This window comes from Avibacterium sp. 21-595 (assembly GCF_023611905.1).
Lineage (GTDB): Bacteria > Pseudomonadota > Gammaproteobacteria > Enterobacterales > Pasteurellaceae > Avibacterium.
The window spans coordinates 2,070,515-2,128,185 of sequence record NZ_CP091455.1; the positions used below are offsets into that span (position 1 = coordinate 2,070,515).

Sequence of the window (57,671 nt, forward strand, 5' to 3'; positions counted from 1 at the left end):
TCATTCTCTTCAATTAATTTAAACACATTGGCAACGGCCGCTTCATTTGACATAGTGATAATCCTCATAAATATGATTGCTAGAGTTGAGATAATGGGTGTGCAATGCACGCTGGCTAAAATATCACATCACTTGCAAAATTCAAGGGGCGAGCGAGATTTTAATTTTACTCAAGTGCGGGGAAAAAATTCGACATTTTTACACCGCACTTTATAAAATGCTCTCCAAAAGACAGCACACCACTTATTTCTAATTATTCATAGCTCAAGCCGATAAAACGTTGTATAATCTGCAACCTTTTCGTGCAATCTTACGAATAAGATTGCACATTATTCAAACATCATTATTGATAACAAAAGACTTTTCAAATGACAGATACCATTGATATTAACAAATTGCGTAACATCGCAATTATTGCTCACGTTGACCACGGAAAAACGACCCTTGTTGATAAATTATTACAACAATCAGGCACCCTTGAAGCAAGCCGTGCGGACGCAGATGAGCGTGTAATGGACTCCAACGATCTTGAGAAAGAACGTGGCATTACCATTCTTGCAAAAAATACCGCAATTAACTGGAACGATTACCGTATAAATATTGTTGATACCCCGGGACACGCTGATTTTGGCGGTGAAGTAGAACGCGTGCTTTCTATGGTGGATAGCGTATTACTCGTTGTTGATGCCTTTGACGGCCCGATGCCACAAACGCGCTTTGTTACCCAAAAAGCCTTTGCTCACGGGTTAAAACCCATTGTGGTGATTAATAAGGTAGATAGACCGGGTGCGCGCCCTGATTGGGTGGTGGATCAAGTCTTCGATCTTTTCGTCAATCTTGGGGCAACCGATGAACAACTTGACTTTCCAATTATTTACGCCTCAGCATTAAATGGCGTAGCGGGCTTAGAACACGAAGAGCTGGCAGAAGATATGACGCCATTATTTGAAGCCATTGTAGAACACGTTGAACCACCAAAAGTGGAGCTTGATGCCCCATTCCAAATGCAAATTTCACAGCTTGATTATAGCAACTATGTGGGCGTAATCGGCATTGGGCGTATCAAACGTGGTAAAGTCAAACCAAATCAAGCAGTGACCATTATTGACAGTGAAGGTAAAACACGTAATGGCAAAATTGGTCAAGTATTAGGGCATTTAGGCTTACAACGCTATGAAGAAGATCTTGCGCAAGCGGGCGATATTGTAGCAATTACAGGATTAGGTGAACTCAATATTTCCGACACCATTTGCGATGTGAACAATGTAGAAGCCTTACCAGCATTAAGTGTTGATGAGCCGACGGTAACAATGTTCTTCTGCGTAAACACCTCGCCATTCTGTGGAAAAGAAGGGAAATTTGTTACCTCTCGCCAAATCTTAGAACGCTTAAACAAAGAGCTTGTACATAATGTAGCATTGCGTGTAGAAGAGACCCAAAACCCTGATGAATTCCGTGTTTCAGGGCGTGGTGAATTGCACCTTTCTGTGTTAATTGAAAATATGCGCCGTGAAGGCTATGAGCTTGCGGTATCTCGTCCAAAAGTTATCTTTAAAGAAGAAGACGGTCGTAAACAAGAGCCATTCGAGCAAGTTACCATTGATATTGAAGAACAACATCAAGGTGCGGTAATGGAAGCCTTAGGTATCCGTAAAGGTGAAGTGAAAGATATGATCCCAGACGGCAAAGGACGTACCCGTTTAGAATATATTATCCCAAGCCGTGGTTTAATTGGTTTCCGTAATGAATTTATGACGATGACCTCAGGAACAGGGCTACTCTATTCCACATTCAGCCATTATGATGACGTAAAAGCTGGTGAAATCGGTCAGCGTAAAAATGGTGTATTGATTTCAAATGGTACAGGAAAAGCTCTTGCTTATGCACTATGGGGCTTACAAGAGCGTGGTAAACTGATGATCGATCACGGTGTGGAAGTGTATGAAGGTCAAATTATTGGTATTCACAGCCGCTCAAACGATCTCACAGTAAACTGCTTACAAGGGAAGAAACTCACCAATATGCGTGCTTCAGGAAAAGATGATGCGATCGCCTTAACCACACCAGTACGTTTCTCTCTTGAGCAAGCCATTGAGTTTATTGATGATGATGAATTAGTGGAAGTAACGCCAACTTCAGTACGTATTCGTAAAAAATTACTGACTGAAATGGAACGCAAACGTGCTAGCCGTACCACAACCAGTACGAGTACACATTAATTCCATTATTCTTAAGTAAAAAAGTGCGGTGTTTTTTTTACAAATTTTCCACCGCACTTTTTATCGTAAACCTTGCTATTCCCTTTACTTTAGCCTAGTTTTATTAAGTCAGTCTTCGCAAAAGTTCAAACTAACGTTACACAAAAAAGCCGAATGAAAATCCATTCGACTTTTAATACAGTATAAGTTAAATAACTAAGTGCTAAGCAAGATCATCAATCACTACATACACTTTGGTAGTCGGTCCGTGAACGCCCACCACTTTTACTAACTCAATATCTGCTGTGGAACTTGGGCCTGAAATGATATTCACACAAGAAGGCATTCTTTCGCCTAACACAGCTTTGTCGTGCAGAATTTTAGCAAGTTGTGCGACGCGAGGTAAAACAAGGCTTTTACGTACTACCACAATGGATTTTTCAGGCAATAAACTTACTGAACGGCCTTTATCTTTACCTGAAAATAACACGATTCCCCCTGACTCAGCTAAGCCATATTCTGCATAAGCAATACCGATATTCGCTTGTTCTGCGTGTTTTAGGTTTTCTTCGCCATTTTGTGGTAGCCAGACCGTAGTGTCGTAATGTGCTTGTACCGCTTGAGTAATACCAAGTTGCGCTAAACGCTCATCTCCCGTGAGAATAACTGGCCCACCACCATATTTTTCACACACAGAAAGCACCGCACTTTGTATTTCTGCTTCATTTGTTTCAATCACATCAACCATCATCGCTTTTGCTGATTCGATAAATGCTTGGCATAAAGCTTGCGGGTTAAGATCAGTTAAACGTGTAGTGGCATAATCATTCAGCGGTGCAGGCATTGGTTCTGGCACAAGCTGGCGTGGACGCCCCATTTTTTCCGCAAGTTTGTTCAGAAAGTTTTCTCTATTTTGTACGTCCATTATTTTGCCTCTCTTTTGTTAAACCATTCACGGAAACTTTCGCCATCTGCACTTGGTAGATCGCGTGCTTTTGTCCATTCTGCTAATGCCCCAAATTCAAGCGGTGCTTTACCATTTTTGATGAACTTACTGGCAACTTTCGCCCCAACATTCACGCCCACTTTCCATAACGTTGGGTGGGAATTTGCAAAATTGAAGCCAAAGATAGATAAACGCTCTGCTGCAGGCGTCATACCACTTTGAGCAATATGCTCACGGTGTTTTAGGATAAGCTGTGCCAATGGAATTTTCACTGGGCAAACGGAATTACAAGCTGTACATAACGAGCAGGCGTATGGCAGTTCTTTAAAATCTTCATAACCGCCTAGTAATGGGGAAATGACTGATCCGATTGGTCCCGGATAAATTGAGCCATAACCGTGTCCACCAATTTGGCGATATGCTGGGCAAGTATTTAAACAGGCTCCACAACGGATACAACGTAATACCTCTTTAAATTCACTTTCAAGAATTTTTGAACGGCCATTATCCACGATAACTAAGTGGAATTCTTCAGGGCCATCTGTTTCCCCCGTAAGACGCGGACCTGTTAGCCAAGTGTTATAGCCGGTTAGTTTTGCACCGACTGCACTTCTGGCAAGCATTGTGATTAAAACATCGACTTCCTCAAAGGTAGGCGCAATACGTTCCATTCCCATCACGGCAATGTGCGTTTTCGGTACCGTGGTGGCAAGACGCAAGTTTCCTTCATTGGTAACCAAGCAAAGGCTGCCCGTTTCTGGCACGGCAAAGTTACACCCACTCACACCGATGTCCGCCTCTAAGAAATCTTGGCGGATTTTTTCACGAATAAATAAGGTCATTGCTTCTGGCGTTTCTGGCCCGTCATAGCCTAATTTTTCGTGTAAATCTTTACGGATTTGGTGGCGATCTTTGTGAATGGCTGGCACCACAATATGAGAAGGACGATCTCCGGCAATTTGTAGGATATATTCGCCTAAATCTGTTTCCACCACTTTAATGCCTTCGGCTTCAAGCACTTCATTCATACCGATTTCTTCGGTAACCATTGATTTGGATTTGACAATTTTCTTGGCATTTTTCTCAAGGGCAACTTGACGGATATAATTGGTTGCATCTTCTGCCGTTTCAGCAAAATACACTTTTCCACCATTTTCGCTCACTTTTTCGCTTAATTGATATAAATAAGCATCAAGATTAGCTAAAACGTGGTTACGAATATGTTTTGCCTCATCACGCCATTCTTCCCAATGGCCCAGTTCGTCCACCATTTTTTGGCGATTTGTGCCAATACGTTCTTGCGCCATAACAATGGCTTTTCGCATAATGTCGTTGTGAATTTCATTATCCACACGTTTTTTAAATGCAAGATTACTGGTTTTTAATGACATCTTATTTTTCCTCCTGCATTAATACTTCGGCAATGTGCATCACTTTCACCTTTTTGCCTTCACGACTTAAACGTCCGCCTATATTGAGCAAACAACTCACATCTGCACCGATTAAATAGTCTGGCTCAACCTCAGTAATATGCGCCACTTTTTCTGTAACCATTTCACCAGAAATTTCTGCCATTTTGACGGAAAATGTTCCACCGAAACCACAGCAAGTGCTTTGATTATGAATTGGCAATAATTCTAGCCCTTTCACATTTTGTAATAAGGTTAAAGGTTCGTTCACAATACCTAATTTACGGCTTAAACTACAAGAAGGGTGATAAACTGCTTTTCCCGTTAATCTCGCACCCACATTAGTTACGCCTAATTTATTAACGATAAAATCCGTTAAATCATAAAAACGATCAGACACTTTCTGCGCACGTTCAGCCCACTCAACCTCACCAAAACGGTTAAAATATTCAGGATAATTTTTAATTGCGTAAACACAAGAGCCAGCTGGGGCAACGATAGGGTAATCATTCACTTCAAAGGTCTCTACCAAGTTTTTCATTCCTGCTAAGGCTTGTTTGGTATAACCACTGTTAATCGCAGGCTGTCCACAGCAACCTTGTTTTTCAAGGAAAACAATATGACAGCCCAATTTTTCTAGTAATAATACTGTATTTTTTGCAACGCCGGCTTTCACAACATCAGCGATACAAGTAACGTAAAAATTTACGTTCATAAATTACTCCAACATAATCAAATAGAAATGAAGAAATCAGGCAAAGTTGCCTCTGCCTGATTTGTAATAATTCGCACTAAACGTTAAAGAAAAGTGGAATAATAAATAATGCAACAAGTGCGGCAATGATACCATAAACAATCATTGGTATAATGGTTTTCTTAATGATCGTGCCTTCTTGTTTATCAATATTTAATACTGAGCTTACCGCAACGATATTATTGATACATACCATATTCCCCATTGCGCCGCCCACAGATTGTAAGGCAAGCACAAGGGTGGCTGACAAGCCCGTAATTTCTGCTGTGGAAAGTTGAACACTACCAAAGGTCAGGTTAGAAACCGTATTTGAGCCAGAGAAGAATGCCCCTACCGCACCTAAGTAAGAAGCAAATAATGTCCAGTATTCCCCTGTGGCTTCAGCGAAACTTCGACCGATAATTTTCACCATTGAATTATCGCCACCCACAAGCATTAAATTCACCATAATTAATGCCCCAACGAGTGCTAAAAATGGATTACGAGTTTGTCTTAAGCTTCCCATAAAAATCTCTTTGGTTTTACTTGCCGACAATGAAAATAATGGGATAGAAATTAATACGGTTACCACAAATGGAATTAATGCTGGCACATAAAGCAATTTATAGCTTGCATTAACTGATGTGCCAAAAATGTGTTTTAAGCTGAAAATCAAGCCGTGGCTAATTTCAAATAAACCTAATGAGCCTAATTGCACGCTAAGCCAAGTTGTCGCATCGTTCATCATTGCTTTGAATGGTAATTGTTGCAAACGTGTTACAATCAAAATCGCAATGAGTAACCCTGTTGGCAATAAGGCTTTTACCACTTGCCCCATACTTACTGCATTGTCGTCAAGGTTATTTTCCACTTTTGCTAAACCGATGCCTTTATTCGCCACGAATACAGACACCAACAAGCCAATTGCCCCACCCACTAATGATGGAAATTCATAATTCACTTGTGCTAATAAGAAATAAGGCACCACACAAGCAAAAATACTGATATAAATAAACACAAGATTTTTACGAATTTCACTCCAGCCGACAATTAAACGTAATGCCATTAATGGAATAATTAATGCCGCAAAAGAATGAATTAATGCTGACATTGAACCAATTTCTAAAATTTGCCCTTCATTAAGGTGTAAAGGCCCAAATCCAAACCAAGTTGGCGTACCTACCGCCCCGAAAGAAACGGGAACCGAGTTCATAATTAAGGCTAACATCGCCACTTTTAATGGCGGAAAACCTAGTCCCACTAAAATTGGGGCAGCAATTGCGGCGGGTGTTCCGAAACCACTAGCTCCTTCAATCATAAACGCGAATGCCCAACCGATAATCATAATTTGTGCAACAGGGTTTGGATTAATGTTTCCCAACCATTTACGTAATGTATTCGTTACCCCTGAGGTTTCAGAAAAACGATTAAATAAAATTGCCCCGAAAATCACCGTAATTGGCGTTTGAACCGCCACCAATGCCGCAGTAATATTGGCACTCACAGTGGCAATATCTGTACCGAAGAAAATAAATTGAATAATTAATACCACTACCGCAATCCACGGCAAAGCAACATAAGATGGCAACGCATTACGTTTTACCATTAAATAAATTAATAAAACAATAGGAAAAATACTCAAAAAAAGAGCCATACAAACTACTCCATCAATAATTAATTTTATGACTTAACTGGGTCGCCATTCTATGCTGATTTAATCGATTTAGTAAAATATTTGTTAAGAAATTATGACAGCGATCACAAAAAATTTTAACATTTTGCTAAAAATACTTCCTTCTAGTTAGCCTTTAACCTATCCAATAAGCCATTTCTCATTCAGGGTAAAATCCGCTATAATTAGCCAATTTTGCAAAAAACTTGTTATTTTTTCACCGCACTTTGTTTTTGCCGTGAAAATTTGCCCTAACGAAGATAGAGGTTTTTTATGACAACTCCTGTTGTTGCCCTTGTGGGTCGCCCAAATGTGGGGAAATCCACCTTATTTAATCGCCTAACACGTACTCGTGATGCCCTTGTTGCCGACTTCCCAGGGTTAACACGCGATCGTAAATATGGTCAAGCCAATATTGCTGGTTATGATTTTATCGTGATCGATACGGGCGGTATTGACGGTACCGAAGAAGGCGTTGAAGAAAAAATGGCTGAGCAATCCTTACTTGCCATTGAAGAAGCTGACATTGTATTGTTTCTTGTTGATGCACGTGCTGGACTAACTTCTGCCGATATTGGCATCGCCCAATATTTACGCCAACGTCAAAATAAAACCACCGTGCTGGTTGCCAATAAAACTGACGGTATTGATGCCGATTCACATTGTGCTGAATTTTATCAGCTTGGGTTAGGCGAAATTGTACAAATCGCCGCTTCACAAGGGCGTGGCGTGAACGCGTTAATGGAACAAGTACTTGCCCCCCTTGCTGAACAGAATGCGGAAAAAGAAGCAACGCAAAACCAAAGTGCGGTGAAAAATAACGAAGAAAACCAAGAAGATGAATGGGATCACGAGTTTGATTTCAACAACGAAGAAGATAGCCAGCTTTTAGATGAAGCCCTTGAGGAGGAAGAAGAAAGCGAGCAAGAGCAAAATATCAAAATTGCTATTGTAGGGCGTCCTAACGTGGGTAAATCTACCCTAACGAACCGTATTTTAGGTGAAGATCGCGTCGTGGTTTACGATCTCCCCGGTACAACACGAGATAGCATTTCTATTCCGATGGAACGTGATGGTCAGCATTACACGATCATCGACACCGCTGGCGTGCGTAAACGGGGCAAGGTGCATTTAACAGTAGAAAAATTCTCTGTAATCAAAACCTTACAAGCAATTCAAGAAGCCAATGTGGTACTGCTCACCATTGATGCGCGTGAAGGGATTTCCGACCAAGATCTTTCCTTACTCGGCTTCATCTTAAATGCGGGGCGTTCTTTAGTCATCGTGGTAAACAAGTGGGACGGTTTAGATCAAGAGGTTAAAGATCGTGTAAAGTCAGAATTAGATCGTCGTCTAGATTTTATTGATTTTGCAAGAGTTCACTTTATTTCCGCATTACACGGTAGCGGTGTGGGTAATCTCTTTGATTCCATTAAAGAGGCTTATGCTTGCGCCACGCAAAAAATGACCACCTCAATGCTCACTCGTATCCTACAAATGGCAACTGATGAACATCAACCGCCGATGATGAGTGGTCGCCGAATCAAATTAAAATACGCTCATCCGGGTGGCTATAATCCACCAATTATTGTGGTACACGGCAACCAAATTGATCGCCTGCCAGATAGCTATAAACGTTATTTATCAAACTATTATCGTCGCAGTCTAAAAATCATTGGCTCACCAATTCGCTTACTGTTCCAAGAAGGCAGTAACCCATTTGCAGGGAAACGCAATAAATTGACCCCAAATCAGTTGCGTAAGCGTAAACGTTTGATGAAATTTATAAAAAAATCAAAGAAATAATTAAAATAAAAGGCGATCAACCATCGCCTTTTTTATTACCTACAGAAAAATGAGCTATTTTTCCACCGCACTTAATTATTGCGTTATCTGGATTGGCAAATAACGATAACGTAAATGAATAAATAAAAATAACAGCATACTAAATAATGCCAATATTCCACCAACCACGCCGATATAAGATAATCCCAAATGTTGCATCACTTGATTCCCTAATAATGCGCCGCCACCAATGCCGATATTATAAATCCCTGAAAATATTGCCATTGCGACATCTGTTGCATCGGGAGCAAGTTGTAAAATACGGATCTGTAAACTTAATCCAATCCCTGCAATACCTATTCCCCATAATAAAATTAATGGATAGGTGAACGCAGAATGCTGTTTTAATATTAGCAATGAAAACAAGGAAAGGCTTAGACTTACCATTGCAATAAGTAAAAATTTTGCGGGCCCAAAGCGATGAAAGCGACCAAATAAAAAACTTGCGATCATTCCAGCACAACCAAACAGCAATAAAATCAGGGTCGTTTCTGTTGGCGCAATAGTCACTTCTTGGATCATAAAAGGTTCAACATAGCTATATGCGGTGAAATGAGCTGAAATCACAATGGCGGTAAGAACAAATAATCCAACTAAGAGTGGACGTTTAAATAAAATCGGAACACTTTTCAATGAACCGGCATTTTTACTCACTAAGTGCGGTAATAATTTATAGAGAAAAATCAATACGATAAATGCCACTACGCCAATCACGCCAAAGGTGGTTCGCCAACCCAGCCATTGTCCAATAATACGCCCTAAAGGTAAACCTAACACCATTGCTAATGCACTGCCCATTGCTAACAAACCGAGCGCTTGTGCTTTTTTATCTTTCGGTGCAAGGCGTACTGTAAGCGAGGCGGTAATTGCCCAGAACACGGAATGAGAGATTGCAATGCCAATGCGAGAAATCAGCAATACGTGAAAATTCCACGCCACACAGGACAGTATGTGGCTCAAGATAAACAGAATAAATAGTTTAATCAGCAAGCTACGCCGTTCTAGCTTTGCGGTTAGTAGCATAAAGGGCAAGGAAAGCAAGGAAACAATCCACGCATAAATGGTGATCATCAGCCCAGTTTGGCTGACGGGCATTTGGAAACTTTTCGCGATATCCGATAATAGTGCCACTGGGATAAACTCGGTGGTGTTGAAAATAAACGCGGAAAACGCCATACAAATAACGCGCCATAATTTTACACGGCGAACAATTTTGGGAGATAACATTGTTAATTGGGGTTAGCAAAAAAGGGGGCTATTTTAGCATAGAAGTTTGGGTTTTTCTCAATGGGAAAAATGTTGTTTCAATAGCGCTTTAAGTTGTTTTTTTAATCCTTGCGTGGACTCAATGTGATATTGTGGCGAATAGCAATCACCAAAGAAATGTAACGGCAGTTGGATCTGTTGATATTTTTTCTCACGCAAATTGAGATTAACGCGAAAATCGCATTGCTGGCTGACTTGATCCACTGTCCCTTCGCCTGCCAGTTGAAAATAAGCATCGTGTAATTGTAAATTTTGCCATTGCATTGTTTGCTGATCCCAGATTAATTGGGTACTCAACAGTTCAAAAGGCGAATCCATATTTTGCAAGCGTTCTGTATCATAATTAATCGGCAAACGTTGTGCCACGATGGCTAACAGATTGACATTTTTCGCTTTGCCATTGGTAATCTGTAAACTCGCCTGCCCTTTTTTGATTTTCTGTGCAACCAGTTCCATTTCTCCTTTTAATTGAGCTTGCCCTGTTGCCAATACGGGTAATTTCAACAATGCTAGCCATTGTTCTATGGCGATATTCTGTGCGGAAAACTGCAAACGTTGTGATTCTTGATTAAATTGGAAGTTCATATTCCCTTGTGATAACAAGGCAAGGTTGCCATTTATAAAGTGCGGTTGAAATTCCAGCAGAATTTTTCCCTGCGAAAATGGTATTTGATTAATGCTAAGATCCGTAAAATCAAGTTGGTAATGCTGAGTTTGGTTTTGGGTTTCACTGTGTAAATTCCCTTGTGATAATTGCAATACCACTGTATTCACATCGCCATAAAGTGGCTGTTCAAACTGCCACAGCCCGGCAATTTGCTGAAAAGTTAAGCCATTATTGGAAAGTTGCAAGTTTCCTTGTAAATGGAGTTGACTTTCATTTCGTGTTGCCTGTGCGCTAAACGCCATTTGCAAAGGAGAGGTTAAATTCAATGAGGCATTTTGTGATAACGCATTGAATAAATGGGAAATATCCTGCCAAGCAAGTGCGCTGGGGGTTAGACTAACATTTAGCCCTTGCCATTGAGAACCTGCCATTTTGCCATTATGCAACTGAAGCTCATTCAGCGTAAGCTGACCACTAAGCAAGGTGATAGGATTGAATTCAAGCACAATTTTTTCGAAAAAAAACCACCGCGCTTTTTGTTGAAACTTAACTTGATGTAAGGATAATTGAGTAGGGAAAAGCTGACTTTCTACTTTCGTCACTTGGATATGATGTTGCGCAAGCTGTGCAGAAAGTTGTGCGGTTAAACGTGATTTCTGCCAAAAAAGAAAACATAGCCCAACACACAACAGTGCGATTAGCCATATTATTTTCTTTTTCATTGCTTATTTATCCTTATCAATACGGCTGGCTACCGCATTTTGCTGATCCTTATATTTCGCATCTTGACGGCGATTATAAGGGCGGGCTGCCTCACCACTTAGCACTTCAAAACTTAATGCGCCAATCACCATTTTTGGACGCAGTGCTAAAGGCAATTTACCTGAATTATAAAATTCCAACACGATTCGCCCATTCCAACCCGGATCAATGCGATGTGCAGTAACGTGAACCATCAACCCTAGGCGAGCAAGGGAAGAGCGTCCATCTAGCCAACCGATAATATTTGCGGGCAAAGATACGGCTTCAAAAGTGGTAGCAAGGGCAAGTTCCCCCGGGTGAAGAAAGAATGCCTCACCGTCATCAATGAGAATTTCATCACTCATCACCGCTTCAAGCTGGGCGGAAACCTCTTCTTTTTTGCCACTTAAATCAATATAAGGCGCAGTATGCTCACGAAATACACGGAAAGAATTACCTAAACGGACATCTATTGTTGCGCCATTGATTTTGTCATTATCTGGGCGTGGCGTTAAGCTGATAATACCTTGATCTAAATAACGTTCAATGTCAGTATCACATAATCTCATTGTTATCCCCTATTTGCCTTTCAGTAGATGCAAAATCTGTGCTTTTAACATATTGATTGCAATACGGTTTTTCCCACCACGAGGAACAACAATATCCGCATATTGTTTCGACGGTTCGATAAATTGCAAGAACATTGGACGAACCGTTGCTCGGTATTGATCCACGACCGATTGTAAAGAACGACCACGTTCTTCCATATCGCGTTTTAAACGACGGATAAAGCAAATATCTAATGGTGCATCGACAAACACAGAAATGCTCGCCTCTTGGCGAATGCGTTCATCTGTGAGCAACAAAATCCCTTCTAAAATAATCACTTTCTTTGGTTTGAAATGGGTGGTCTCACCAGTACGCGTGTGTTCTACATAGCTATAAACGGGAATATCTACCGCCTTGCCTGCTTTTAATGTGCGCAAATGTTGCAATAATAAATCACGATCCATTGAATTTGGGTGGTCGTAATTGGTTTTAATGCGCTCTTCAAAAGCAAGGTGGGTTTGATCTTTATAGTAGCTATCTTCGGAAATGATGCCGATGTCTTCGCAACTGAGTTCATCACGAAGTTCTTTATGAATGGTCGAAGCAATAAGGCTTTTTCCTGATGCGGAAGCCCCTGCAATAGCAATAATAATGCAATCTTGATCTGACATAATAGGATTCAATTAAGCGAATGAATAATTTGCGAATTATAAAGAAAAAATTCACTTTTTGATAATAGTTTCCCCCTTTTAATGAAATAAAACGAAAGAAATCTTCTATTTTGTGATGTTGCTCACAGCATTTTTTATCCCATTCAGATAGGATTAACCGCATTTAATTAAGATTAATCAATAAGATAGCCGCTTTTCTCGACAAACCATAAGGAGTACGACAATGAAAGGTAACGCAATTTCTCTCGCAATTTCCACCGCACTTGCCACGTCAGCCTTAATATTCACTGTGCAAGCACAAGCCAAGGGACGCTTAGTGGTATATTGTAGCGCAACGAATGAAATGTGCGAGGCTGAAACCCAAGCCTTCGGTCAAAAATTTGATGTTAAAACCTCTTTTATCCGTAATGGTTCAGGCAGCACCTTTGCCAAAATTGAAGCCGAGAAGAAAAATCCTCAAGCGGACGTATGGTACGGTGGTACGCTTGATCCGCAATCTCAAGCAGGAGAACTTGGTTTATTGGAAGCCTATCGTTCACCGAATGTCAAACAAATTATGCCAAAATTCCAAGATCCCGCGAAAGTCAAAGGCAATTATACCTCTGCGATTTATATGGGTATTTTAGGCTTTGGTGTGAATACTGAACGCTTGAAAAAATTAGGCATCAAAGATGTCCCTAAATGCTGGAAAGACTTGACCGATCCTCGCTTAAAAGGTGAAATTCAAGTGGCTGACCCACAAAGCTCAGGTACAGCTTACACAGCAATTGCGACCTTTGTACAATTATGGGGAGAAGATCAAACTTTCAATTTCTTTAAACAACTTCATCCGAACATCTCCCAATATACCAAATCGGGCATCACACCTTCACGCAATACGGCAAGAGGCGAAACCACCGTAGGGATAGGATTCTTACACGACTATGCCCTTGAAAAACAACAAGGTGCGCCAATTGAATTAGTTGTCCCTTGCGAAGGAACAGGTTACGAACTAGGCGGTGTGAGTATCTTAAAAGGTGCGCGCAACTTAGATAACGCCAAATTATTTGTGGATTGGGCCTTGTCGAAAGAAGGCCAAGAATTAGCCTGGAAAAAAGGACGTGCTTTCCAAACCCTCACGAATATCACCGCAGAACAATCCCCTACGGCGTTTGATCCAACTAAACTTAATTTAATCAATTATGATTTTGAAAAATACGGTGCCTCCGAAGAACGCAAACGCCTAATTAACAAATGGGTGAATGAAGTAAAATTAGCACAGTAATTTAGCCTTAGCATAGTGAGGTGGGTAATGAAAAAAGTAACGTCCAATCTAATTTTATCTAGTCTATTACTAGCAGGATTAAGTCTTTCTAATCGGGCTTTTGCTGAGGGGCGCTTAGTGGTTTATTGTAGCGCACAAAATATTGTATGCGAAAAAGCGGTGCAAGGATTTGCGCAGAAATATAAGGTAAAAACTTCTTTTATTCGCAATAGCTCTGGTAGCACGCTTGCCAAAATGGAGGCTGAAAAAAATAATCCTCAAGCCGATGTTTGGGTTGGCGGCCCTTTTGATACACACCTCCAAGCGGGAGAGTTGGGCTTAATTGCGCCTTATGATTTTCCAAAACGCAATGAAGTAATGACACAATTCCAAAAACTTGGGAATGGAAAAAGTTCTATTATTTATATGGGGGTTTTAGGTTTTGGCGTTAATACAGAACGTTTGAAAAAACTAGGCATCACAGAAATACCAACGTGTTGGAAAGACCTATTAGATCCTCGCCTAAAAAATGAAGTGCAAATTGCTGATCCACAAAGCTCTGGCACGGCTTATACGGCAATAGCAACTTTTACACAGCTTTGGGGAGAAGATAAAGCCTTTGATTACCTCAAACAAATCCATCAAAATATTTCACAATATCCAAAAGCAGGGACAGCCCCTTCACGCAACACAGCAAGAGGTGAAACCGCGATTGGTATTGGTTTTTTACAAAATTATTCTTTTGAAAAACAACAAGGTGCGCCAATTGAACTGATCGTACCTTGCGAAGGAACGGGCTATGAGTTAGGGGGGGTAAGTATTATCAAAAATGCACGCAACCTAAAAAATGCACAACGATTTGCTGATTGGGTAATGTCAAAAGAGGCGCAAGAATTATCTTGGAAAGAAGCCCAATCTCATCACGTTGCGACAAACATTAATGCTGAACCTTCACCTTATGCACTTAAACCTGCTGATTTGAATTTGATCGATTATAATTTTGATAAATTTGGTTCAAACGAAACACGTCGTCATCTCATTGACAGATGGGTAAATGAAGTAAAATTGGCGAAATAATAGGTGTTTCACGGAGATGTTATGAAAAAGCTGTCACAGATGTTTAATTGTAGCCTATTTTGGATTTTGCTCGCGCTGTTGGGTTTTATCTGCTTGCCTTCGATGGCGTTGTATTATGGCTTAGCAGAATCTACTGCGGATGAAATTTATGAAGCAATGGGCTGGGCAAGCTTTAATTTAAGTTGGTTTTGGTTTGCATCATTAGCATTCGTACCCATCTTTTCAGCTGTTTTCAAAGAAAAAGGCGAACGGCAACAGGGCATTGCCGAATTTATGGCAGTTTTGGCAATTTTCCTGTTCATCTTTATTTCTGCCACCATAGAAAAATTCAATCTCGGCTATGCTATTTTTATTTTAATGTTAAGCCTGGTTGCTCTTGCAACGCAAGGTTTAGCAAAAATGAAGGTAATGCAAGGGGATAAATTTATCATCGCCTCGCTAATTAGCATTGTCTTGCTGATTTTCTTTTTTATTGTTTATCCAACTTTGGCAATTTTTGTCTCAATGTTTTATGACAATGGGGACTTTGTGCCAAGCCAAGTGATCAGCATTATCGAAAAACCTTATATTATTCGGATTATCGGTAACTCGCTCAGTGTGGCAATCACGGTGGGGGTTTTAGCGACATTATTTGGTTTAATTTTCGCTCTTTATACGACACGTATTGCGAAACGCACCGCAATCATCGGAAAAATTTTCTCCATTTTACCCATTGTTACCCCGCCTTTCGTGGTAGGGTTAGGCGTAACCTTAATGCTTGGGCGTTCAGGTTATGTGACTGAATTTTTGGTAGAATATTTTGGCTTTAGTAGCAACTGGTTATATGGGTTTACCGGGATTATCATTGCTCACACCCTCGCGCTGACACCTATGGCATTTATGATTTTAGAAGGTGCGCTAAAATCTATTCATCCCTCTATTGAAGAGGCAGCTTACACGCTACGCTCAAATCGCTACCAAGCCTTTTTTAATATTATTTTTCCTCTACTCAAACCCGCACTCGCCAATGCGTTTTTAGTGGTCGCGATCCAATCCTTGGCCGATTTTAGTACCCCACTTGTATTAGGCGGTAGTTTTGATGTGATTTCTTCACAAATTTATTTCTATATTGCAGGTTCACAGTTAGATTATGCTTCAGCGAGTACTTTAGGAAGTCTCTTATTAATTTTTTCCTTAGGTATTTTTATTATCCAATATTTGTGGATAGGTAATCGTTCATACGTTACGGTTTCCGGTAAATCTTATCGTGGCGATGTACAAGATTTACCAAGTGCGATGAAATTTTTCATTATTTTTACCCTTGCTTTCTGGGTACTGTTTAATGCGGTGTTATACGGCAGTATTTTCTATGGCAGCTTCACAATGAACTGGGGAGTGGATTACACCTTCACCTTTAAACACTATCTCACCTTGTTTGGGCAAGGCTTTAGTGATGGTGCTTGGCCATCACTTATTCATACAGTGATTTTTGCCGCCACCGCCGCCCCTATCACCGCAATTTTTGGTTTGCTGATTGCCTACATTACGGTACGCCGTGATTTTAAAGGTAAGAAAACCCTTGAGTTTTTAACCTTACTTTGTTTTGCCGTTCCCGGAACCGTGGCTGGGGTTTCCTATATTCTTGCCTTTAACAATGCCCCAATTTATCTTACAGGAACGAGCATTATCATTGTGCTATCAATGGTTATGCGTAATATGCCTGTGGGTATGCGCGCCGCTGTGGCAGGTTTAGGACAGCTTGATAAATCCCTTGATGAAGCATCACTTTCCTTAAAAGGAAGCTCATTAAAAACCATTTGGTATATTGTCTTTCCATTACTTAAACCCGCCTTATTATCTGCATTAGTAACGAGTTTCGTACGAGCAATGACCACAGTCAGTGCGATCGTATTTTTAGTGACCGCAGATACAAGAGTGGCGACCTCTTATATTTTGAACCGTGTAGAAGATGGTGAATACGGTGTGGCCATTGCTTATGGCTCAATTTTAATCGTAGTAATGATGGCGATTATCTTGTTATTTGATTGGTTAGTGGGCGATACACGCATTGCACGTTCTAAAGCGAAAAAAATGAATTAATTAGGTTGTCAAAATGAAGAATAATGATTTTTTAGTATTAAAAAATGTCACCAAATCCTTTGGTAACGCGGTGGTGATCGATGATCTTAATCTTTCCATAAAACAAGGCTCAATGGTTACCTTACTTGGGCCTTCTGGCTGCGGCAAAACCACTGTGCTGCGCCTTGTCGCGGGGTTGGAAAGCCCAACCTCAGGGCAGATTTTTATTGATGGCGAAGATGTAACCAAATCTTCCATTCAAAATCGTGATATTTGTATCGTGTTTCAATCCTATGCGCTGTTCCCGCATATGTCTATTGGCGATAATGTGGGCTACGGTTTGCGTATGCAAGGCGTTGGATCGGCTGAGCGCAAACAACGTGTTAAAGAAGCGTTGGAATTGGTCGATTTAGCCGGCTTTGAAGATCGTTATGTGGATCAAATCTCGGGCGGTCAGCAGCAACGCGTTGCCTTAGCTCGCGCCCTCGTATTAAAGCCGAAAGTGCTATTATTTGATGAACCACTGAGCAATCTTGATGCGAATTTACGCCGTAGTATGCGTGAAAAAATCCGCGAACTACAACAACGCCTTGGCATTACCTCCCTTTATGTGACTCACGATCAAAGCGAAGCTTTTGCGGTGTCTGATGAAGTGATCGTAATGCACAAGGGGAAAATTATGCAAAAAGCGTCTGCGAAAGAACTTTATCAACACCCTAACTCATTATTTTTAGCGAATTTTATGGGGGAAAGTAGCATTTTTGACGGAAAACTTGAAAACGGCACAATCACCGTCAATCAATATGCATTTTCCTTACCCAATGTGCAATCTTTCGGTTTAGCAGACGGGGAATGCTTAGTCGGTATTCGCCCTGAAGCGGTACGTCTTTCGCAACAAGGAGAGGCAACACAACGCTGTGAAATTCAAAGTGCGGTGTATATGGGCAATCACTGGGAAATTGTCGCACAATGGGGCGAGAAACCGTTACTCATTAATTGCCAGCCAGATAGTTTTGATCCCACCATCAGCCAAGCCTATGTTCATTTTGCTGACTATGGCGTGTTCTTACTGAAAAAAGAAACGTAGCGCAAGGAATCACTCACAAAACCAAAGTGCGGTAGAAAATTTAAAATTTTTCTACCGCACTTTATCTTAATAATAAACAGAATAAACTTTAAATTTATTCGTTTTGGCTAACACTTGATGCGAACCAAAATGCTGATCCAATAAATCCGCATAAGGTAAGAAAGCATTTGCCACAATACGCAGCTCTCCCCCTTCGTTTAAATGCCATTTAGCTTGTGAAATAAGTTCTGACACGGCACGAAATGCGGTATCCACCCCATCGTGGAAAGGCGGATTAGAAATGATCAAATCAAATTTTCCTTCAATTTGAGAAAAGACATCACTTGCAAAAATCTCTGCCTGCAAATTATTTTCTAAGAAAGTCCGCTGGGCTGAAGCAACCGCTAAAGCGTGAATGTCCGTCATTGTCAGTGCAACCGTTGGATTATGCTGCTTAATATAGCTCCCGATTACCCCTGCTCCACAGCCCATATCTAGCACACGACCTTTAATTGGGTGATCTAATGTAGAAATCAATAACGCCGTTCCCACATCTAACTCCGTTGCACTAAACACCCCGGGTAAACTGAAAATGGTCAGATCGCCCAATTGAGCGTGCTGGTAGGATTTCCAATATTTCGCTAAATCAAAGTGCGGTGGTTTTTTCAAACAAAAATGATAAAGCCCACAACGTCTTGCACTATCAATCTTGCCAATTTCACCAAACGGAGAAAGCATTTTTTCCGCTGAACGCACACCGCTACGGTTTTCACCAATAATCAATACTTCTTGCTCAGGTGAGCATTGTGATAAAAGCTGCATTAATTGCAACTGATTTTCTTGTTTGTTTTTTGTCCAGTAATAAACAATAAGATCCGCAGTCGGTATAAAATCGACGGAAAAATCCACCGCACTTTTGTCTTTTGCATAATCAAAATACCACGTCCAACAATGTACCGATTTTGCGCTGTTGCATAATTGTTGTGGAAAATCATCATTCAACGCCCCAGTAAATAATACATTTCGATTTTCAAATAAAGAAAGATGGCGTTCTAGCACTTGGCTTTCAGGTGAAATCACGGTTTTATCCTATTCATAAAAATATCAATAAAATCCTGCTTTTATAAAAGCAAGAATGAGGTTTCTCAATTCTATAATGCGAAATCAGACAAGACAATCATCTCTTGGCAAATAAAATTTCTCGCTGCTTTGATGTTGCCGACGATTAAATTTGATATTTAGTCTTATCCCCAATATCAAAATGTAATGGCATTCGCCATTTTTGAATGGCAAGCAGTGCAAAAAGTAATGCAGAAATCACTGATAACCCATTGAGAAGTAAGGAATAATTTAAGACTTCCGCAAGCCACAATAAAGCGAGAAAGAGAGGTTGCAAATTTAATCCAAAAATACGAAAACAAAAATACTCTTTAAATGACAACCCACCCAGTGTCAGCAACGCGCCGCCTATTGCTAATTGTGGCATTCCAACTAAATGGCATAACAATGCTGTCCAAGTGGCAAATTGCAATAGAAAACGGATATTTTTCAGATAGATATGCAATGATGAGGCACAACATAACGCCGCACAGAGTAAGCCTAAATAGGCAATTTCTGGAAAATAAGGTAACAGTGCCGTCATTATTGCTGCTAAGACAAAACCGCAACGATAAATGATGACCGTAAAATAATCACACCAATCCATCGGTGATTGAATATGTGGATCAGCCATTCGTTTCTCCTTGTTTACGATATTGATTTGGCGAAATGCCATAATATTGCTTGAAGACGCGACTAAAATAAGCCTCTGACTGATAACCTATATCTAAAGCAATAGTCAGAATGTTTTTCTGCGTCGTTTTGAGTAACATTGATGCCTGTTGCATACGAACTTGAGCCAGAAATTTTCCCGGCGTAATCGCCATTTTCTTTTGAAAAACGCGAATAAAATTGGCGCGCGACATATTCGCAATTTTCGCAAGATTTCCCATATTCCAATTCTGCTCAGGCTGCTGCAAAATTGCACGCACCGCAACGGATAAACGTTTATCTTGCAATACCGCAAGTAGCCCTATTTTGCTTTCGTGTTTTTCAATATAATCGCGTAAAATGTAAGAAAACAGCACGGATGAAAGGGCATTAATAATCGATCTGCCAGCAAATTGTGTATCTCCTTCTGCCTCAAAACGGAATAATGCCATAAGTTGTTCAATTGGTGTTTGATATATCGAAAAATGCAAAATATGCGGCAGAATTTTGAATAAAATAGACTGTTTATCATAATAAAACGCCCCACAGAACATTTCAAAATCACTTTTATCTAAGCCATTACTTGCCCGTTGAAATAAGCCATTTTCACGCTTTTCAATTGACGCTGGTGTCTTTTCTGCAAATTGTCGGCTTTGAATATAGTGCAAATCTCCCTCCGGTAAAAAGAAAATATCCCCGGCTTTTAGGAAAATTTTTTCTTTATTTACAATCACTTCACATTCGCCCTGCACGATAATATGGAAAACGCCCATATTTTGTGCCGCACTTGGCTGAACTGATTGCCACTCACCTTGAAATAAACAATGGGTATGAATTTCCCCTTTAATCTGCGCCAACTCAATTAAATGATCTAAAATATCCAATATTTTTACCTCACTATTATTAAGCAATCATCATAAAGTATTTTGTTAGACTTTTTAACCACAAATTGAGATGATTTTACAAGATAGACCGAATAAATCATCTCATAATAACACAAGCTAAACAGAGATGATTTGATTAAATAGGAGTAAACAATGTTTAAAGACTGGAAACAAGAAAAGACCCACGTTAAGCAATCTTTCGGCGAACTTGGTAAAAAATATCCGAAAATGTTACAGGCATACGGTGCATTATCAAGTGCAATGGAAGCCTCAGCACTAGATGCTAAAACACGTGAACTCATCGCCCTTGCTGTTGCTGTTACCACGCGTTGCGAAAGTTGCATTGCAGTACACGCAGATGAAGCAGTCAAAGCAGGTGCGACGGAAGAAGAAGTTGCTGCAGCATTAGCCACCGCCATCGCCCTTAACGCGGGTGCAGCTTATACTTATTCATTAAGAGCCTTAGAAGCATTTAACGTTAATAAATAGTCAATAAAAAAACCTAGCATTATTGCTAGGTTTTTTACCATAAAGGCGTTAGTTCGTTCCGCCCACCGTAATTTGTTCGATTTTTAATGCGGGCTGTCCAACCCCGACAGGAACACTTTGCCCCTCTTTTCCACATACGCCAATGCCGTGGTCGATTTCTACGCTGTCGGCGACCATTGAAATATTTTGCATCACGTCAATACCACTACCAATTAGCGTTGCCCCTTTCACGGGTTTAGTAATTTTGCCATTTTCGATCAAATAAGCTTCCGAAGTTGAGAACACAAATTTTCCTGAAGTGATATCCACTTGCCCTCCACCAAAGTGCGGTGCAAAAATTCCACGATCTACGGAATTAATAAGATCATCAAATTTACTTTTACCAGCTAGCATATAAGTGTTGGTCATTCTTGGCATAGGTAAATGGGCATAACTTTCACGGCGACCATTGCCCGTAGGGGCGACCCCCATTAAACGCGCATTCATTTTATCTTGCATATAGCCTTGTAAAATCCCCTCTTTAATCAATACGTTACATTGGCTTGGTACACCCTCATCATCAATGGTGAGCGAACCACGACGATTTGGCAGTGTACCATCATCAACAATAGTGCAAAGTGGGGAAGTGACTAATTCACCGATTTTCCCAGTAAACAAAGAGCTTTCTTTTCGATTGAAATCGCCTTCTAAACCGTGTCCGACCGCTTCGTGCAATAGCACACCGGGCCAACCAGCGCCAAGCACAACGGGCATCAATCCAGCGGGGGCTGGAATGGCGTTAAGATTGACTAAGGCTTGACGGACTGCCTCTTTTGCAAACGCCACTGCGCGCATTTCACCGTTATCTATCTCAAAAAACCAATCTAACCCAAAACGCCCCCCACAACCTGCACTACCACGTTCACGCTTGCCATTTTCTTCAACTAATACAGAAATAGACAAACGCACTAAAGGGCGAATATCCGCGGCTAATGTGCCATCTGTTGCGGCAATAAGCACTTCTTCATAAATGGCACTTAAACTAGCGGAAACTTTGGTGACGCGCGGATCAGCCGAACGCGCAGTACGATCCACCAGATGCAATAATTCAATTTTCTTTTCTTTGCTTAGGCTTTCCAGTGGATTAATCGCTGCATAGCGCTGCACTGCAGAAACTGGCATAAACGGCTGTGGCAAAATAAAACTTTGCTGCATAGGCTGAGCGATGCCTTTCACTGCGTTGGCACATTGTTGTAAACTTGCTAAGTTAATTTGATCGGCATAGGCAAAACCTGTTTTCTCACCACTCACTGCACGCACGCCTACCCCGCGATCAATATGAAAACCGCCTTCTTTAATAATACCGTCTTCTAACACCCAGCTTTCATCTTGGCTAAGTTGGAAATATAAATCGGCATAATCAATATTGCGGTGATCCATAAGGTTAAAGACATTTATTAAATCTTGCGTCGCCAACTGGCTTGGTGTAAGTAGGGATTGGGTTACTTTGTTTAGCATTGTTTTCTCTTATAAAGATAGGGCGGACAAAACTGAACGCCATTGTGTTGAAAAAAATTCTAATATTCAGACCGCACTTCATAAGCAAAGTGCGGTGCTTTTTAGTGAAGTTTTACATTACCACAACATCAAATTGTTCCTGATGGTAAAAAACCTCGGTCTTAATTTGAATTTGTTTACCCAAAAAGACTTCTAATTCTGCAATTAATCCGTGGCTTTCTTCATTGATTAAATAATCTGCAACCGCTCTTGAGGCATATACGACAAATTTTTCGCTATCAAAAAGATGATGCACGCGGATAATTTCACGCATAATTTCGTAACAAATGGTTTCTACGGTTTTCACTCGTCCACGTCCGCTACATTCGGGACATTCATCACATAAAACGTGTTCTAGGCTCTCACGAGTTCGTTTGCGTGTCATTTCCACTAAACCGAGCTGAGTAAAACCATTTACACTGGTTTTGACGCGATCTTTCGCTAAGGCTTCTTGCAACGATTCCAATACACGAGTTTGATGCTCTTCTGACTGCATATCAATAAAATCAATGATGATAATGCCCCCCAGATTGCGCAGTTGAAGCTGTTGGGCGATCGCTTTGGTTGCTTCAATATTGGTATTAAAAATCGTTTCTTCAAGGTTACGATGCCCTACGAATGCCCCCGTATTAATATCAATGGTGGTCATTGCTTCCGTTTGCTCAATGATAAGATAACCGCCCGATTTCAAATTAACGCGCTTATCTAATGCGGTATGAATGGCATTTTCTACTCCATACACATCAAATAGTGGTTGATTGCCAGAATGAAGTACTAATTTTTCTGTTAAACTCGGGATAAATTCTTCGGTAAATTCTTTCACTTCATTGAAACAAAGATTAGAATCAATGCGGATTTTTTCTAGATCGACGCCGATAAAATCGCGCAAAATACGTTGCGGAAGCGCAAGTTCGCCATAAAGCATTGAACGTGTTGGATATTTTGCACGGCGTTCCATTACTTTACGCCATAAGCGTTTTAAAAATTCTGCATCTTGTAAGAGTTCTTCTTCCTTTGCGCCTTCCGCCGCGGTACGGATAATAAAACCACCTAATTCATCACAAAAAGGCAATACTAAATCTTTTAATCGCGCACGTTCCTCTTCACTTTCAATACGTTGCGACACGCCAACGTGGCTGTTTTCTGGCATAAACACGAGGTAGCGAGAAGGCAGAGTAATATCTGTAGTCAGTCTTGCTCCTTTTGTGCCAAGAGGATCTTTCACCACCTGCACCACAATATCTTGCCCTTCACGCACTAGCTCTGCAATATCTTTCACGATAAACTGTTTTTTCTCGTTTTCATCCACACATTCTGTGTGTGAAACAATGTCAGAGGCGTGCAAAAAGGCTGCCTTCTCCAAACCAATATCCACAAAAGCCGATTGCATTCCCGGCAATACTCGGGTTACACGACCTTTATAAATATTGCCAACAATGCCACGTTTAGCCTGCCGTTCTATATGTACTTCTTTCAAGATTCCTGTATCTACAAGGGCAATACGTGTTTCACTCGGCGTTACATTAACTAATAATTCTACGGTTTCCATATTAATCTTGTTTGCTTGTTTTTCTGTTGGCTAGTCTAACGAAAAGGGAAATAGAATAACAGTACCAAATCAGGTAAAATATGACCTTTCTCAAATTTTAACCTTTTCTTTTGGAATGTTCCGTTTATAAATTATGATCGATTTTCGTCCTTTTTACCAACAAATTGCCACAAGCCCACTTTCAGCTTGGCTTGAAACGCTCCCCGCTCAACTTAAACAATGGGAAAAACAAACCCACGGCGATTATACCAAGTGGGCAAAAATTGTGGATTTTCTACCTGATTTACACGCCAACCAAATTAATTTAAAAAGTGCGGTGCAATCTGAGGGCGATTTTGAACTTAGCGCAGGCGAGCGTCAGCGCATTATTTATCATCTCAAGCAATTAATGCCTTGGCGCAAAGGGCCTTATCACCTTTTTGGCATTCATATTGATTGCGAATGGCGTTCTGATTTCAAATGGAATCGCGTGCTACCTCACCTTGCACCATTAAAAGATCGCTTAATTTTAGATGTGGGCTGCGGCAGTGGCTATCATATGTGGCGAATGCTAGGCGAAGGTGCCAAAATGGTGGTAGGCATTGATCCAACAGAACTCTTTTTATGCCAATTTGAGGCAGTGCGTAAATTGTTAAATAATGATCGCCGAGCTAATTTAATTCCCCTTGGTATTGAACAAATGCAACCTTTAGGGGTGTTTGACACCGTGTTTTCAATGGGGGTGTTGTATCATCGCAAATCCCCTTTTGAGCATTTCGCTCAATTGAAAAATCAGCTAAGGGTAGGTGGGGAATTAGTACTTGAAACGTTAGTCATTGATGGTGATGAAAACACCGTACTTGTACCGCAAGATCGTTACGCAAAAATGAAAAACGTCTATTTTATTCCTTCTGTCAATGCTTTGATTTTATGGCTAGAAAAGAGTGGATTTCACAATGTGCGTTGTGTTGATGTGGCCGTAACCCGCCTTGAAGAACAACGTAAAACCGAATGGCTAGAAAACGAAAGCCTGATTGATTTCCTTGATCCACAAGATCACAGCAAAACGATTGAAGGCTACCCAGCTCCAAAAAGAGCGGTGATTTTGGCGAATAAATAATGAATAAAAAAGCACCGCACTTACAAAATCGCTCAAATATGACTTATTTGAGTGATTTTGATATTCTTTCTTAAACATATAAGACCAAAGTGCGGTGTAATTTTGACAGATTTTTCTTGCATCTTTTTTCTCTTGCTTATGTCTTTTATACCCAAAACATATCAAGACATAATTAATAGCCTTTAAATATACTTATATATAATATCTTTTATCTTTAGATTATGGTTCAATCTAGCCTATTCATTCTCAGTGATGCTTCTCTGCTTCTATTCCCTCCAAATACAAAAAACGCCACTGAGTTCCCTCAATGGCGTTCTTCTCTCATTCAAAACCTGGCGGTGCCCTACTCTCACATGGGAAACTCCCACACTACCATCGGCGTTACAGCGTTTCACTTCTAAGTTCGGCATGGATTTAGGTGGGTCCACTGCACTAACGCCGCCAAGATAATTCTTTATCTCACATCTAAATCTTATCTCTATTCTCTAAAGATTTTAAAACCTTCCGCTCTAAAATCTCTACTCTCTCAATCAAAAACAAGCCAAAACCCTTGAGCGTTGTATAGTTAAGCCTCTCGGGCAATTAGTACTGGTTAGCTCAACGACTCACATCGCTTACACACCCAGCCTATCTACGTCTTAGTCTCAAACAACCCTTACCAACTTAAAGTCGGGGAGAACTCATCTTAAGGCAAGTTTCGTGCTTAGATGCTTTCAGCACTTATCTCTTCCGCATTTAGCTACCCAGCAGTGCCTCTGGCGAGACAACTGGTACACCAGTGATGCGTCCACTCCGGTCCTCTCGTACTAGGAGCAGCCCCTCTCAATTCTCCAACGCCCACGGCAGATAGGGACCGAACTGTCTCACGACGTTCTAAACCCAGCTCGCGTACCACTTTAAATGGCGAACAGCCATACCCTTGGGACCTACTTCAGCCCCAGGATGTGATGAGCCGACATCGAGGTGCCAAACACCGCCGTCGATATGAACTCTTGGGCGGTATCAGCCTGTTATCCCCGGAGTACCTTTTATCCGTTGAGCGATGGCCCTTCCATTCAGAACCACCGGATCACTATGACCTGCTTTCGCACCTGCTCGACTTGTCTGTCTCGCAGTTAAGCTTGCTTATACCATTGCACTAACCTGACGATGTCCGACCGTCATTAGCAAACCTTCGTGCTCCTCCGTTACGCTTTGGGAGGAGACCGCCCCAGTCAAACTACCCACCAGACACTGTCCGAACACCCGTTTCAGGCGCTTCGTTAGAACATCAAACGTTAAAGGGTGGTATTTCAACAACGACTCCACGATAACTGGCGTTACCGCTTCATAGTCTCCCACCTATCCTACACATCAAAATTCAAGGTTCAGTGTCAAGCTATAGTAAAGGTTCACGGGGTCTTTCCGTCTAGCCGCGGGTACACCGCATCTTCACGGCGATTTCAATTTCACTGAGTCTCGGGTGGAGACAGCCTGGCCATCATTATGCCATTCGTGCAGGTCGGAACTTACCCGACAAGGAATTTCGCTACCTTAGGACCGTTATAGTTACGGCCGCCGTTTACTGGGGCTTCGATCAGGAGCTTCTCTTTCGATTACACCATCAATTAACCTTCCAGCACCGGGCAGGCATCACACCCTATACGTCCACTTTCGTGTTTGCAGAGTGCTGTGTTTTTAATAAACAGTTGCAGCCAGCTGGTATCTTCGACTGGTTCATGCTCCATTCGCAAAGAACTTCACACTACGCCAGCGCACCTTCTCCCGAAGTTACGGTGCTATTTTGCCTAGTTCCTTCACCCGAGTTCTCTCAAGCGCCTGAGTATTCTCTACCTGACCACCTGTGTCGGTTTTCAGTACGGTTTAGTAAAGCCTGAAGCTTAGTGGCTTTTCCTGGAAGTGTGGTATCAGTTACTTCAGCTCCTTAGAGCCTCGTCATCATCTCTCTGTGTTGACAGTAGACCGGATTTGCCTAGTCTACCCACCTACCAACTTAAACGTACATCTCCAACAGTACGCTAACCTAACCTTCTCCGTCCCCACATCGCAGCTTTACCAAGTACGGGAATATTAACCCGTTTCCCATCGACTACGCTTTTCAGCCTCGCCTTAGGGGCCGACTCACCCTGCCCCGATTAACGTTGGACAGGAACCCTTGGTCTTCCGGCGAACGGGTTTTTCACCCGTTTTATCGTTACTTATGTCAGCATTCGCACTTGTGATACGTCCAGCAAACCTCTCGATTCACCTTCTTCCGCTTACACAACGCTCCCCTACCCAACAATCTTTCGATTGATGCCGCAGCTTCGGTACTATATTTTAGCCCCGTTACATCTTCCGCGCAGGCCGACTCGACTAGTGAGCTATTACGCTTTCTTTAAATGGTGGCTGCTTCTAAGCCAACATCCTAGCTGTCTAAGCCTTCCCACTTCGTTTCCCACTTAATATAGATTTTGGGACCTTAGCTGGCGGTCTGGGTTGTTTCCCTCTCCACGACGGACGTTAGCACCCGCCGTGTGTCTCCTGTGCAGTACTCTTTGGTATTCGGAGTTTGCATCGGTTTGGTAACCCGGGATGGGCCCCTAGCCGAAACAGTGCTCTACCCCCAAAGGTATTCACACAAGGCTCTACCTAAATAGATTTCGGGGAGAACCAGCTATCTCCCGGTTTGATTGGCCTTTCACCCCCAGCCACAGGTCATCCGCTAATTTTTCAACATTAGTCGGTTCGGTCCTCCAGTTAGTGTTACCCAACCTTCAACCTGCCCATGGCTAGATCACCGGGTTTCGGGTCTATACCTTGCAACTCATCGCCCAGTTAAGACTCGGTTTCCCTTCGGCTCCCTTATTCAGTTAACCTCGCTACAAAATATAAGTCGCTGACCCATTATACAAAAGGTACGCAGTCACCCCAAAGGGCTCCCACTGCTTGTACGTACAGGGTTTCAGGTTCTATTTCACTCCCCTCACCGGGGTTCTTTTCGCCTTTCCTTCACAGTACTGGTTCACTATCGGTCAATCAGGAGTATTTAGCCTTGGAGGATGGTCCCCCCATCTTCAAACAGGATTCCTCGTGTCCCGCCCTACTTCTCGTAAGCTTAGTACCACACGCGATTTTTCAGATACGGGGCTATCACCCTGTTTCGCTTGACTTCCCAGTCAATTCTCCTAAATCACTCGCTATCACTTACTGGCTCCTCCGCTTTCGCTCGCCGCTACTCACAGAATCTCGGTTGATTTCTTTTCCTCGGGGTACTTAGATGTTTCAGTTCTCCCGGTTCGCCTTGTTTACCTAGTTTATTCAGTAAACAATGATAGGTTCTTCACCTATCGGGTTTCCCCATTCGGACATCGTGGGTTAAACGCTTCTTATCAACTCACCCACGCTTTTCGCAGATTAGCACGTCCTTCTTCGCCTCTGATTGCCAAGGCATCCGCCCTGTACGCTTTCTCACTTAACTATACAACCTCAAGGATTTTTTCCTTAAAGCTATCATCGTCATTCGTTGAGAATCGCTTACTTGCTTTTGTTCAAGTAAGTCTTCTTCTACTCAGACTTCTTCAATTCAATGATAAACTTTATCTTTTATCACCGGCTTGAAAGTCTCTTCAGTTTTCAGCTTGTTTTTACATTGTTAAAGAGCAATTCGCTATAAGATTAGCTTTATATGGCGTCCCCTAGGGGATTCGAACCCCTGTTACCGCCGTGAAAGGGCGATGTCCTAGGCCTCTAGACGAAGGGGACTACATATAAAGGTAATCTCTACTACATCCTTTGCTTCTCATTGTCTAACATCAATCAACCAATCTGTGTGAACATTCGTCTTCTCTTCGGTAAGGAGGTGATCCAACCGCAGGTTCCCCTACGGTTACCTTGTTACGACTTCACCCCAGTCATGAATCATACCGTGGTAAACGCCCCCTCTCGGTTAAGCTATCTACTTCTGGTACAACCCACTCCCATGGTGTGACGGGCGGTGTGTACAAGGCCCGGGAACGTATTCACCGCGACATTCTGATTCGCGATTACTAGCGATTCCGACTTCATGGAGTCGAGTTGCAGACTCCAATCCGGACTTAGATGCACTTTCTGAGATTCGCTCACCCTCGCAGGCTCGCTTCCCTCTGTATGCACCATTGTAGCACGTGTGTAGCCCTACTCGTAAGGGCCATGATGACTTGACGTCATCCCCACCTTCCTCCAGTTTATCACTGGCAGTCTCCTTTGAGTTCCCATCTCTACATGCTGGCAACAAAGGATAAGGGTTGCGCTCGTTGCGGGACTTAACCCAACATTTCACAACACGAGCTGACGACAGCCATGCAGCACCTGTCTCAAAGCTCCCGAAGGCACAGTCTTATCTCTAAGACCTTCTTTGGATGTCAAGAGTAGGTAAGGTTCTTCGCGTTGCATCGAATTAAACCACATGCTCCACCGCTTGTGCGGGCCCCCGTCAATTCATTTGAGTTTTAACCTTGCGGCCGTACTCCCCAGGCGGTCGATTTATCACGTACTACGGGCGCCAAGCTCAAAGCCCAACCCCCAAATCGACAGCGTTTACAGCGTGGACTACCAGGGTATCTAATCCTGTTTGCTCCCCACGCTTTCGCACATGAGCGTCAGTATCTCCCCAAGGGGCTGCCTTCGCCTTCGGTATTCCTCCACATCTCTACGCATTTCACCGCTACACGTGGAATTCTACCCCTCCCTAGAGTACTCTAGTAAACCAGTCTGAAATGCAATTCCCAAGTTAAGCTCGGGGATTTCACATCTCACTTAATTTACCGCCTGCGTGCCCTTTACGCCCAGTTATTCCGATTAACGCTCGCACCCTCCGTATTACCGCGGCTGCTGGCACGGAGTTAGCCGGTGCTTCTTCTGTGACTAACGTCAAATCAACGTGCTATTAACACGTCCACCTTCCTCATCACCGAAAGAACTTTACAACCCGAAGGCCTTCTTCATTCACGCGGCATGGCTGCGTCAGGGTTCCCCCCATTGCGCAATATTCCCCACTGCTGCCTCCCGTAGGAGTCTGGGCCGTGTCTCAGTCCCAGTGTGGCTGGTCATCCTCTCAGACCAGCTAGAGATCGCAGGCTTGGTAGGCCTTTACCCCACCAACTACCTAATCCCACTTGGGCTCACCTTATGGCTAGTGGCCTTCCGGTCCCACTACTTTAATCCTCAGATATTACGCGGTGTTAGCCATCGTTTCCAATGGTTATCCCCCTCCATAAAACAGATTCCCAAGCATTACTCACCCGTCCGCCACTCGTCAGCATCGAAAGCAAGCTTTCAACCCGTTACCGTTCGACTTGCATGTGTTAAGCCTGCCGCCAGCGTTCAATCTGAGCCATGATCAAACTCTTCAGTTTAATCTCGCTCAATGAATACATAACGTTATATTCTTTTCGAATTTCAAGTTAAGCATCATTGATTTCTAAATTTTAAATCTTTTTGAAAATCAACGAATGCCCACACAGATTGTCTGATTGATTGTTAAAGAGCAAAAAAGAACGACGCGATTTGTATCATCTTAATTTCTACAACGTCGCGTCGTTGTGTGCGGCGTATTATAGACATCTCGAAAATCTTTGCAAGTGTTTTTTTGCAAAAAATAATAAAAAAACACAAAAATGATGACAACTGATTATTTTAAAACCACACTGATGATTTCTTCTACAAAGTACGGTGAAAATTTAGTGAATTTTTATACCGCACTTAATTATTGGCTATTTATCTAAAATAAGCGTGCGTAAGCTTGAAAAGCCAAATTGTTTAAATACCTTTAATAAAGAAGGCTGTTCTTTACTTTCTTTTGTACAATACACCAAATTCTGTTTGACTATTTTTTGCGTTGGTTCTCCAAGCAAATCCTTGACTCGTTTAGCAATTGCTTTACTTGGATCTAAAAAATATTTCACCTGTGGCAAGCAGGCTTTTAGTTCTGCTTTTAGGAATGGGAAATGGGTACAACCTAAAATCACCGTATCTAATGATAAATTCCGTTGCCATTCTTTGACTTCAAATAAAAGTTTTATGGGATCAATGGGATTCCCTTGTAATTTTTCTTCTGCCATTTTCACCAATTCCGTGCTTCCTAGCTTTTCAACAGTACAATGCATTGCGTAATCTTGAATCAGCTTATCTACATAAGGTCGTTTTACTGTACCTTTAGTGGCAAGTAATCCGATAATCCCTGTTTCTGTTTGCTGTGCAGCAGGTTTTACAGCCGGTACGGTACCAACAACTGGGCAAGAAAAATTTTCTCGTAATGCTGGCAAAACGACTGTACTTGCGGTATTACAAGCTATCACAATTAAATCAATCGGATGTTGTTGCGAAATTTTCTGACAAATCGAGACACAACGTTCAATGATCGCCTGCTCTTCTTTTTCAGAATAAGGAAAAAATGCGTTGTCTAAACAATAAAGGTAATGGCAATAAGGCAAAAGTGTTTTAACTTCACGATATACACTCAAGCCCCCAATGCCAGAATCAAAAAATAAAATGGTAGGCGGATCAGATAAGGTTGTCATTTATTATTAAAAAGCAATTCAAGTTGAAGTGATCTTATACCTTAGTATAGGATATCTCAAGGTAAAGTTTACGCATTGGAATAAATGGTTTTCTCGTCAAGCCAACGCTGAATCAAGGCGTCCGAAAGTTGTGGATATTTGTGAATTATTTCTCTGGCATACTGCTGAACCATTGGGATCATTTTGCGATCGCGCATTAAATTTGCCACTTTAAATTCGGCTACCCCTGTTTGTTTTGTTCCCAATACTTCCCCCGGCCCACGGATTTCAAGATCTTTTTCTGAAATATAAAAACCGTCTTGACTTTCACGTAACACTTGCAGACGTTTTTTTGATACCTTTCCTAATGGTGGTTTATACATTAGTACACAAAACGAGGCCGTACTTCCCCGCCCTACACGTCCACGCAGTTGGTGGAGTTGAGATAAACCAAGCCGTTCAGCATTTTCGATAATCATCAAACTTGCATTAGGTACATCAACCCCCACCTCAATCACCGTTGTGGCCACAAGAACATCTAGCTCTGCCGCTTTAAAACTTGCCATAATGTCTTGCTTTTCTGTCGGCTTCATTCGTCCATGAACTAAACCAATACGTAAATTAGGTAAAGCGCTTGTCAGATCTTGCCAAATTGCTTCTGCGGCTTGCGCCTCTAATACTTCACTTTCATCAATAAGCGTACAAACCCAATATGCTTGACGTTTTTCATTCACACAAGCCTGATACACGCGCGCAACAATTTCAGCACGGCGTTCTTCAGAAATCGCAACCGTTGTAATGGGCGTTCTTCCCGGTGGTAATTCATCAATAATAGAGGTATCCAAATCAGCATAAACTGTCATCGCTAAGGTGCGCGGAATCGGGGTTGCTGTCATTATCAGTTGATGTGGATAATTTCCTGATTTTTCACCTTTTTCCCGTAACATTAAACGCTGATGTACGCCAAATCGGTGCTGTTCATCAATAATCACTAAAGCGAGATCATTAAATTCTACATCCTGCTGAAATAAGGCGTGCGTACCAACAATCATCTGCACTTCACCTGATTTCATCTGTTCTAATACGGTTTGGCGTGCCTTACCTTTAACTTTTCCAGCAAGCCAACCGACCTTGATACCGAAAGGCTCAAGCCAATGTTGAAAATTGACAAAATGCTGTTCAGCCAAAATTTCCGTCGGTGCCATTAATGCCACTTGCCTTTGGTTATCAATTGCAACGAGTGCGGCTAACGCTGCAACCAAGGTTTTCCCTGATCCCACATCACCTTGCACCAATCGCATCATTGGATAAGGCTTTTGTAAATCTCGCTCAATATCCTGCACAACACGATGTTGTGCATTAGTTGGGGTAAATGGCAAACGCTGTAAAAATTGCTGTTTTAGATCCGTTTGATAGTGCAAGGGCAAAGCAAAAAATTGCTGAATATTTGACCGCACTTTTTGCATTGCCAAATTATGAGCTAATAATTCTTCAAAAATTAATCGCACTTGCGCTGGGTGCCGTCCCTTTTCGAGCATTTCCAACGAAACATCGGGTGGCGGACGATGCAAAAATCGGATCGCCTCTTTCAAACTGTATGGATAAGGATTAAATTCATCAGGTAGAATTTCTGGCAACTGGATTTTATCTAACAACGCCAGCGCTTGATCAGTGAGTTTTCGTAAAGCGTTTTGCTTTAAACCTTCAGTAGTAGAATAAATGGGGGTAAGCGTTTCTGCCATAACTAAAGGAGCATCATCACGAATAATTTGATATTCAGGGTGATGAATTTCCGCCATAAAACGACCACGCTTAATTTCACCGAAGGCTTTTACCCGTGTTCCCACCTGAAAACTGTTACGCATTGCCGCGTTAAAATTGAAAAAACGTAAAGTTAATTTTGATGTGCCATCAGACACCACGACGATTAGAATTGGGCGACGTCCAAACTGCACTTCACAGAGCTGAACTGTTGCACTGATCGTCGCATATTGCTCAGGACGAAGATCAATAATTGGTGTAATGCGTGTACGATCTTCATAACGACTCGGTAAATGAAAGAGAAGATCTTGTAGATTATTAATACCAATTCGGCTTAATTTTGCCGAAACTGCCGCTCCCACGCCTGATAGTGTAGTAAGCGGTACAGCCCCAAGAATATCTGTTGTCATTAGCGATTAATATTACGTTCAATACTGACAAAACCCGGCGTTGTCTTGATTTTTCGCATAATTTGGCTTAAATGATGGGTATCTTTTGCGGTAAGCAATACGACAATTTGATATAAACGGCCGTCTTGCTCTTCCGTCCAAATGCTATGAATATTACTGTCCATTGCGGAAATATTCGATGTCAAATTAGGCAACGCCCCTTGCTGATTAATCATTTCAATGCGTAATTCTGTTTCGAAATCGACTTTATTCTCACTATTTTCCCACGTAACAGGCGTATAATGCTCTTTATTTTCTTCATGATTACGCAAATTTGCACAAGCTTCATGATGTACAACAAGTCCTTTGCCGGGACTCGCATAAGCCATAATTGGATCGCCCGGAATAGGATGGCAACATTGTGCAAATGTTGTTAATAAATTTTCTGAACCATTAATAGCAAAAATGCTTTTATTATTACTTAGATCACCATCGGTATCAATTTCAATGCTTTCACCAAGTAAACGATAGGCAATGACCGCACTCATCTGATTGCCTAAGCCAATTTCAGCTAATAAATCCTCAAAACGATTAAGTTTAAGTTCATTTAGCAACGTATTAATACGTTGTGGTGAAATCTGTTCTAATTTATGTGGCAATAAGGCGTTTGTGAGCTGACGTTTACCTAATAGAATAGCGGTATCTGAACGCATATTTTTCAAGGCATGACGAATATTAGAACGTGCTTTTGCAGTAACCACAAAATTAAGCCAAGCCACATCAGGACGCGCATTTAACGCGGTGATAATTTCTATTGTTTGTCCTGATTGTAACGGTTGAGAGAGTGGGTAAGGTTTGCGATCAACATTTACTGCGACACACGCATTACCAATATCAGAATGAACCGCATAGGCAAAATCAACAGGGGTTGCTCCTACAGGCAATTCAACAATACGCCCTTTCGGGGTAAAGACATAAATTTCTTTCGGGAAAAATTCTGATTTTACGCTTTCAATAAATTCAAAAGAATTCCCCGCACTTTGTTGCAATTCGATCAGGCTTTGTAACCAACGTTGTGCGCGAATTTGTGCCGTGGTACTATCATTCTTACCGCCTTGTTTATATGCCCAATGCGCTGCCACCCCCATTTCTGCCATTTGATCCATTTCTTCTGTACGAATCTGCACTTCCACCGGCACGCCGTGTGGACCAATCATAGAAGTATGTAAGGATTGATAGCCATTTGCTTTCGGCACAGCAATATAATCTTTTACTCGACCGGGACGTGGCTTATATAAGCTGTGCATTTGTCCTAGCACACGGTAGCAAGTATCGACATCTTTCACTACCGCACGGAAAGCATAAATATCCATAATGGAATGAAATTGCTGATCTTTGAGGCGCATTTTTTGGTAAATGGCATAAAGGTGTTTTTCTCGCCCAAAGACGCGTGCATCAATACCCACATCCCCCAGACGTCCTTTAATTTCATCAGAAATCCGCTCAATCATATCTTTGCGATTACCACGCGCAATTTTTATTACTTTTTGTAATACTGCATAACGCTGCGGGTGCATCGCTTCAAAACCGAGATCTTCTAGCTCATTTTTAATATGTTCTATCCCTAAACGATGAGCAAGAGGAGCGTAAATTTCAAGGGTTTCTTTCGCAATCCTACGCCGTTTATCCGGGCGTAATGCGCCAAGTGTACGCATATTATGGGTGCGATCAGCCAATTTAATAAGCACAACACGAATATCTCGTGTCATTGCCAAGATCATTTTACGGAAGTTCTCTACTTGCGCCTCTTGGCGTGTGCGAAATTTGAGTTTATCTAATTTAGAAACACCTTCTACAATTTCAGCAACACTCGTACCAAATTCGGCTTCAAGCTGAGCCTCTGTATAAGGTGTGTCTTCAATCACATCATGCAACAAGGCTGCCATCACCGCTTCGTGATCTAAACGCATTTCCGCAATAATGGAGGCCACTGCAACAGGGTGTGTAATGTACGGCTCACCGCTAGAGCGAGACTGTCCTTCGTGCGCATCTCTTGCGATAATATATGCACGTCTTACTAATTCAATTTGTTCAGCAGGCAAGTAGCCGCGAATAATATGCTCTAAACGTTCAAATAAGTACAAAGGACACCTAACTTTTTATTCAAATTTTATTGCGAAGGATAAAAATAAAACAAAAAACTACCGCACTTTTAGCGCTTATGAAGATAATAAAGATACTGCGTGATGTTCTGTTGCCTCTTGCTCTAAGGCATCTTGACGCTCGTGCGCATTCATAATTTCATTATTGATCAAGCCTTTCTCAATCTCACGCAATGCAATGACTGTTGGCTTGTCATTGTCTTCTGGCACCAAAGGTTGGCGAATATGCAATTGTAATTCTCTTGCACGGCGTGCTGCGGTTAAAATTAAATCAAAACGGTTACCAATTTGTTCTACCGCATCTTGCACTGTTACACGAGCCATAAATTTACTCCAATCAGTTAAACTTCTTCAATAAATAAAAGGGATCTAATGATACTAAAATGTCAATTATTTTGCCAGTAATTGATGAATTAAAGCGATATTTTGCGTTTGTTGATAGCTTTTGGTTAAACATTCGGCGCGTAAAATATGCTGTAAATCTGCCACAGCTTGTTCAAAATTATCATTAATAATCACATAATCATATTCATCATAATGAGACATTTCACTGGTGGCTTTTGCCATTCGATCGGCAATAACTTCTGCGCTATCCTGTCCACGTCCAATTAAACGGCGCTCTAATTCACTCACAGAAGGAGGCAAAATAAAAATACTTTTTACACTCGGTAATTTGGCACGAATTTGTTGCGCCCCTTGCCAATCAATATCTAAAAAAACATCAATGCCTTGCGCCAAACTTTTTTCAATCGTTGGTAAGGAGGTGCCATAATAATTTCCGCCAAATACGTTGGCATATTCCAAGAATAAATCTTGTTCAATTAAATGCTCAAATTCCGCTTTACTCACAAAATGATAATGCACGCCATCCACTTCGCCTGGGCGTGGTGAGCGAGTGGTATGGGAAACAGAAACCATCATTTTACGCCCTGTTTCTTTTGCTAATAATGCGGCGATTAAAGATGATTTTCCCGCACCACTTGGGGCAGAAATAATATAAAGGTTACCTTGGCTCATTGTTTATCCTCAATTTTCATCAAATTATGCTCATTATGCCGATAAATCAGAAAAAAATCATTAGGGGCAGGGGATATTTTTCGTGATAACTGCGTTGAACGTGGTTCGTTTAGCATAACTCAACTTCGCCACTTTCGCCTTGCTCTCACAAAAATAGCTCCCCGCTCAACGGCGAAATAAATTATCAACAATCCCTAAAAGTGCGGTGTTTTTTTACTTAATATTGACAAAATAAAAACAAGCTAACTGGCTGATCCGCAAAGTTTTGATGTAGATCACAAATGTTTTACGGTTTTCTTGCGAGTTAGTTTCACCCTATCTAAAAAGCGTGCTATAATCCGCAGCGAACGGAAAATAGAAATTCTTTCTATGCACCGTAACCCTTTTGTTTAACTTAAATTATAGGTGAAAAACTTATGGCAATTAAAATTGGTATCAATGGTTTTGGCCGTATCGGTCGTATCGTATTCCGTGCAGCACAACAACGTGATGACATCGAAGTAGTAGGTATCAACGATTTAATCGACGTTGAATATATGGCATATATGCTAAAATATGATTCAACTCACGGTCGTTTTGATGGCACAGTTGAAGTAAAAGATGGCCATTTAGTGGTAAACGGTAAAACTATCCGTGTTACCTCTGAGCGCGATCCTGCAAACTTAAAATGGAACGAAATTGGTGTTGATATTGCTGTTGAAGCAACAGGTATCTTCTTAACCGATGAAACTGCTCGTAAACACATTGAAGCGGGTGCGAAAAAAGTTGTATTAACCGGTCCATCTAAAGATGCGACACCAATGTTTGTAAACGGCGTAAACTTTGATACTTATGCAGGTCAAGATATCGTTTCAAACGCCTCTTGTACAACAAACTGTTTAGCACCATTAGCGAAAGTAATCAACGACAAATGGGGAATCAAAGACGGTTTAATGACCACTGTTCACGCAACCACAGCAACCCAAAAAACAGTTGATGGTCCTTCAGCGAAAGACTGGCGTGGTGGTCGTGGTGCGGCTCAAAACATCATTCCATCTTCAACAGGTGCAGCAAAAGCAGTAGGTAAAGTTATTCCTGAGTTAAACGGTAAATTAACAGGTATGGCATTCCGTGTTCCAACACCAAATGTTTCTGTTGTTGATTTAACTGTAAACCTTGAAAAACCAGCAACTTACGCTGAGATCTGTGCAGAAATCAAACGTGCTTCTGAAAACGAATTAAAAGGCGTTTTAGGCTACACTGAAGATGCAGTAGTATCAACAGACTTCAACGGTTGTGCATTAACTTCTGTATTTGATGCAGAAGCAGGTATCGCATTAACTGATACTTTCGTTAAATTAGTATCTTGGTACGATAACGAAACAGGTTATTCAAATAAAGTATTAGACTTAGTAGCTCATATTCACAACTACAAAGGCTAATTAAAAATCATTTAAAATTAAGCCGCACTTTTAAAGTGCGGTTTTTTTCACCAAATTTTTCTCGCTGATTTATTCTTGCTTCTCTCTATTTGCCTTTCTCTGGAAAAACATTTCTTTTCTTCATAACATAAAAATGAACAACTGTTCGCTCGTTAAAACTGTTACATCGCTCACAAAATCACTGATTATCCGCATTTTTCAGCGGATTTTTCTCGCTTTTTATTGGATTAACGATTATATTTAGCCTACAACTGTACGCTAAAAAATCATAATTAGGTAAATAGGATAAAGAAGAATGACAAATACCCTTGATTTTCATTTTGTGAGCCGTTTTCAACAGCAAGCAAAAACATTAAAAAATAACACCGCACTTCGTTATTTTGAAAATCAACAATGGCACGATATTTCTTGGGCTAGCTTTCAACAACAAGTAAACGAACTTTCTCTTGCACTACTCGCCCATCATATTGATGTACAAGACAAAATTGGCATTTTTTCCCATAATATGCCACGCTGGACAATTGCCGATATCGCGGCATTACAACTTCGTGCCATTACCGTACCAATCTACGCAACCAATACCGCACAGCAGGCCGCGTTTATTATTAATGATGCCGATATAAAAATTCTCTTCGTTGGCGATCAAGAACAGTATGAACAAGCATTACACATTGCTGCGGATTGTCCACAGTTACAGCATATTGTGGCGATGAAAGACAGCATTCAACTGCACAATCATCCACTGGCTTGCAGTTGGGCGAACTTTATTGCAACAGGATCGCAAGCCAATCCCATAGCATTACAACAACGTCTCGATAATAAACAACTGAATGATTTATTTACCCTTATTTATACTTCTGGCACAACAGGGGAACCAAAAGGCGTGATGCTAGATTATGCTAACCTTGCCCATCAACTTAAAGCGCACGATCAAGCATTAAAGCCCATTACAGAACAGGATATTTCCCTTTCTTTTCTGCCTTTCTCACACATTTTTGAACGTGCTTGGGTCGCCTATGTGCTACATCGTGGTGCAGTGAATTGCTATATTGAAAACACCGATCAAGTTCGCCCTGCGTTAAGTGCTATCCGCCCAACATTAATGTGTGCAGTACCACGTTTTTACGAAAAAATTTACACCGCTATTCACGATAAAGTGCAACAAGCACCCAAACTTCGCCGTACGCTATTTAACTGGGCGATGAACGTGGGGCATCGTTATTTTGATCGCAAAAGCCAAAAACTGCCTATTCCATTTGGGCTTAAACAGCAATTTTTCTTAGCGGATAAATTAGTGTTGAGCAAATTACGCCACTTGCTCGGTGGACGTATTCGTATGATGCCCTGTGGCGGTGCAAAATTAGATCCCACTATTGGGCTATTTTTCCACAGCATTGGCATTAACATTAAGCTGGGCTATGGTATGACAGAAACCACCGCTACCGTTTCTTGCTGGGAAGATGATCATTTTGAGCCAAATTCTATCGGCAAGTTAATGCCCGGCGCCGAGGTTAAAATTGGCGAAAACGATGAAATCCTAGTGCGTGGCGAGATGGTTATGCGTGGTTATTACAAAAAACCAGCGGAAACTGCTGCCGCCTTTACCGCTGACGGTTTTTTGAAAACTGGTGATGCTGGTAAATTAGATGAGCAAGGACATCTCTACATCACGGATCGCATTAAAGAGCTGATGAAAACCTCAAACGGTAAATATATTGCCCCTCAACATATTGAAGGAAAAATTGGAAAAGATAAATTTATTGAACAAATTGCCGTGATTGCCGATGCGAAAAAATATGTTTCCGCCTTGATTGTGCCTTGTTTTGCATCTTTAGAAGAATATGCGAAAAAACTCAATATTAAATATCAAGATCGAATGGAGTTGCTCAAACATTCTGAAATTATTCAGCTTTTTGAAAAACGTTTAAATGAATTGCAAAAAGAGTTAGCAAGCTTTGAACAAATAAAAAAATTCACCTTGCTACCAGAAGCCTTTACTACCGCAATGAATGAAATTACCCCCACATTGAAACTACGTCGAAAAGTAATTTTGGAACGTTACAAAGCGCAAATTGAAGCAATGTATCAATAAAACTAAGTGCGGTGATTTTTCACCGCATTTTCTATTTTTCGTTTCTCTTCACAACAGCAAAAACTCGCAAATTTTCCACCGCACTTTATTTTTATAAACTTTGATCTACATCAATAAAATTGACGATTTATTGAGAATAATTCTCATAAATAAAGATGAAAATTGCCTAGTAAAATCAACTTCTCCACGTCATTTCGCTCAAAAAACAAGCTAAAAAACCTTATTTTTTATCAGTTGAATTTGGTAAAAATCTATATATAGTGCTTTTCAAAACACAAAAACACAATATATAGGGGTTATACAATGAGTTCGTTTTTTGTCATCAAACGCGATGGTTCACGCGCGCAATTTGATATTCAACGCATCATCAATGCAATTCGTAAAGCAGCCTTAGCCGTTGGCATTCATAATGAGGATTATTGCCACACAATGGGACAACAGATTGCCAATGACATTTTTGCACAATATCAGCAAGACATTGATATTAACGAAATCCAGCAATTGGTTGAAAATCAATTAATGACAAGTGCTTATCCGCAAGTCGCACGGGCTTATATTGAATATCGCCACGATCGAGATTTAGCACGCGAAAAACGTAGTCAGCTCACCCAAGATATTGAAGGACTGATTGAACAAAGTAATGTGGAATTACTCAATGAAAACGCGAACAAAGATGCTAAAGTCATTCCTACGCAACGGGATTTACTTGCCGGTATTGTGGCGAAGCATTATGCAAAGCGTTATATTCTACCTCGTGATGTCGTAGAAGCGCACGAAAAAGGCGAAATTCACTACCACGATTTAGATTATGCCCCATTCTTTCCAATGTTTAATTGTATGTTGGTAGATCTCAAAGGAATGCTCACGCACGGTTTTAAAATGGGCAATGCGGAGATTGAACCACCTAAATCAATTGGCACCGCCACCGCAGTAACCGCCCAAATTATTGCACAAGTGGCGAGCCATATTTATGGAGGAACCACAATTAATCGTATTGATGAAGTACTTTCCCCCTATGTTCAGCTGAGCTATGAAAAGCATTTAAAAACCGCCCAACAATGGAATGTCCCTGAACCAGAAAATTATGCGAACACCTTGATTGAAAAAGAATGTTTTGATGCCTTTCAATCATTGGAATATGAAGTCAATACCCTACATACCTCCAACGGACAGACCCCTTTTGTTACCTTTGGTTTCGGTTTAGGAACAAGTTGGCAAGCCCGTTTAATTCAACAAGCCATTTTACGTAATCGTATTCGTGGCTTAGGGAAAAATCACAAAACCCCCGTCTTTCCTAAATTGGTTTTCACGATTAAAAAAGGGATAAATCAGCAAAATAACGATCCCAATTATGATATTAAACAACTGGCTTTAGAATGTGCTTCCAAGCGGATGTATCCTGATATTCTTAACTATGATCAAGTGGTTAAGGTAACGGGATCATTTAAAGCGCCAATGGGCTGTCGTAGCTTCTTAGGCGCTTATGAGGAAAATGGTGAGCTTATTCACGATGGGCGTAATAATCTCGGTGTAGTTAGTCTGAATTTACCGCGTATTGCACTCGAGGCTCAAGGTAATGAACAACGTTTTTACGCATTACTTGATGAACGCCTTGCTATTGCGAAAAAAGCCTTAATGACACGTATTGCACGTCTCGAAAACACCAAAGCACGGGTTGCCCCTATTCTCTATATGGAAGGGGCTTGCGGGGTTCGCTTAAATGCGGATGATAATGTCGCAACTATCTTTAAGCAAGGACGCGCTTCCATTTCCCTAGGTTATATTGGTATCCACGAAACCATTAACGCCCTTTATCAAAAAAGTCATATTTATGATGATGAATATCTACGTCAAAAAGGCATCGCTATTGTAGAATATTTAAGCAATGCTGCAAAACAATGGCAACAAGACACAGGCTATGCCTTTAGCCTTTATTCCACACCAAGTGAAAATTTATGTGATCGCTTCTGCCGCCTAGATACCAAGCAATTTGGCATCATTCAAGGGGTAACGGATAAGGGATACTACACCAACAGCTATCATCTTGACGTAGAGAAAAAGGTCAATCCCTACGATAAACTCGACTTTGAAATGCCTTATCCCCCATTAGCAAGTGGAGGCTTTATTTGTTATGGCGAATACCCAAATATTCAACACAATCTCAAAGCCTTAGAAGATGTTTGGGATTATAGCTACGACCGCGTGCCTTATTACGGGACAAACACGCCCATCGATGAATGCTATGAATGCGGTTTCACGGGCGAATTCCATTGCACCAGCAAGGGCTTTACTTGCCCTAAATGTGGTAATCACGACAGTGAAAAAGTCTCTGTTACTCGCCGTGTTTGTGGTTATCTCGGTAGCCCCGATGCACGCCCGTTTAATGCAGGTAAACAAGAAGAGGTGAAAAGAAGAGTGAAACATTTATAATTGGAGAATGGAGTGAGAATTTTGTTTAAGGTTAAATTGCTTTTTTCTTTATGATTGATAGCGGATTTCGCCGTTGGCAACTTCCTTTCTTTTGCTTACCCAAAAGAAAGAAAGCAAAGAAAAGGGAACCCCGATCAAACCGCTTTTTCCTCATTCCAATAAAATTTTCTTAACGAAAAATCAGCCTGATGTTCGCTTCGCTCTCGCTCGGCGTGATTTTTCTAAAAATTTTATCTCCATTCGGGCGGTTTGGACGGGGAATGCGGTTAGGGCGAATTTTAAAGTGCAGTGGTAATTTTGAGATTTTTTACACCTAGTGAAAAATCACCGTGCTTTTCCTTTAAAAACGGAAAAATATAAAACTGTTTCGTATATCAATTTTAAATAAAATGAGTAAAAGTGAAAGAATTAACTTCCCGTGTAAATTGCCTTCATTTTTAACAAATTTTTAGAAAAGTAACGCCTGAACGCAGCGTAGCGAGTATGGGCTTACTTTTCGTTAAGAAAATTTGTTAAAAATGAAGAACAGCAATTTAGTCGGGGGCTTTTTTCTTTGCCTACTTTCTTTTGAGCAAACAAAAGAAAGTAGGTCGCTCAACGAGCGAAATCCGTTATTAATCACAAAGAAAAAATTAATTATTCAAGATAAACAATAAAATAAAATGAACTATCTCCAATATTACCCCGTTGATATCGTAAACGGTGAAGGCACACGTTGCACACTCTTTGTCAGTGGTTGCGAACACGCTTGCAAAGGTTGCTATAACCAGAAAAGCTGGTCATTTAGTGCTGGTGTGCGATTTGATAAAGCAATGGAAGATCAAATTATCCGTGATCTTCAAGATCAACGTATTAAACGGCAAGGACTCAGCTTATCAGGCGGAGATCCCCTCCACCCACGCAACGTGCCAACTTTGCTCGCCTTAGTCAAACGCATCAAAACAGAATGCCCAGACAAAGACATCTGGCTTTGGACAGGCTATCAACTTGCGGAACTCAATGAATTACAACGCGAAATGTTACCTTATATTGACGTACTGATTGATGGTAAATTTATTCAAGAACAAGCCGATCCCTCTTTAATATGGCGAGGATCGGCTAATCAGGTCATTTATCGCTTTAAACTGAAGTGAAATAATGAGTAAGTGTAATAAATAGTTGCTATTTATACATTTAGCTAAACTACTCTATGCTCTTTAATATCAAGCTGTCTTGCTTCCCTAATTGATTGATACGAACAGGCAGTCCCTCTTTCTTCTCTATCATCTTCGCAGTCTCCGCTAAATATTCTTGAAAGTGCGCTGTTTTGCGGTGCTGTTCATAGGCTTTGGCATCAGCATAAATTTCAAAAAACAGCCATTGATTTGGCGAATTTCTCTCTGTTCCTGCTGCAATTAGCCAACTCTCCTCTTCTTTTTCTATTGCAATTTGCATTTCATTTTTCACGATTTGGGCAAACTCAACTTGATACTCGGGTTTAACACGAACTTTCACCAAGTTTGTTTGCATTGCTTTGTTAGGTATAAAGGCTTCATCAGCCCAAAACTGCAAGGTTAATGGTGTAAATTTTTTATGGTCGGTCAGAATTTTTGGCGATTACGCTAAAAAATAATGGTATTGTGGCGAATTTTTATGTATTTGATAGGCAGTTTCATCAGCATATAACTCTAGCATATAGCCTATTTGCGGATTATCTTTGGATTGTAGGGCAATCATCGCTAAAGTGCCTTTTTCATTTTTGATGGAAGTTTCGATATTATGCCGTGCCACTTGATCATAAGCGGAGTTTTGCCCTTTGACGATACCAAGCTCAAAGAAGTTCATAATCGGAACAGCCTCAACATTTAAGCTTGTAAAAAGGGTCAGTACGATGATTAATTTTTCCATTTCTTATTCCTTAAAAAAGACGGCGAAAAATCCACGTTTTCCGCCGTCTTTCATTTTATTTATAAAATCCAATTACCAAGGCTGCGTGCTTGGACCAATAGTAATTTCACTGATTGCGGTATCTTCAGGCTGGCTCAAGGCAAATAACACGGCATTTGCTACACGTTCAGCGGGAATTTCATAAGTGTCATACAGCTCACGATAGCCTTTGGAAACCTGTTCATTAGTGATGCCTGCCACCAATTCCGACTGCACAGCGGCGGGATAAATGGTAGTGGTGCGGATATGAGTACCAGCTTGCGCTGATTCCATTCTAAGGGCTTCCATAATGGCTTTCACCGCCCATTTAGTGCCACAATACACTGCGGCGCCTGGGTAAATTTTCAACCCTGCCACAGAGGAGGTAGTGATGACTTGCCCTGATTTTTGTGCTTCAAAAGTGGGCAACACGGCGGCAATACCATTCAACACACCTTTTATATTCACGTCCACCATAGTATTCCAATTGTCTGTTTCTAAAGCCGAAAGCGGCGAATTGGGCATTAAACCCGCATTTAAAAAAATGGCATCGACTTTGCCAAAACGGTCTTTGGCAAGTTGCACAAGAGATTGATTGCTTTCAGGTTTGACTACATCAATCACTCGATAGACTGCCTCACCGCCATTTTCTGCAATTTTATCAACAATGGCTTTAAGTTTGTCTTCACGACGAGCGCCCAAAACGATTTTTGCACCGGCTTCTGCCAATTTATAGGCTGTGGCTTCACCAATGCCTGATGATGCCCCCGTGATGATAACGACTTTATCTTGAATATTGTGCATTTTTTGCTCCTATTTTAGTAACAAAATACATTGACCTCATATTAAGTGCGGTCAAATTTTATGAGATTTTTATCTCTTTTATTTTCAAACAATATAAGCATTTTATGCTACCCTCTAAAAAACTGGATTTTCCACTATTCCGCTTAATTCACCATTTCAATTAAAGCATTTGCGATAAATTTGGCAGTAAACTCACGAACCTGATAATCCGCTAACTTTTTATGAAAAAACACATCTTCTGCCAAAATCTTCTGCAAAGCGGTTTTATTTTCTACTTGGGCAAGAATGACTCCCCCTTTGTGATCAGCATATGGCCCAAATAAAAGAAACACGCCAGTCTCTGCATACTTTTTCAGCCAAACTCGATGCGCCTCTAACAAAGCATTCACCACATTATTTGTGGGATCTAATGAAATTTGTACTAAAAACATACCGCACTTTCCTTAATTCTGGGCTTGAATAATTTTGGATAAACGCGCTGCGTGAGCAAAGGCTTTTTCACGCACCAATGCAAGCTGTTCCGCTGTGCTGACATTAGGAATCGTCATCATTCCATTAGAATATACAGGCGGTAACCACTGCATTTGACAAAGGTTCGCTAGCTGTTTAAATGCAGGTAAAAATTGCTCTATACTATGACACATTGCACCATCAGGTTGATACTGTTCCGCTGCGGCTCCCGTGGTAAAAGAAATGAGCAACTTTTTACCAGCTAATTTGCCACCTGTACTGCCGTGTGCAAAGCCATACACAAATACATCATCTACCCATTTTTTCAACAGCGCTGGATAGCTATACCAATAAAAAGGAAACTGCAATACAATGGTGTCAGCATTAAGCAAGCGGTTTTGTTCCGCTACCACATCAATTTGATAATTTGGATAAACTAAATCTAGACGCATAACTTCTGCCTGCGGTAAGGCTTTTTCTAGCTGGGTGAGAATTTCACGATTCGCCACGGAATGATCTAAATTAGGGTGGCCTGAAATAATTAATACTGGGTTCATTATTATTCCTTATTATTTTCTGAATTAATTTGATGCGTAGTATAGACTTACCTCATTGGTTAAACTAGACTAATAATAAATAAAACAGAATTAGGTAAAAACTAATAATGGATAGCTCAACCTACCAACAATTACGTATTTTCCACGCTATCGCTCGTGCTGGTAGCATCAGCGCAGCAGCGCGTATATTAGGAATAACGACCCCTTCTGCTAGTCAAGCCTTGAAACTCCTTGAACAAAAAATGGATATGCCGCTGTTTTGGCGGAATACTCGCCGTGTGATACTAACAGATGCAGGACAACGATTACTTAGCCAAACAGGTTCATTAATAACACAGCTAGAACACAACTTTAACACCCTTATCAGCGAAGAACACGAACCTACTGGAGTGGTGAAAATTACCCTTTCTCGTTTTGCTTACCGCCTGATTATTCAGCCTTATTTAGCCGAATTTAACCAACTTTATCCACATATTTGTTTAGATATTTCCATCTATGACGGTACCGTAGATTTGGTGCAAGCAGGCTATGATTTTGGGATCCGCTTTAGTGATAAAATTGAGGAAAATATGGTGGCACGGCAATTATTACCGTCCTTTCAAGAAGGATTATATGTTTCCAAAGACTACCTGAAAAAATACGGCGAACCACAAAGAAATAATTTGCATCAGCACCGTTTGATTGGATACCGCTTCATCACCACTGGACAAATCTTACCGCTGATTTTGGAACAGAATGGCGAAAGTGTGAGCGTGGAAATGCCTATATCAGTTATCTGTAACGACATAGACGCTATTGCCGATGGTATGCGTGCAGGTTTGGGTATTGGCCGCTTATTCACTCCAATTTATCAACAATTACCCGATAAAAACAACTTTATTCCTATATTACAAAGTTACTGGAGAAACTACCCGCCTGTATATCTCTATTACCCACAAGCCAGTCAGAAAATAAAACGCGTGGCAGCGGTGATTAAGTTTTTAGTGGACAAAATGACAGATAGGGTGAAATAAACAGTTTCATATAGGAAATTTTAATATAAAAAAGCACCGCACTTCAAAATTCCCCAATCCAAACGTTTTGCCAAGAAAATTTTATCGAAATGAAGAAAAAGCGGTTTTCAGAGTTCCCTTTTCCTTGCTTATTTTCTTTTCGGTACACAAAATAAAGTAGTTTCTCAACGAACAAAATCAGTTATTAATTACCAAGCAAATTAACGCTAGAAAATTATCCAAACATCTCACAACTAGTTTGCCAAATTCGCTCGGCAATGTCTTCGGGACGTTCTGATCTTAATTCACATAATGCATTGAAGGTTTCTCGTATGCGCATTGGGCGATTAGGCTGACCTTGAAAACCAAATACGGGCATATCCGGGCTGTCGGTTTCAAGCAATAAGCTATCTAAAGGCAGACGTTTAATGGTTTCACGAGTTTTGTTCGCACGCGCATAGGTAATCACACCGCCTACACCAATTTTATAGCCTAAATCGACAAAGTGTTTGGCTTGTTCATAACTGCCTGAGAAACCGTGTACCACGCCCGTAATGCTAAGTTGGGCGTTTTTTAAAAAACGATAAAGATCCTCGTGAGATTTGCGTGAATGTAAATTCACTGGTAATTGATTGTCTTTCGCTAAATGAAGTTGAGCTTCTAAAAATTCGCATTGTTTTTGCCATAATGCAGGCGTTAATAGCTCAGGCACGCCTTTTTCTAAGCCAATTTCAGCTACCGCAGTCAGATTGTTAGAACGCTGAGCAAGCCGCTGTGCCAATAGGTCTAAATCTGCTAAGCGATGCCGAGCAATATATAATGGATGTAAACCCAAGCCATAATAAAGCTGTTTAGGATAAAGTGCGGTGAGTTTTTCAATATTATTAAAATCTTCTGCTTGCACTGCCACCACTAACATTTTCTCAACGCCAGCTTGTTGGCTTTCTTCAATCAGTTCCGCCAAAGGCTGTTGAGTGCTAGCCAATAAATAATCAAGATGAGTGTGAGTATCAAAAAATGGCACGAGAATTCCTGTTAATCAAAAATGGTCTGCCAATGTTTGGCGTAATGTGCTTCAAAGCACATTTTTATTTGTGCTTCTGTTGTTTTGCCCGTTGCCAAAGGTGGCAAATTCTGTAAGGAAAAATAACCACTGGCTAAGGTTTCGCTATTTGGTTTAAATTCTCCCCCTATAGCACGGCAATAAATGAACACTTTACATACATTATGCGCCAACGCAGGAGGGTTATTTTTAGTATGATCTTGCAAGGCAATAACAAACTCGGCTATGGCATCTAGCCCTGCTTCTTCCTTTACTTCTTTCAACACATTTTCTTTGACGGTGGCAACCACATCACACCAACCGCCGGGGAGCGCCCACAAGCCATTTTCTTCTTGTACCAATAGAATTTGGTTATCTTGAAAAATTGCCGCTCTAGTATCAATTTTTGGCGTTTGATAACCATTTTCATTGCAAAATAACTGGGTAACACGCGCTAAAGGTAAATTAGATTGGGCTTGCAACATTTCAGCGCTAATTTCTCTAATCCGTTGAAAGCGTTCTAAATCAAATTTGTTTTCAGAATAAAATAAGCCAGCTTGTGCTAATCCTTGCAATTCGATTATCCATTGCAACCATTTTTCATTTTGCATCGTACGCTTCCTTAGAGAAGATAGTAAAAATCAAGTGCGGTAAAAATTTTAGTTATTTTAAAAGGAGGCAAGCCTCCTTTTATTTCGTCAATCTTATTCAACTGTAACAGACTGAATGACAATATCGTCCACAGGAACATCTTGGTGGAAGCCTTTATTGCCGGTTTTTACACCTTTGATTTTATCTACGACATCCATACCGTCCACGACTTCACCAAATACGGCATAGCCCCAATCTTGTACCACTTCTTTACCAAACATTTGTTTAGAACGGTAATCCAAGAACGTATTATCTGCTACATTAATAAAAAACTGTGCTGTTGCAGAATGCGGATCAGAGGTGCGAGCCATTGCGATAGTCCCACGTTTATTGCTTAAACCGTTATTGGCTTCGTTTTTGATAGGCGCATTGGTATTTTTTTCCTTCATTCCCGCTTCCATTCCACCACCTTGGATCATAAAGCCATTAATAACACGGTGGAAAATTGTGTTATCATAAAACCCATTTTTACAATAGGTTAAAAAATTTTCGCTGGTAAGTGGCGCTTTTTCGCTATTTAAAGTAAGTTTGATATCACCCAAATTGGTGTGTAAAGTAACCATTGTCATCGTTATATTCCTCTAACTGATAAAGGCGGTTATTATTTCATAAAAGTGCGGTATAATTCCAGCTCATTTATTTTGTCTAATTCATCATTTCAAGAGAAACAAACAAATGCTAAAAATTTTCAATACATTAAGCCGAGAGAAAGAAATTTTTACTCCCATTGAAGCCAATAAAGTGGGGATGTATGTGTGCGGTGTTACCGTTTATGATTTATGCCATATCGGACACGGACGCACTTTTGTTTGTTTTGATGTGATTGCGCGTTATTTACGCTATTTGGGTTACGATCTCACTTATGTACGCAACATTACCGATGTGGATGACAAGATCATTAAACGCGCATTAGAAAATAAAGAAACCTGTGAGCAATTAGTGGATCGAATGGTCGCTGAAATGTATCGTGATTTTGATGCGCTCAACATTTTACGCCCAAATATTGAACCAAGAGCCACCCATCATATTCCTGAAATTATTGATATTGTTGAAAAATTAATTCAACGTGGTCACGCTTATGTGGCAGAAAATGGCGATGTGATGTTCGATATAGAAAGTTTCCCACAGTATGGCAAACTTTCTCGCCAAGATCTCACTCAATTACAAGCCGGGGCAAGAATTGAAATTTCTGAAATCAAGAAAAACCCAATGGATTTTGTGTTATGGAAAATGTCTAAACCCAATGAACCAAGTTGGGATTCTCCGTGGGGAAAAGGTCGCCCGGGTTGGCATATTGAATGCTCAGCAATGAATAGTAAACAACTTGGGGATCATTTTGATATTCACGGTGGTGGCTCAGATTTAATGTTCCCACACCACGAAAATGAAATTGCGCAATCTTGCTGTGCGCACGATGGCGAATACGTCAATTACTGGATTCACTCAGGAATGATTATGGTGGATAAAGAAAAAATGTCGAAATCCCTTGGCAACTTCTTCACCATTCGCGATGTATTAAATCATTATCACGGCGAAGTGGTACGTTATTTCTTACTCACTGCCCATTATCGTAGCCAGCTCAATTACAGTGAAGAAAATCTTAACCTTGCACAAGGCGCATTAGAGCGTTTATACACGGCATTACGTGATACCGATCCGAATGTTGCCCCGCAAGGTGGCGAAGCATTTGTCGCACAATTTAAAGAAGCGATGGATGATGATTTCAACACACCAAATGCCCTCTCTGTACTCTTTGAAATGGCGCGTGAAATCAATAAATTGAAAGGGGAAGATAAAATCAAAGCCTCTCAACTTGCCGCCCGCTTGCGTGAGTTAGGTGATATTTTAGGCTTATTACAGCAAGCCCCTGAACGTTTCTTACAAGCTGGCGCTGACGATGACGAAGTCGCCAAAATCGAAGCCTTAATTAAACAACGCAACGAAGCCCGAGCAACTAAAAACTGGGCTGCCGCTGATGAAGCCCGCGATCAACTCAATGCAATGGGCATTGTATTAGAAGACGGTGCAAATGGCACAACGTGGCGTAAGCAATAAACCTTGATAATCACATCCGCACGTAAAACGTGCGGATCTTTAGACTTTATCTCTAAATTTTTATGTCCTCAACAGAGACAAGTGAATAATGTCTCTCAGCTTATCCTTATTCACTCACCTTTGCCTACAAGGCTACAAATCGTTTTTGTTTAAAAACTATATACTATTTATAGTTCGATTTATTGTATGGTCGATTTTTATCATCATTCAATTTGCTTATCATAGCTTACTTTCCTATATGTTGAATTTTAGTTATTAATAGCATTTTCCCACAGCTTAGGCTCTTTCGTCCCATACAATAGATAAATAACATACCATTTTTTATAACCAGATAAATCAGCTATAAAAAATAAGGCTAGATATTCCTATCCAGCCCTATTTCTGTATTAACGCTAAATATTAGTCTAACTTGACACCGCCCGTATTAAATGCCTCAAAATGAATTTGCGCTACTGGCACGCCTAACTCGACTAAAGCATTGTACTGTGCTTGCATAAATGCCATTGGTCCGCATAAATAGTAATCCGCCTCTTTAGGTAAAAGTGCGGTTGGAATTTGGCTTAAATTTAGACGACCTGTTGCATCAGCTTGTTCGTCTTCCACTTCATAGACAGTAAACGTACTGACATTTGGATACTGTGCTTTTACACTATCAATATGATTTTTCATAGCATGCACATCAGCATTACGACAGGCGTGGATAAAGCTTACTTTTTCAGGTACATTTTGTTCTACAAGCTGGTTAAGCATTGCAATCATAGGGGTTAAGCCAACACCACCACTAATAAATACATTCGGCTTATGGCTATCAACCAAGAAGAAATTACCTGTTGGCGCGGTGGCTTCAATCTCATCGCCTTCTTTTAACTGATGCAAGGTGTTTGAAACCCAACCGCCTGCAAGTTCACCTTTTGGATCTTCACGTTTTACAGAAATACGTAAATAATCTGTTTTTGGATTATCTGAAAGCGTATATTGGCGAGGTTGTTTTAACCCTAATTCTTCGACAAAAACACGCACTGAAATATATTGCCCGGCTTTATAAGTTGGCAATGCGTCTCCATCGACAGGCTGTAAATAAAAAGACGTAATTTCACTGCTTTCTGCCACTTTTTTCGCAATTTTAAATTTACGCCAACCTAGCCAACTTCCTTTTGTTTGTTGATGTTCATCATAAATGGCTTTTTCTGTGCTAATCAGAATATCTGCTAATTGGTTATAAGCCGCAGTCCAAGCTTCAATTAATGGATCGTCCATTGAAATTTGCAACACTTCACTAATAGAATGAAGTAAGTTGTTACCTACAATAGCATAGTCAGGTGCTTGAATATCCAAACTCACGTGTTTATGTGCCATTAATTCAACGGCAGGCAATAACACAGCGGGATTTTCAATATTTTCTGCATAAGCTAATACCGCATTAGCTAAAGAACGGGCTTGTGCGCCACTACGTTGATGACCAAGATTAAATACTTGTTTTAATTCTGGGTGATTGGTCAGCATTCTGTTGTAAAAATAAGAAGTCAGTGCAACACCATTTTCACGTAGCACTGGCACAGTCGCTTTCACTAATTCAATTTGATTTGCTGTTAATGACATAAACATTCCTTTTTCGTTTATTAAAAATGTATTTAAAATACATTTTTAATGTTAGGCTGGCAAGCGATTATTTATGAATACGCGATAATCTAGCGAGAAGTGGTGAAATAGACTACAATAATCCACCTAAGGAGTTGAAATGCAAATTAATAAATTTACTGATTATGGTTTCCGTGTGTTAATTTACCTTGCTCGTCAGCAAGCACAAAGCCACACAATCGCAAGCCTTGCTAATGCCCTTCAACTCTCACAAAATCATTTAGTGAAAATTGTGCATTTTATGGCGAAACAACAATGGCTCATCACTAGTCGTGGTAAAGGGGGCGGAATTCGCTTAGCAGAAAATACACTTGATCTTCCTCTCGGTGAAATGCTACGCACTTTTCAAAGCAATGATCCCCTTGTAAATTGCCTCTCACCAAAATGTGGATTACAGCCCCAATGCCAACTGAAACATTTACTTGATAATGCGTTAGAACAGTTTTACCAAAGTCTGAATCAGTATCCATTACGGAAAGTCATTAGCGCCCACTCATCAGAAAACATTCCTTTTATTTCTTACCTGTAATATCAATAAGATAGGGATATAACCTGCTTATGGATAATTTAAAGTGCGGTGATTTTTTTAGAAAAATTTAGAAAAAAAGCCCCGCACTTTAGAAAGCGGGGCGACATTAAAAAGACAAGTTATTGCAATAAAGAAATATCTGCTACTTGTAAGAATAACCCTTGCAAGGTTTTCAGAATGGCTAAACGATTTTGGCGAAGTTGCGGATCTTCGGCGTTTACCATCACTTTCTCAAAGAAGTTATCCACTGGCTGGCGTAAATTTGCCAATTTATCTAACACCGCCACGTAGTCTCCCTCCGCAATAAGTGGTTGCACTTCACTTTGTAACGCGAGTACGCTTTGCGCTAATGCTTTTTCTTCTGGCTCAACACAACGATCTAACTGGATTTCACCAATTTCACCCTCTGCTTTGGCCAAAATATTGCTTACACGCTTATTCGCGGCGGCTAAGGCTTCCGCTGCCTCAAGGGTACGGAAATGTGCCACTGCTCTTACTCGCGCATCAAAATCAGCAGGACGGGTAGGGCGACGGGCAAGTACTGCTTGAATGACATCAACAGCGATGCCTTCTTCTTGATACCAAGCACGGAAGCGACCTAGCATAAAGTCCACAACATCCTCTACAACATTGCCATTGGTTAATTTATCGCCGAAAAGTGCGGTGGATTTTTGCACTAAATCGGTTAAATCAAGAGGTAATTTTTTCTCTACAATGATACGTAACACACCCAATGCCGCACGGCGTAAAGCAAATGGATCTTTATCGCCCTTTGGATGCTGACCAATGCCAAAAATCCCCGTTAAGGTGTCTAATTTATCCGCTAATGCTACAGAACAGGCCACTAAGGAATGCGGTAATTCATCACCGGCAAAACGTGGCATATATTGCTCATTTAACGCAACGGCCACCTCTTCATCTTCACCATCATAACGAGCATAATGCATTCCCATTACACCTTGTGTATCAGTAAATTCAAACACCATATTGGTCATTAAATCACATTTTGATAGTAAGCCTGCACGCTCTGCTTTGCTTACATCAGCACCTATTTGTGCCGCAATTTCACCGCTCAGTTTTTCAATACGTTGTGTTTTATCAAATAACGTCCCGAGCTGCTGTTGGAACAAGACGGTTTTCAAACGAGGGAGATTATCTTCTAAACGCTGTTTTAAATCGGTTTTGAAGAAGAATTCTGCGTCAGTTAAACGTGGGCGTACTACTTTTTCATTTCCTTCAATAATCTTACTTGGATCGTCTGGATTAATGTTAGAAACAAAAATAAAGTGCGGTAATAATTTGCCGTTTTTATCGTAAATTGGGAAGTATTTTTGATCCCCTTTCATTGTGTAAACCAAGGCTTCTGCTGGCACAGCAAGAAAACGTTCTTCAAATTTCGCGGTCAGCACATTTGGAAATTCTACTAATGCGGTAACTTCGTCAAGTAAACTTTCTTCAATATCCGCTACACCACCAAGTGCGGTGGCTTTTTGTTGTGAATTTTCCAAAATAATCGCTTTACGGCGTTCAAAATCCGCGATCACACTGCCTTTTTGTTCTAAAATTTGTGGATACTGATCGGCATTTTCAATGGTAAATTCTTGCTCACCTAAAAAACGATGTCCACGAATGGTTTTACCACTGGCAATGCCAAGAATTTCGCCTGCAATCAGCTCATCTCCCAATAACAGGGTTACAGTATGCACAGGACGAACAAATTGCTCACTTTTATCTCCCCAACGCATCGTTTTTGGAATAGGCAATTTCGCAAGGGCATTGCTGATAATACCAAGCAGAAGATTTTTAGTTGGCTGACCTTCAATCACCGCACGATGGACTAACCATTCGCCTTTATCAGTTACCAAACGATCCGCCTGTTCCACACTAATACCACAACCACGCGCCCAGCCTTCTGCGGCTTTGGTTGGCTTGCCTTCTGCATCAAAAGCAGCCGAGATTGCCGGCCCACGTTTTTCCACTTCTTTACTTGGCTGTGCTTCCACTAATCCCAACACTTTCACCGCTAAACGGCGTGGGGTGGCAAACCACTGAACTTCATCAAAAGCTAAACCTGCTTGATGAAGCTCTTGCTCCACATTCTCTTTAAATGCCACCGCTAATTTTTTCAGAGCCTTCGGTGGTAGCTCTTCTGTGCCGATTTCGGCGAGGAAATTTTTTGTCATTTTGTTTCTCTAATTACATTTTAATTTAATTAAGTTTTAGGCTCTCTTGTCTTGCTTTTTCAAGCTGTTTTTCTAACTTTACCGTTTGGCGAACCTGATGACGTGCCTGTTCAATAATTTGACTGATTTGCTGTAATAAACCCGTATTTTTTGTGGTTAATTACGTCATTATCATTCCTTAATCAGTCATTAAACCGCAATTTTGCTTTTTCTACCGCTAAATGCAATCGCTGTGCTAATATTTCTTTGCTCGGCAACACCGTCATATATTCAGCGATATGAATATCCGATTGCTTTAAATCTAATAATTCAACTTGTTCTTGCTTTTTAGAAGTACATAAAATAATACCCAAAGGAGGATTTTCCCCTTCTTCTTGTTCATATTTTGCAAGCCACGCCAAATAAAGTTCCATTTGGCTTTTATGTGAATGTTTAAACGCTTCGGTTTTTAATTCAATGGCAATTAAGCGTTTTAATTTACGATTATAGAACAACAAATCAATATAGAAATCATCATTATCAATTTGAATTCTTTTCTGCCGTGCGATAAAAGTAAAACCAGCACCTAATTCTAAAAGAAATTGTTCAACTTCTCTTAAAATCGCATCTTCGAGATCTTTTTCTAAATAACGATCATTGAGATCTAAAAAATCCAAGACATACGGATCTTTCAGCACAAGCGACTGATTATATTCGCCTTTTTCTCTCAATAAGGTTAACTCTTGGCTAATGGTTTCATCAGGCTTTCTCGATATTGCCGTGCGTTCAAATAGCAAAGAACCAATACGCTCTTCTAGCGTTCTTGTACTCCAACGCTCTTGTGCCGCCATCGTTGCATAAAAATCGCGTTTGAGAGGCTCATCAATATAAATTAATGCTTTGAAATGTGTCCAGCTTAATTTTCCACGCAGTGCGTGGACAATTTCCAAATCATCAAATGTTTCGGCAAATTTGATGCAATAATTAAGATGAGATCGTCCCCAACCTTTGCCAAATTGCTCCGTTAGGCTTTTAGACAAATTCTTAACCACTTCCTTGCCATATTCCGCCCGTTCATTATTGAGAATATGTTGATTAATCCGCTGTCCAATATGCCAATAAAGTAAGGTAAGTTCCGCATTGACTGTTACCGCAACACGCTGTTTACTGGTTTGAATAAGTTGGCTAATTTCACCCACTAATTGCTGTTCGTTGATTGCTATGTGGTTTTCTTTTTTCATTTAAAACTCCTGCAAAACTTACCGCACTTTTAGCTATCACTTACTTCGCAAAACGTCAGCCAATTTGTCAATTTCTAGCACAACATCGCCGTTATCTAATAACAACGCAGGAATGCCAATCGATCCGTGCGCTTTCACTGCTTCAAACTCTGCACGGTTATCACGCAAAGCAAGAAAACGTTTGAGGTTACCTAATGAGGATTGTATTTCCACCGCTTCATATTGCACACCTAATTCTTGCAAGCGTGCCACAAAAGGGGCGGTATCAGGGCAAGTTTCGGCGAAAAATAACACGGGTTTTGTCATATGCTACTCCTAACACAAAATCTTATATTGTTGGTTTTGTTGTTTGTAAAAATATATATTTTTTATTCATTTTTGCCGCCCATTCTACTAAATTAGGGAAGTGTTGCACTAAATTGAAACCTGTGCCATCTATGCGAAATTGCCACCAATCAATTAAACACA

Annotated in this window: 47 protein-coding genes, 1 tRNA gene and 3 rRNA genes (2 of these 51 running past the window's edge); 15 read left to right on the top strand and 36 right to left on the bottom strand. The window is 40.9% G+C overall.

The annotated features are described in order from the left end of the window. On the bottom strand, positions 1–53 hold the 5' portion of the coding sequence (gene glnA, locus L4F92_RS09605) for a glutamate--ammonia ligase (RefSeq protein ID WP_250363554.1). 1,366 nt of this gene lie to the left of the window's left edge; the window shows 53 of its 1,419 coding nt (coding positions 1–53); its start codon is at positions 51–53; its stop codon lies beyond the left edge, outside the window. 315 nt (positions 54–368) lie between these two features. Here glnA and typA point away from each other — a divergent pair, with 315 nt between their 5' ends. Further along, the gene (typA, locus tag L4F92_RS09610; RefSeq protein WP_250349522.1) at positions 369–2,219 is read left to right on the top strand and encodes a translational GTPase TypA; all 1,851 of its coding nucleotides are present in this window, start codon (positions 369–371) and stop codon (positions 2,217–2,219) included. 202 nt (positions 2,220–2,421) lie between these two features. Here typA and L4F92_RS09615 read toward each other — a convergent pair whose 3' ends face one another. From L4F92_RS09615 to L4F92_RS09630, 4 genes are all read right to left on the bottom strand, one after another. Beyond that, positions 2,422–3,123 carry a LutC/YkgG family protein gene (locus tag L4F92_RS09615; RefSeq protein ID WP_250363555.1) on the bottom strand — a complete coding sequence of 234 codons (702 nt, stop codon included), beginning with the start codon at positions 3,121–3,123 and terminating at the stop codon, positions 2,422–2,424. After that, the gene (locus L4F92_RS09620; RefSeq protein WP_250349520.1) at positions 3,123–4,535 is read right to left on the bottom strand and encodes a LutB/LldF family L-lactate oxidation iron-sulfur protein; all 1,413 of its coding nucleotides are present in this window, start codon (positions 4,533–4,535) and stop codon (positions 3,123–3,125) included. The genes L4F92_RS09615 and L4F92_RS09620 overlap by 1 nt, the downstream gene beginning before the upstream one ends. Position 4,536: 1 nt before the next feature. Beyond that, a complete protein-coding gene (locus L4F92_RS09625; protein ID WP_250349519.1) occupies positions 4,537–5,268 on the bottom strand; it encodes a (Fe-S)-binding protein in 732 nt (243 codons plus the stop codon). 76 nt (positions 5,269–5,344) lie between these two features. Next, complete coding sequence (locus L4F92_RS09630) at positions 5,345–6,940, bottom strand: lactate permease LctP family transporter (RefSeq protein ID WP_250349518.1); 1,596 nt, start codon at positions 6,938–6,940, stop codon at positions 5,345–5,347. Positions 6,941–7,231: 291 nt separating this feature from the next. Here L4F92_RS09630 and der point away from each other — a divergent pair, with 291 nt between their 5' ends. Next, a complete protein-coding gene (der, locus tag L4F92_RS09635) occupies positions 7,232–8,764 on the top strand; it encodes a ribosome biogenesis GTPase Der (protein WP_250363556.1) in 1,533 nt (510 codons plus the stop codon). Between the two features lie 75 nt (positions 8,765–8,839). Here the strand turns inward: der and L4F92_RS09640 are convergent, their stop codons facing one another. The 4 genes from L4F92_RS09640 to udk are packed head-to-tail and all read right to left on the bottom strand — an operon-like array spanning position 8,840 to position 12,637. Beyond that, positions 8,840–10,030 (bottom strand): sugar transporter, encoded by a 1,191-nt coding sequence (locus L4F92_RS09640; protein WP_250363557.1) that lies wholly within the window; start codon positions 10,028–10,030, stop codon positions 8,840–8,842. A 57-nt stretch (positions 10,031–10,087) separates the two neighbouring features. Continuing rightward, positions 10,088–11,398, bottom strand: coding sequence for a hypothetical protein (locus L4F92_RS09645; protein WP_250363558.1), 1,311 nt, complete (start codon positions 11,396–11,398; stop codon positions 10,088–10,090). A gap of 3 nt (positions 11,399–11,401) precedes the next feature. Beyond that, entirely contained in the window at positions 11,402–11,986 is a 585-nt protein-coding gene (gene dcd / locus L4F92_RS09650; protein WP_250363559.1) for a dCTP deaminase, read from the bottom strand. A gap of 9 nt (positions 11,987–11,995) precedes the next feature. Continuing rightward, entirely contained in the window at positions 11,996–12,637 is a 642-nt protein-coding gene (udk, locus tag L4F92_RS09655; RefSeq protein WP_250363560.1) for a uridine kinase, read from the bottom strand. A 223-nt stretch (positions 12,638–12,860) separates the two neighbouring features. On the opposite strand from udk, the gene L4F92_RS09660 reads away from it, so the two are divergent. The 4 genes from L4F92_RS09660 to fbpC are packed head-to-tail and all read left to right on the top strand — an operon-like array spanning position 12,861 to position 18,102. Next, the gene (locus L4F92_RS09660; protein WP_250363561.1) at positions 12,861–13,901 is read left to right on the top strand and encodes an ABC transporter substrate-binding protein; all 1,041 of its coding nucleotides are present in this window, start codon (positions 12,861–12,863) and stop codon (positions 13,899–13,901) included. A 27-nt stretch (positions 13,902–13,928) separates the two neighbouring features. Continuing rightward, positions 13,929–14,957 (top strand): ABC transporter substrate-binding protein, encoded by a 1,029-nt coding sequence (locus L4F92_RS09665; RefSeq protein WP_250363562.1) that lies wholly within the window; start codon positions 13,929–13,931, stop codon positions 14,955–14,957. 21 nt (positions 14,958–14,978) lie between these two features. After that, positions 14,979–17,036 carry an ABC transporter permease gene (locus L4F92_RS09670; protein WP_250363563.1) on the top strand — a complete coding sequence of 686 codons (2,058 nt, stop codon included), beginning with the start codon at positions 14,979–14,981 and terminating at the stop codon, positions 17,034–17,036. A 13-nt stretch (positions 17,037–17,049) separates the two neighbouring features. Then, positions 17,050–18,102, top strand: coding sequence for a ferric ABC transporter ATP-binding protein (fbpC, locus tag L4F92_RS09675; RefSeq protein WP_250363564.1), 1,053 nt, complete (start codon positions 17,050–17,052; stop codon positions 18,100–18,102). 66 nt (positions 18,103–18,168) lie between these two features. Here the strand turns inward: fbpC and rsmC are convergent, their stop codons facing one another. The 3 genes from rsmC to L4F92_RS09690 form a co-directional block, all read right to left on the bottom strand. After that, complete coding sequence (gene rsmC, locus L4F92_RS09680) at positions 18,169–19,161, bottom strand: 16S rRNA (guanine(1207)-N(2))-methyltransferase RsmC (protein WP_250363565.1); 993 nt, start codon at positions 19,159–19,161, stop codon at positions 18,169–18,171. A 145-nt stretch (positions 19,162–19,306) separates the two neighbouring features. Beyond that, a complete protein-coding gene (locus L4F92_RS09685) occupies positions 19,307–19,813 on the bottom strand; it encodes a DUF2301 domain-containing membrane protein (RefSeq protein WP_250363566.1) in 507 nt (168 codons plus the stop codon). Next, complete coding sequence (locus tag L4F92_RS09690) at positions 19,806–20,714, bottom strand: helix-turn-helix domain-containing protein (RefSeq protein WP_250363567.1); 909 nt, start codon at positions 20,712–20,714, stop codon at positions 19,806–19,808. The genes L4F92_RS09685 and L4F92_RS09690 overlap by 8 nt, the downstream gene beginning before the upstream one ends. Positions 20,715–20,867: 153 nt before the next feature. Between L4F92_RS09690 and L4F92_RS09695 the strand changes: the two genes are divergently transcribed. After that, a complete protein-coding gene (locus L4F92_RS09695; protein ID WP_250349506.1) occupies positions 20,868–21,203 on the top strand; it encodes a carboxymuconolactone decarboxylase family protein in 336 nt (111 codons plus the stop codon). A gap of 48 nt (positions 21,204–21,251) precedes the next feature. Here the strand turns inward: L4F92_RS09695 and tldD are convergent, their stop codons facing one another. Together tldD and rng are read right to left on the bottom strand one after the other, a co-directional pair. Beyond that, positions 21,252–22,700 carry a metalloprotease TldD gene (gene tldD, locus L4F92_RS09700; protein WP_250363568.1) on the bottom strand — a complete coding sequence of 483 codons (1,449 nt, stop codon included), beginning with the start codon at positions 22,698–22,700 and terminating at the stop codon, positions 21,252–21,254. Between the two features lie 112 nt (positions 22,701–22,812). Next, positions 22,813–24,288: a ribonuclease G gene (rng, locus tag L4F92_RS09705; protein WP_250349504.1), complete on the bottom strand. Its 1,476-nt coding sequence runs from the start codon at positions 24,286–24,288 to the stop codon at positions 22,813–22,815. 133 nt (positions 24,289–24,421) lie between these two features. Between rng and cmoB the strand changes: the two genes are divergently transcribed. Beyond that, complete coding sequence (gene cmoB / locus L4F92_RS09710) at positions 24,422–25,387, top strand: tRNA 5-methoxyuridine(34)/uridine 5-oxyacetic acid(34) synthase CmoB (protein WP_250363569.1); 966 nt, start codon at positions 24,422–24,424, stop codon at positions 25,385–25,387. Positions 25,388–25,717: 330 nt separating this feature from the next. On the opposite strand, the gene rrf is transcribed toward cmoB, so the two are convergent. From rrf to gmk, 9 genes are all read right to left on the bottom strand, one after another. Next, positions 25,718–25,833, bottom strand: a 5S ribosomal RNA gene (rrf, locus tag L4F92_RS09715). A gap of 115 nt (positions 25,834–25,948) precedes the next feature. Then, positions 25,949–28,847 (bottom strand): 23S ribosomal RNA (locus L4F92_RS09720). A 208-nt stretch (positions 28,848–29,055) separates the two neighbouring features. Further along, positions 29,056–29,131, bottom strand: a tRNA-Glu gene (locus L4F92_RS09725). Between the two features lie 90 nt (positions 29,132–29,221). Further along, positions 29,222–30,762, bottom strand: a 16S ribosomal RNA gene (locus L4F92_RS09730). The 16S, 23S and 5S rRNA genes sit together here with 1 tRNA gene alongside, the layout of an rRNA operon. Positions 30,763–31,119: 357 nt before the next feature. Beyond that, positions 31,120–31,926, bottom strand: coding sequence for a glutamate racemase (gene murI, locus L4F92_RS09735; RefSeq protein WP_250363570.1), 807 nt, complete (start codon positions 31,924–31,926; stop codon positions 31,120–31,122). 68 nt (positions 31,927–31,994) lie between these two features. Beyond that, positions 31,995–34,076, bottom strand: a complete 2,082-nt coding sequence (recG, locus tag L4F92_RS09740) for an ATP-dependent DNA helicase RecG (protein WP_250363571.1) — start codon at positions 34,074–34,076, stop codon at positions 31,995–31,997. Beyond that, a complete protein-coding gene (gene spoT / locus L4F92_RS09745; RefSeq protein ID WP_250363572.1) occupies positions 34,076–36,199 on the bottom strand; it encodes a bifunctional GTP diphosphokinase/guanosine-3',5'-bis pyrophosphate 3'-pyrophosphohydrolase in 2,124 nt (707 codons plus the stop codon). The genes recG and spoT overlap by 1 nt, the downstream gene beginning before the upstream one ends. 75 nt (positions 36,200–36,274) lie before the next feature. Beyond that, a complete protein-coding gene (rpoZ, locus tag L4F92_RS09750; RefSeq protein WP_250349499.1) occupies positions 36,275–36,541 on the bottom strand; it encodes a DNA-directed RNA polymerase subunit omega in 267 nt (88 codons plus the stop codon). A gap of 66 nt (positions 36,542–36,607) precedes the next feature. Then, positions 36,608–37,234: a guanylate kinase gene (gene gmk / locus L4F92_RS09755; protein ID WP_250363573.1), complete on the bottom strand. Its 627-nt coding sequence runs from the start codon at positions 37,232–37,234 to the stop codon at positions 36,608–36,610. Positions 37,235–37,650: 416 nt separating this feature from the next. On the opposite strand from gmk, the gene gapA reads away from it, so the two are divergent. From gapA to nrdG, 4 genes are all read left to right on the top strand, one after another. After that, positions 37,651–38,655, top strand: a complete 1,005-nt coding sequence (gene gapA / locus L4F92_RS09760; protein ID WP_250349497.1) for a glyceraldehyde-3-phosphate dehydrogenase — start codon at positions 37,651–37,653, stop codon at positions 38,653–38,655. Between the two features lie 295 nt (positions 38,656–38,950). Beyond that, on the top strand, positions 38,951–40,747 hold the full coding sequence (locus L4F92_RS09765) for an AMP-dependent synthetase/ligase (RefSeq protein WP_250363574.1): 1,797 nt from the start codon (positions 38,951–38,953) through the stop codon (positions 40,745–40,747). Between the two features lie 303 nt (positions 40,748–41,050). Next, positions 41,051–43,177 (top strand): anaerobic ribonucleoside-triphosphate reductase, encoded by a 2,127-nt coding sequence (gene nrdD / locus L4F92_RS09770; RefSeq protein WP_250363575.1) that lies wholly within the window; start codon positions 41,051–41,053, stop codon positions 43,175–43,177. Positions 43,178–43,839: 662 nt separating this feature from the next. Further along, the gene (nrdG, locus tag L4F92_RS09775) at positions 43,840–44,310 is read left to right on the top strand and encodes an anaerobic ribonucleoside-triphosphate reductase-activating protein (protein WP_250363576.1); all 471 of its coding nucleotides are present in this window, start codon (positions 43,840–43,842) and stop codon (positions 44,308–44,310) included. Positions 44,311–44,359: 49 nt separating this feature from the next. On the opposite strand, the gene L4F92_RS09780 is transcribed toward nrdG, so the two are convergent. The 5 genes from L4F92_RS09780 to L4F92_RS09800 form a co-directional block, all read right to left on the bottom strand. Continuing rightward, on the bottom strand, positions 44,360–44,686 hold the full coding sequence (locus tag L4F92_RS09780; RefSeq protein ID WP_250363577.1) for a putative quinol monooxygenase: 327 nt from the start codon (positions 44,684–44,686) through the stop codon (positions 44,360–44,362). Positions 44,687–44,773: 87 nt separating this feature from the next. Next, entirely contained in the window at positions 44,774–45,064 is a 291-nt protein-coding gene (locus L4F92_RS09785; RefSeq protein WP_250363578.1) for an antibiotic biosynthesis monooxygenase family protein, read from the bottom strand. 72 nt (positions 45,065–45,136) lie between these two features. Continuing rightward, the gene (locus tag L4F92_RS09790; protein WP_250363579.1) at positions 45,137–45,886 is read right to left on the bottom strand and encodes an SDR family oxidoreductase; all 750 of its coding nucleotides are present in this window, start codon (positions 45,884–45,886) and stop codon (positions 45,137–45,139) included. Between the two features lie 143 nt (positions 45,887–46,029). Next, complete coding sequence (locus L4F92_RS09795; RefSeq protein WP_250349491.1) at positions 46,030–46,317, bottom strand: YciI family protein; 288 nt, start codon at positions 46,315–46,317, stop codon at positions 46,030–46,032. A 12-nt stretch (positions 46,318–46,329) separates the two neighbouring features. Then, positions 46,330–46,893, bottom strand: coding sequence for an NAD(P)H-dependent oxidoreductase (locus L4F92_RS09800; RefSeq protein ID WP_250349490.1), 564 nt, complete (start codon positions 46,891–46,893; stop codon positions 46,330–46,332). A gap of 107 nt (positions 46,894–47,000) precedes the next feature. Here L4F92_RS09800 and L4F92_RS09805 point away from each other — a divergent pair, with 107 nt between their 5' ends. Next, entirely contained in the window at positions 47,001–47,906 is a 906-nt protein-coding gene (locus L4F92_RS09805; protein WP_250363580.1) for a LysR family transcriptional regulator, read from the top strand. 214 nt (positions 47,907–48,120) lie between these two features. On the opposite strand, the gene L4F92_RS09810 is transcribed toward L4F92_RS09805, so the two are convergent. The 3 genes from L4F92_RS09810 to L4F92_RS09820 form a co-directional block, all read right to left on the bottom strand. Beyond that, positions 48,121–48,909: a TatD family hydrolase gene (locus L4F92_RS09810; protein ID WP_250363581.1), complete on the bottom strand. Its 789-nt coding sequence runs from the start codon at positions 48,907–48,909 to the stop codon at positions 48,121–48,123. 11 nt (positions 48,910–48,920) lie between these two features. Then, positions 48,921–49,538 carry an NUDIX hydrolase N-terminal domain-containing protein gene (locus L4F92_RS09815; protein WP_250363582.1) on the bottom strand — a complete coding sequence of 206 codons (618 nt, stop codon included), beginning with the start codon at positions 49,536–49,538 and terminating at the stop codon, positions 48,921–48,923. Between the two features lie 93 nt (positions 49,539–49,631). Next, positions 49,632–50,141 carry a peptidylprolyl isomerase gene (locus tag L4F92_RS09820; RefSeq protein ID WP_250351644.1) on the bottom strand — a complete coding sequence of 170 codons (510 nt, stop codon included), beginning with the start codon at positions 50,139–50,141 and terminating at the stop codon, positions 49,632–49,634. A gap of 112 nt (positions 50,142–50,253) precedes the next feature. On the opposite strand from L4F92_RS09820, the gene cysS reads away from it, so the two are divergent. Next, positions 50,254–51,633: a cysteine--tRNA ligase gene (gene cysS / locus L4F92_RS09825; protein ID WP_250363583.1), complete on the top strand. Its 1,380-nt coding sequence runs from the start codon at positions 50,254–50,256 to the stop codon at positions 51,631–51,633. Between the two features lie 399 nt (positions 51,634–52,032). Here cysS and hmpA read toward each other — a convergent pair whose 3' ends face one another. Then, positions 52,033–53,232, bottom strand: coding sequence for an NO-inducible flavohemoprotein (gene hmpA / locus L4F92_RS09830; protein ID WP_250363584.1), 1,200 nt, complete (start codon positions 53,230–53,232; stop codon positions 52,033–52,035). A gap of 139 nt (positions 53,233–53,371) precedes the next feature. Between hmpA and L4F92_RS09835 the strand changes: the two genes are divergently transcribed. Then, positions 53,372–53,800 carry an RrF2 family transcriptional regulator gene (locus tag L4F92_RS09835; RefSeq protein ID WP_250363585.1) on the top strand — a complete coding sequence of 143 codons (429 nt, stop codon included), beginning with the start codon at positions 53,372–53,374 and terminating at the stop codon, positions 53,798–53,800. Between the two features lie 119 nt (positions 53,801–53,919). Here the strand turns inward: L4F92_RS09835 and glyS are convergent, their stop codons facing one another. From glyS to L4F92_RS09855, 4 genes are all read right to left on the bottom strand, one after another. Beyond that, on the bottom strand, positions 53,920–55,983 hold the full coding sequence (glyS, locus tag L4F92_RS09840; protein WP_250363586.1) for a glycine--tRNA ligase subunit beta: 2,064 nt from the start codon (positions 55,981–55,983) through the stop codon (positions 53,920–53,922). Between the two features lie 182 nt (positions 55,984–56,165). Further along, complete coding sequence (locus tag L4F92_RS09845) at positions 56,166–57,203, bottom strand: PDDEXK nuclease domain-containing protein (RefSeq protein WP_250363587.1); 1,038 nt, start codon at positions 57,201–57,203, stop codon at positions 56,166–56,168. Between the two features lie 36 nt (positions 57,204–57,239). Further along, a complete protein-coding gene (locus L4F92_RS09850) occupies positions 57,240–57,509 on the bottom strand; it encodes a hypothetical protein (protein WP_250363588.1) in 270 nt (89 codons plus the stop codon). Between the two features lie 22 nt (positions 57,510–57,531). After that, positions 57,532–57,671: the final stretch of a glutathione S-transferase family protein gene (locus tag L4F92_RS09855; RefSeq protein ID WP_250363589.1), read on the bottom strand. The gene runs 478 nt beyond the window's last position; 140 of the gene's 618 nt are visible here — the last part of the coding sequence; the start codon falls outside the window, past its right edge — the gene reads right to left on this strand; it ends in the stop codon at positions 57,532–57,534.

Coding starts and splice junctions, on each gene's coding strand:
- typA (WP_250349522.1), top strand. CDS start 369: ATGACAGATACCATTGATATTAACAAATTGCGTAACATCGCAATTATT.
- L4F92_RS09615 (WP_250363555.1), bottom strand. CDS start 3,123: ATGGACGTACAAAATAGAGAAAACTTTCTGAACAAACTTGCGGAAAAA.
- L4F92_RS09620 (WP_250349520.1), bottom strand. CDS start 4,535: ATGTCATTAAAAACCAGTAATCTTGCATTTAAAAAACGTGTGGATAAT.
- L4F92_RS09625 (WP_250349519.1), bottom strand. CDS start 5,268: ATGAACGTAAATTTTTACGTTACTTGTATCGCTGATGTTGTGAAAGCC.
- L4F92_RS09630 (WP_250349518.1), bottom strand. CDS start 6,940: ATGGCTCTTTTTTTGAGTATTTTTCCTATTGTTTTATTAATTTATTTA.
- der (WP_250363556.1), top strand. CDS start 7,232: ATGACAACTCCTGTTGTTGCCCTTGTGGGTCGCCCAAATGTGGGGAAA.
- L4F92_RS09640 (WP_250363557.1), bottom strand. CDS start 10,030: ATGTTATCTCCCAAAATTGTTCGCCGTGTAAAATTATGGCGCGTTATT.
- L4F92_RS09645 (WP_250363558.1), bottom strand. CDS start 11,398: ATGAAAAAGAAAATAATATGGCTAATCGCACTGTTGTGTGTTGGGCTA.
- dcd (WP_250363559.1), bottom strand. CDS start 11,986: ATGAGATTATGTGATACTGACATTGAACGTTATTTAGATCAAGGTATT.
- udk (WP_250363560.1), bottom strand. CDS start 12,637: ATGTCAGATCAAGATTGCATTATTATTGCTATTGCAGGGGCTTCCGCA.
- L4F92_RS09660 (WP_250363561.1), top strand. CDS start 12,861: ATGAAAGGTAACGCAATTTCTCTCGCAATTTCCACCGCACTTGCCACG.
- L4F92_RS09665 (WP_250363562.1), top strand. CDS start 13,929: ATGAAAAAAGTAACGTCCAATCTAATTTTATCTAGTCTATTACTAGCA.
- L4F92_RS09670 (WP_250363563.1), top strand. CDS start 14,979: ATGAAAAAGCTGTCACAGATGTTTAATTGTAGCCTATTTTGGATTTTG.
- fbpC (WP_250363564.1), top strand. CDS start 17,050: ATGAAGAATAATGATTTTTTAGTATTAAAAAATGTCACCAAATCCTTT.
- L4F92_RS09685 (WP_250363566.1), bottom strand. CDS start 19,813: ATGGCTGATCCACATATTCAATCACCGATGGATTGGTGTGATTATTTT.
- L4F92_RS09695 (WP_250349506.1), top strand. CDS start 20,868: ATGTTTAAAGACTGGAAACAAGAAAAGACCCACGTTAAGCAATCTTTC.
- tldD (WP_250363568.1), bottom strand. CDS start 22,700: ATGCTAAACAAAGTAACCCAATCCCTACTTACACCAAGCCAGTTGGCG.
- rng (WP_250349504.1), bottom strand. CDS start 24,288: ATGGAAACCGTAGAATTATTAGTTAATGTAACGCCGAGTGAAACACGT.
- cmoB (WP_250363569.1), top strand. CDS start 24,422: ATGATCGATTTTCGTCCTTTTTACCAACAAATTGCCACAAGCCCACTT.
- murI (WP_250363570.1), bottom strand. CDS start 31,926: ATGACAACCTTATCTGATCCGCCTACCATTTTATTTTTTGATTCTGGC.
- recG (WP_250363571.1), bottom strand. CDS start 34,076: ATGACAACAGATATTCTTGGGGCTGTACCGCTTACTACACTATCAGGC.
- rpoZ (WP_250349499.1), bottom strand. CDS start 36,541: ATGGCTCGTGTAACAGTGCAAGATGCGGTAGAACAAATTGGTAACCGT.
- gmk (WP_250363573.1), bottom strand. CDS start 37,234: ATGAGCCAAGGTAACCTTTATATTATTTCTGCCCCAAGTGGTGCGGGA.
- gapA (WP_250349497.1), top strand. CDS start 37,651: ATGGCAATTAAAATTGGTATCAATGGTTTTGGCCGTATCGGTCGTATC.
- L4F92_RS09765 (WP_250363574.1), top strand. CDS start 38,951: ATGACAAATACCCTTGATTTTCATTTTGTGAGCCGTTTTCAACAGCAA.
- nrdD (WP_250363575.1), top strand. CDS start 41,051: ATGAGTTCGTTTTTTGTCATCAAACGCGATGGTTCACGCGCGCAATTT.
- nrdG (WP_250363576.1), top strand. CDS start 43,840: ATGAACTATCTCCAATATTACCCCGTTGATATCGTAAACGGTGAAGGC.
- L4F92_RS09780 (WP_250363577.1), bottom strand. CDS start 44,686: ATGCAAACAAACTTGGTGAAAGTTCGTGTTAAACCCGAGTATCAAGTT.
- L4F92_RS09785 (WP_250363578.1), bottom strand. CDS start 45,064: ATGGAAAAATTAATCATCGTACTGACCCTTTTTACAAGCTTAAATGTT.
- L4F92_RS09790 (WP_250363579.1), bottom strand. CDS start 45,886: ATGCACAATATTCAAGATAAAGTCGTTATCATCACGGGGGCATCATCA.
- L4F92_RS09795 (WP_250349491.1), bottom strand. CDS start 46,317: ATGTTTTTAGTACAAATTTCATTAGATCCCACAAATAATGTGGTGAAT.
- L4F92_RS09800 (WP_250349490.1), bottom strand. CDS start 46,893: ATGAACCCAGTATTAATTATTTCAGGCCACCCTAATTTAGATCATTCC.
- L4F92_RS09805 (WP_250363580.1), top strand. CDS start 47,001: ATGGATAGCTCAACCTACCAACAATTACGTATTTTCCACGCTATCGCT.
- L4F92_RS09815 (WP_250363582.1), bottom strand. CDS start 49,538: ATGCAAAATGAAAAATGGTTGCAATGGATAATCGAATTGCAAGGATTA.
- L4F92_RS09820 (WP_250351644.1), bottom strand. CDS start 50,141: ATGGTTACTTTACACACCAATTTGGGTGATATCAAACTTACTTTAAAT.
- cysS (WP_250363583.1), top strand. CDS start 50,254: ATGCTAAAAATTTTCAATACATTAAGCCGAGAGAAAGAAATTTTTACT.
- hmpA (WP_250363584.1), bottom strand. CDS start 53,232: ATGTCATTAACAGCAAATCAAATTGAATTAGTGAAAGCGACTGTGCCA.
- L4F92_RS09835 (WP_250363585.1), top strand. CDS start 53,372: ATGCAAATTAATAAATTTACTGATTATGGTTTCCGTGTGTTAATTTAC.
- glyS (WP_250363586.1), bottom strand. CDS start 55,983: ATGACAAAAAATTTCCTCGCCGAAATCGGCACAGAAGAGCTACCACCG.
- L4F92_RS09845 (WP_250363587.1), bottom strand. CDS start 57,203: ATGAAAAAAGAAAACCACATAGCAATCAACGAACAGCAATTAGTGGGT.
- L4F92_RS09850 (WP_250363588.1), bottom strand. CDS start 57,509: ATGACAAAACCCGTGTTATTTTTCGCCGAAACTTGCCCTGATACCGCC.